The sequence below is a fragment of the Pseudofrankia saprophytica genome (assembly GCF_000235425.2).
GTDB classification, from domain to species: Bacteria; Actinomycetota; Actinomycetes; order Frankiales; family Frankiaceae; genus Pseudofrankia; species Pseudofrankia saprophytica.
In genome coordinates, this window is record NZ_KI912266.1 from 1925593 (window position 1) to 1983263 (window position 57671).

At 71.7% G+C, this 57671-nt stretch carries 38 protein-coding genes, 1 tRNA gene, 1 pseudogene and 2 CRISPR repeat arrays (2 of these 42 only partly in view); of the genes and pseudogenes, 29 read left to right on the top strand and 11 right to left on the bottom strand.

The genetic code is table 11. The features are described 5' to 3' along the window. From radA to cysS, 6 genes are all read left to right on the top strand, one after another. A protein-coding gene (gene radA, locus FRCN3DRAFT_RS0208110; RefSeq protein WP_007512326.1) for a DNA repair protein RadA crosses the window boundary here: on the top strand, positions 1-18 show its final stretch. It extends 1464 nt beyond the left edge of the window; the window shows 18 of its 1482 coding nt (coding positions 1465-1482); its start codon lies off the left edge, out of view; it ends in the stop codon at positions 16-18. A gap of 337 nt (positions 19-355) precedes the next feature. Next, positions 356-1435, top strand: a complete 1080-nt coding sequence (gene disA / locus FRCN3DRAFT_RS0208115; protein ID WP_007512324.1) for a DNA integrity scanning diadenylate cyclase DisA — start codon at positions 356-358, stop codon at positions 1433-1435. Between the two features lie 283 nt (positions 1436-1718). Next, positions 1719-2441 carry a 2-C-methyl-D-erythritol 4-phosphate cytidylyltransferase gene (ispD, locus tag FRCN3DRAFT_RS0208120; RefSeq protein ID WP_007512322.1) on the top strand — a complete coding sequence of 241 codons (723 nt, stop codon included), beginning with the start codon at positions 1719-1721 and terminating at the stop codon, positions 2439-2441. After that, positions 2438-2962 (top strand): 2-C-methyl-D-erythritol 2,4-cyclodiphosphate synthase, encoded by a 525-nt coding sequence (gene ispF, locus FRCN3DRAFT_RS0208125; RefSeq protein WP_007512321.1) that lies wholly within the window; start codon positions 2438-2440, stop codon positions 2960-2962. The genes ispD and ispF overlap by 4 nt, the downstream gene beginning before the upstream one ends. Positions 2963-3166: 204 nt before the next feature. Then, positions 3167-3559 carry a PPOX class F420-dependent oxidoreductase gene (locus FRCN3DRAFT_RS0208130; protein WP_007512319.1) on the top strand — a complete coding sequence of 131 codons (393 nt, stop codon included), beginning with the start codon at positions 3167-3169 and terminating at the stop codon, positions 3557-3559. Between the two features lie 80 nt (positions 3560-3639). Next, on the top strand, positions 3640-5175 hold the full coding sequence (cysS, locus tag FRCN3DRAFT_RS0208135) for a cysteine--tRNA ligase (RefSeq protein WP_007512317.1): 1536 nt from the start codon (positions 3640-3642) through the stop codon (positions 5173-5175). 485 nt (positions 5176-5660) lie between these two features. On the opposite strand, the gene FRCN3DRAFT_RS0208140 is transcribed toward cysS, so the two are convergent. The 3 genes and pseudogenes from FRCN3DRAFT_RS0208140 to FRCN3DRAFT_RS0208145 form a co-directional block, all read right to left on the bottom strand. Then, complete coding sequence (locus FRCN3DRAFT_RS0208140; protein ID WP_007512315.1) at positions 5661-7115, bottom strand: FHA domain-containing protein; 1455 nt, start codon at positions 7113-7115, stop codon at positions 5661-5663. Between the two features lie 54 nt (positions 7116-7169). After that, a pseudogene (locus FRCN3DRAFT_RS57595) lies at positions 7170-7256 on the bottom strand (hypothetical protein); the annotation flags it as partial. A 148-nt stretch (positions 7257-7404) separates the two neighbouring features. Beyond that, positions 7405-8574: a PP2C family protein-serine/threonine phosphatase gene (locus FRCN3DRAFT_RS0208145; RefSeq protein WP_007512313.1), complete on the bottom strand. Its 1170-nt coding sequence runs from the start codon at positions 8572-8574 to the stop codon at positions 7405-7407. A gap of 607 nt (positions 8575-9181) precedes the next feature. Here FRCN3DRAFT_RS0208145 and rlmB point away from each other — a divergent pair. Further along, a complete protein-coding gene (gene rlmB / locus FRCN3DRAFT_RS0208150; protein WP_007512312.1) occupies positions 9182-10360 on the top strand; it encodes a 23S rRNA (guanosine(2251)-2'-O)-methyltransferase RlmB in 1179 nt (392 codons plus the stop codon). 197 nt (positions 10361-10557) lie between these two features. Then, positions 10558-10740, top strand: coding sequence for a hypothetical protein (locus tag FRCN3DRAFT_RS55965; protein WP_027140367.1), 183 nt, complete (start codon positions 10558-10560; stop codon positions 10738-10740). Positions 10741-11502: 762 nt separating this feature from the next. On the opposite strand, the gene FRCN3DRAFT_RS0208160 is transcribed toward FRCN3DRAFT_RS55965, so the two are convergent. Further along, positions 11503-12198 (bottom strand): acVLRF1 family peptidyl-tRNA hydrolase, encoded by a 696-nt coding sequence (locus tag FRCN3DRAFT_RS0208160; protein ID WP_035924501.1) that lies wholly within the window; start codon positions 12196-12198, stop codon positions 11503-11505. 286 nt (positions 12199-12484) lie between these two features. Beyond that, the gene (locus tag FRCN3DRAFT_RS43280) at positions 12485-13624 is read right to left on the bottom strand and encodes a hypothetical protein (protein ID WP_157845190.1); all 1140 of its coding nucleotides are present in this window, start codon (positions 13622-13624) and stop codon (positions 12485-12487) included. A gap of 763 nt (positions 13625-14387) precedes the next feature. Here FRCN3DRAFT_RS43280 and FRCN3DRAFT_RS0208170 point away from each other — a divergent pair. Then, positions 14388-15518 carry a hypothetical protein gene (locus FRCN3DRAFT_RS0208170; protein WP_007512305.1) on the top strand — a complete coding sequence of 377 codons (1131 nt, stop codon included), beginning with the start codon at positions 14388-14390 and terminating at the stop codon, positions 15516-15518. On the opposite strand, the gene FRCN3DRAFT_RS0208175 is transcribed toward FRCN3DRAFT_RS0208170, so the two are convergent. Then, positions 15519-16526 carry an acetamidase/formamidase family protein gene (locus tag FRCN3DRAFT_RS0208175; protein WP_007512303.1) on the bottom strand — a complete coding sequence of 336 codons (1008 nt, stop codon included), beginning with the start codon at positions 16524-16526 and terminating at the stop codon, positions 15519-15521. A 617-nt stretch (positions 16527-17143) separates the two neighbouring features. Here FRCN3DRAFT_RS0208175 and FRCN3DRAFT_RS0208180 point away from each other — a divergent pair. The 12 genes from FRCN3DRAFT_RS0208180 to cas2e all read left to right on the top strand — a co-directional run bounded on the left by FRCN3DRAFT_RS0208180 (position 17144) and on the right by cas2e (position 34818). Further along, on the top strand, positions 17144-17767 hold the full coding sequence (locus FRCN3DRAFT_RS0208180; protein WP_007512302.1) for a hypothetical protein: 624 nt from the start codon (positions 17144-17146) through the stop codon (positions 17765-17767). Positions 17768-18009: 242 nt separating this feature from the next. Then, positions 18010-19272, top strand: coding sequence for a winged helix DNA-binding domain-containing protein (locus tag FRCN3DRAFT_RS0208185; protein WP_007512300.1), 1263 nt, complete (start codon positions 18010-18012; stop codon positions 19270-19272). 251 nt (positions 19273-19523) lie between these two features. Beyond that, positions 19524-19596 (top strand) — tRNA-Thr (locus FRCN3DRAFT_RS0208190). Positions 19597-20222: 626 nt separating this feature from the next. Next, positions 20223-24535: a CRISPR direct-repeat array (repeat unit 28 nt; unit sequence GTCGTCCCCGCCCGCGCGGGGATCTTCC). A 291-nt stretch (positions 24536-24826) separates the two neighbouring features. After that, positions 24827-27715, top strand: coding sequence for a CRISPR-associated helicase/endonuclease Cas3 (locus FRCN3DRAFT_RS0208195; protein WP_007512293.1), 2889 nt, complete (start codon positions 24827-24829; stop codon positions 27713-27715). Between the two features lie 384 nt (positions 27716-28099). Next, entirely contained in the window at positions 28100-28288 is a 189-nt protein-coding gene (locus tag FRCN3DRAFT_RS0208200) for a hypothetical protein (RefSeq protein ID WP_131803575.1), read from the top strand. An 86-nt stretch (positions 28289-28374) separates the two neighbouring features. Beyond that, positions 28375-30069, top strand: coding sequence for a type I-E CRISPR-associated protein Cse1/CasA (casA, locus tag FRCN3DRAFT_RS0208205; RefSeq protein WP_007512291.1), 1695 nt, complete (start codon positions 28375-28377; stop codon positions 30067-30069). A gap of 20 nt (positions 30070-30089) precedes the next feature. Then, positions 30090-30668, top strand: coding sequence for a type I-E CRISPR-associated protein Cse2/CasB (gene casB / locus FRCN3DRAFT_RS43285; protein ID WP_007512289.1), 579 nt, complete (start codon positions 30090-30092; stop codon positions 30666-30668). A 131-nt stretch (positions 30669-30799) separates the two neighbouring features. Further along, entirely contained in the window at positions 30800-31939 is a 1140-nt protein-coding gene (cas7e, locus tag FRCN3DRAFT_RS0208215; RefSeq protein WP_007512287.1) for a type I-E CRISPR-associated protein Cas7/Cse4/CasC, read from the top strand. Beyond that, positions 31936-32787 (top strand): type I-E CRISPR-associated protein Cas5/CasD, encoded by an 852-nt coding sequence (gene cas5e / locus FRCN3DRAFT_RS0208220; protein ID WP_007512286.1) that lies wholly within the window; start codon positions 31936-31938, stop codon positions 32785-32787. Before cas7e ends, cas5e begins: the two co-directional genes overlap by 4 nt. Positions 32788-32790: 3 nt before the next feature. Further along, a complete protein-coding gene (cas6e, locus tag FRCN3DRAFT_RS0208225; protein ID WP_007512284.1) occupies positions 32791-33549 on the top strand; it encodes a type I-E CRISPR-associated protein Cas6/Cse3/CasE in 759 nt (252 codons plus the stop codon). A 1-nt stretch (position 33550) separates the two neighbouring features. After that, positions 33551-34543, top strand: coding sequence for a type I-E CRISPR-associated endonuclease Cas1e (cas1e, locus tag FRCN3DRAFT_RS0208230; RefSeq protein WP_007512283.1), 993 nt, complete (start codon positions 33551-33553; stop codon positions 34541-34543). Further along, entirely contained in the window at positions 34540-34818 is a 279-nt protein-coding gene (gene cas2e, locus FRCN3DRAFT_RS0208235) for a type I-E CRISPR-associated endoribonuclease Cas2e (protein ID WP_007512281.1), read from the top strand. Before cas1e ends, cas2e begins: the two co-directional genes overlap by 4 nt. Before the next feature lie 18 nt (positions 34819-34836). Continuing rightward, positions 34837-40841: direct repeats of the CRISPR family, unit length 28 nt; unit sequence GTCGTCCCCGCACGCGCGGGGATCTTCC. Between the two features lie 536 nt (positions 40842-41377). Here cas2e and FRCN3DRAFT_RS43290 read toward each other — a convergent pair. The 5 genes from FRCN3DRAFT_RS43290 to FRCN3DRAFT_RS0208260 form a co-directional block, all read right to left on the bottom strand. Continuing rightward, positions 41378-41629, bottom strand: a complete 252-nt coding sequence (locus FRCN3DRAFT_RS43290; RefSeq protein WP_007512265.1) for a hypothetical protein — start codon at positions 41627-41629, stop codon at positions 41378-41380. Between the two features lie 265 nt (positions 41630-41894). Next, a complete protein-coding gene (locus tag FRCN3DRAFT_RS0208245; RefSeq protein ID WP_007512263.1) occupies positions 41895-43355 on the bottom strand; it encodes a site-specific integrase in 1461 nt (486 codons plus the stop codon). Between the two features lie 103 nt (positions 43356-43458). Beyond that, the gene (locus FRCN3DRAFT_RS43295) at positions 43459-43680 is read right to left on the bottom strand and encodes a helix-turn-helix domain-containing protein (RefSeq protein WP_007512262.1); all 222 of its coding nucleotides are present in this window, start codon (positions 43678-43680) and stop codon (positions 43459-43461) included. A 310-nt stretch (positions 43681-43990) separates the two neighbouring features. After that, a complete protein-coding gene (locus tag FRCN3DRAFT_RS0208255; RefSeq protein WP_007512260.1) occupies positions 43991-44914 on the bottom strand; it encodes a TRM11 family SAM-dependent methyltransferase in 924 nt (307 codons plus the stop codon). Beyond that, positions 44907-45506 carry a hypothetical protein gene (locus FRCN3DRAFT_RS0208260; RefSeq protein ID WP_007512258.1) on the bottom strand — a complete coding sequence of 200 codons (600 nt, stop codon included), beginning with the start codon at positions 45504-45506 and terminating at the stop codon, positions 44907-44909. Before FRCN3DRAFT_RS0208260 ends, FRCN3DRAFT_RS0208255 begins: the two co-directional genes overlap by 8 nt. Positions 45507-45855: 349 nt before the next feature. Here FRCN3DRAFT_RS0208260 and FRCN3DRAFT_RS43300 point away from each other — a divergent pair, with 349 nt between their 5' ends. The 8 genes from FRCN3DRAFT_RS43300 to FRCN3DRAFT_RS0208300 all read left to right on the top strand — a co-directional run. Further along, positions 45856-46581, top strand: coding sequence for a hypothetical protein (locus FRCN3DRAFT_RS43300; protein ID WP_007512256.1), 726 nt, complete (start codon positions 45856-45858; stop codon positions 46579-46581). Then, entirely contained in the window at positions 46578-47588 is a 1011-nt protein-coding gene (locus tag FRCN3DRAFT_RS55970; protein ID WP_007512255.1) for a pilin, read from the top strand. Before FRCN3DRAFT_RS43300 ends, FRCN3DRAFT_RS55970 begins: the two co-directional genes overlap by 4 nt. Before the next feature lie 473 nt (positions 47589-48061). Beyond that, positions 48062-48892 carry a hypothetical protein gene (locus FRCN3DRAFT_RS0208275; RefSeq protein ID WP_232793966.1) on the top strand — a complete coding sequence of 277 codons (831 nt, stop codon included), beginning with the start codon at positions 48062-48064 and terminating at the stop codon, positions 48890-48892. Between the two features lie 144 nt (positions 48893-49036). Continuing rightward, positions 49037-50110: a PrgI family protein gene (locus FRCN3DRAFT_RS43305; protein ID WP_083401252.1), complete on the top strand. Its 1074-nt coding sequence runs from the start codon at positions 49037-49039 to the stop codon at positions 50108-50110. Continuing rightward, positions 50107-52017: a VirB4 family type IV secretion system protein gene (locus FRCN3DRAFT_RS43310; protein ID WP_007512252.1), complete on the top strand. Its 1911-nt coding sequence runs from the start codon at positions 50107-50109 to the stop codon at positions 52015-52017. The genes FRCN3DRAFT_RS43305 and FRCN3DRAFT_RS43310 overlap by 4 nt, the downstream gene beginning before the upstream one ends. Positions 52018-52123: 106 nt before the next feature. Then, positions 52124-54544, top strand: coding sequence for a type IV secretory system conjugative DNA transfer family protein (locus FRCN3DRAFT_RS0208290; protein WP_232793967.1), 2421 nt, complete (start codon positions 52124-52126; stop codon positions 54542-54544). Beyond that, complete coding sequence (locus tag FRCN3DRAFT_RS0208295; RefSeq protein ID WP_007512250.1) at positions 54541-55512, top strand: replication-relaxation family protein; 972 nt, start codon at positions 54541-54543, stop codon at positions 55510-55512. Before FRCN3DRAFT_RS0208290 ends, FRCN3DRAFT_RS0208295 begins: the two co-directional genes overlap by 4 nt. Before the next feature lie 1257 nt (positions 55513-56769). Beyond that, positions 56770-57671, top strand: partial view of an AAA family ATPase gene (locus tag FRCN3DRAFT_RS0208300; RefSeq protein ID WP_007512249.1) — the 5' portion only. Its footprint extends 388 nt past the window's final position; the window shows 902 of its 1290 coding nt (coding positions 1-902); the start codon lies at positions 56770-56772; its stop codon lies beyond the right edge, outside the window.

The following is a 57671-nucleotide window of genomic DNA, read 5'->3' on the forward strand; positions in this document are numbered from 1 at the left end:
GAGATGTATGCCGGATAGCGGTCTGGAACGGCCGCGGGCGGCGTGTTCACCGAGATGTTCACCTGGAGGGCCGCCCGGCGGCGGCTGTCCGGAGTGACCTGACGATCCATCGAGGTGTGCATCCATCAAAGTTTCGACAGGGAGATGCCCGCTCGGGCAACAAGGTGTGGTTAGGGCGACCTGTTCGCTAGGTCAAATGTTTTTCGGCCGTCGCGCGTGGAGGCCCTCCATGGTGGTACCCGCGGGCTCGATAGCATTGCGAACGTGGTAAGAGAGCTTGGCCGCGGCGCCGGCGCACGGGCGGCGGCATAGTCGCTCGTCCGGAGGTTCTGGGCGGGAGGAGTAGAGGAGCCCGATGGCAGGACCACCCGGGGATGACGTCTTCCGGGCCACGCTGGCCGCCGTGGCGCCCGGAACCCCCTTTCGCGACGGCCTCGAGCGCATCCTCCGTGGTCACACCGGCGCGCTGATCGTCCTCGGTCGCGACAAGGTCGTGGAGGGGATCTGCACCGGCGGTTTCGAGCTGGATGTGGAGTTCTCGGCGACCCGGCTGCGGGAGCTCGCCAAGATGGACGGCGCGATCGTGCTGTCGTCCGACCTCGCCCGGATCGTGCGCGCCGCGGTCCACCTGGTGCCGGACCCGATGATTCCGACGGAGGAGTCCGGGACGCGGCACCGCACCGCCGAGCGGGTGGCCAGGCAGACCGGCCTGCCCGTCATCTCGGTAAGCCAGTCGATGCACATCATCGCGTTGTACGTCGTCGGCCGTCGCTACGTGCTCGATGGCTCGGCCGCGATCCTCTCCCGCGCGAACCAGGCGCTGGCGACGCTGGAGCGCTACAAGATGCGGCTCGACGAGGTCGCCGGCACGCTGTCCGCCCTGGAGATCGAGGATCTCGTGACCGTGCGCGACGCGATCTCCGTCCTGCAGCGGCTCGAGATGGTCCGCCGGATCGCCGACGAGATCGAGAGCTACGTCGTCGAGCTCGGCACGGACGGCCGGCTGCTCTCGCTGCAGCTCGAGGAGCTGATGGCCGGCGTCGAGACCGAGCGCGAGCTGACCGTGCGCGACTACCTGCCCGCCAGCGCCAAGGTCGGCAGCCCGGCAGAGGTGCTCACCGACCTGGCGGCGATGTCGGCGACCGATCTGCTCGACCTGACCGCGCTCGCGCGGACCCTCGGGCTCGGCGGCGGCGCCGACGTGCTGGACCGCCAGATCAGCCCGCGCGGCTACCGCATGCTCGCGAAGATCCCACGCCTGCCGCGCCTGATCGTCGACCGCCTCGTCGACCACTTCGCCACCCTGCAGAAGCTCCTCGCCGCCGGCGTCGACGACCTGCAGGCCGTCGAGGGCGTGGGCGAGACCCGGGCCAAGGCCGTCCGCGAGGGCCTCTCCCGCCTCGCCGAGTCCTCCATCCTCGAGCGCTACGCGTAGCGCTGGCGCTCGGCGCCGGCCTCGCACCGAGCGCCAGCCCGGTGTGGTCGCGGAGACGACGGTGGTGCGCGCAGTGCAGGGGTGGTGCGCGTTTGTGGTGGGCCGGGGCGGCCGGTAGGTTCGGGGCGAGCTTCGTCGGCCCGGAAGGGCCTGGGGTGGCCCGGCGGGATGGTTCTTCTTGTCTCAGGACGTGGCTGGCTGGCCTGGCGGGGATCGCCGGGGTGTCGGCGGCCTCCTGATCGGTCTGGATTCTGGTGAGGTCTGAGATCAAGCGAGGTCAGCGGTGACCGGGGCGAACGCGGCTGACGCGCGGGTCGCCGTCGTCGTGCCGGCGGCCGGCCGAGGCGAGCGGCTCGGCGGCGGGGTACCCAAGGCGCTGCGTCCGCTCGGCGGCCGCCCCATGTTGGTGCACGCGGTGCAGTCGCTGTTGGCGGCCGATCTGGTGTCGCAGATCGTCGTGGCCGCCCCGCCCACCCTGGTGGAGGTGGTGAGCCGGCTGCTCGGCCCCGATGTGCGGGTGCTGCCGGGCGGCGCCGAGCGGGTCGACTCGGTGCGCGGCGCGCTGCGCGCGCTCGACGACGACATCCGCGTGGTGCTGGTGCACGACGCGGCCCGCCCGCTCACCCCGCCGTCGCTCGTGGACGCGGTCGCGAGGGCCGTGCTCGGCGGGCATCCGGCTGTCATCCCGGTGCTGGCGCTCGCGGACACCGTCAAGGAGGTCGACGCGGACGGGCGGGTGCTGCGCACCCCGCCGCGCGGCGGCCTGCGCGCGGTCCAGACCCCGCAGGGCTTCCGCCGGGAGGTGCTGGAGGCGGCCTACGCGAGCCAGGAGGACGGCCAGCCGGCGGTGACCGACGACGCCGGCCTCGTGGAGCGGCTCGGAGTGCCGGTGGCGACCATCCCCGGCGCGGACGAGGCGTTCAAGGTGACCCGGCCCGCGGACCTGATCTTCGCCGAGGCGCTGCTGGCCCGGCGGCCGCTGGCCGAGTCCGGCCGGTCGTCGTGACCGCGCCCGCCTCCGCGCCCGGCCCGGCGGCGCCGTCCGCCCCGGTGGCGCTGCCGCGCGTCGGCGTCGGCGTCGACGTGCACCCGTTCGAGCAGGGCCGGCCCTGCTGGGTCGCCTGCCTGTCCTGGGAGGGCGAGACCGGCCTCGCCGGGCACTCCGACGGCGACGTCGCCGCGCACGCGGCCTGCGACGCGCTGCTGATCGCCTCGGGGCTGGGTGACCTCGGCAAGGTGTTCGGCACCGACCGGCCGGAGTGGTCCGGCGCGTCCGGTACGGCGCTCCTCGGCGAGACCGCCCGGCTGCTGGCCGCCGACGGCTGGACGATAGGCAACGTCGCCGTTCAGGTCGTCGGGAACCGGCCGCGGATGTCGAAGCGGCGCGACGAGGCCGCGGCGGCGATGTCGGCGGCACTCAGCGGCGCACCGGTCAGCGTGTCCGCGACGACGACGGACGGCCTGGGGCTCACCGGCCGGGGCGAGGGCCTCGCCGCCATCGCCACGGCCCTGGTCGCGCGGCTGTAGAGCCGGCCGCGTGGCCGGTCCGCCCCGTCGGCCCGGCCACGGCGGCGGCACGGGCGAGATGCCAACTTGGCATTCCTAGTCCGGCGTCGGGCCCGCGATGGGGAAGGTTGACCGAAAAGCCCAACCTTTGCTGGATGCAAGTGGCCGGGACGGGTCGTCGCTGGGCGCGGCTGCTGGCCGGGTGGTTCCTCTTGGAGCGCGCTGATGGGTGTACGGCTGCCGGAGACGGTGAGGGCGCTGGCGGACGCGCCGACCTATGTCACCCTGGCGACACTGCGGCCGGACGGCTCGCCGCGGTTGACGGTGCTGTGGATCGAGCGTGACGGTGACGATCTGCTGCTCTCGACGGTCCGCGGCCGGGCCAAGGAACGCGACCTCGCGCGCGACGGGCGGGTAGCGCTGATGTTCCTCGACCAGAGCGACCCGTACTCGTATGTCGAGGTACGCGGCACGGCGGCGCTGTCCGAGGACGGCGGTCGTGAGCTCATCGACCGTCTTGCCGTGAAGTACACCGGTGAGCCCTACAAGTGGGACGAGCCAGACGCCGTCCGCGTCGTTATCCGGGTGGCTCCCACCCGAATCCTCACGACCGGCTGAGCGCAGCCAAATACCCGGACTCGGAATCACCGACAGGACACTCGGCGCCTGACGAGCTGGCCCGTAGGTATTCTTGACAGGTGAGCCTGCACCTGTATGACACGCGTACGAGGCGCGCGCGGCCGTTCGAGCCGCTGCGCCCCGGCCACGTGGGCATCTACGTGTGTGGGCCGACCGTCCAGTCCGGCCCGCACGTCGGCCACCTACGCTCCGCGGTCGCCTTCGACCTGCTGCGGCGCTGGCTGCTCGCGTCCGGATACGCCGTGACGTACGTACAGAACGTCACGGACATCGACGACAAGATCATCACCAACGCGGGCCGGGAGGGCATCTCCGTCTGGGAGCTGGCCACCCGGGAGACCCGGGCGTTCGACGACGCCTACCGGTCGGTCGGCATCCTGCCGCCGACGATCGAGCCACGGGCGACGGCGCACATACCCGAGATGCACGCCCTGATCGCCCGCCTGATCGAGGCCGGCTTCGCCTATGAGGGCGCCGGCTCGGTGTGGTTTCGCGTCGGCCGGTATGCCGACTACGGCGCCCTGTCCAACCAGCGGCCGGACGCCATGCAGGCCTCGCCCGAGGCCGAGCCGGGCAAGGCCGACCCGCGGGACTTCGCCCTGTGGAAGGCGTCCCGCCCCGGCGAGCCGGCCTGGGAATCCCCCTGGGGCCTCGGGCGGCCCGGCTGGCATCTCGAATGCTCCGCGATGGCCGGCAAGTACCTCGGCCAGGTGTTCGACATCCACGGCGGCGGCCTGGACCTGGTGTTCCCGCACCACGAGAACGAGCGGGCGCAGACGGTGTGCGCGACCGCCGGCCACGGGGGCCTGCCGGCCGAGCCGGAGATGGCCCGGTACTGGATGCACACCGGGCTGCTGACGACCGGTGGCACGAAGATGTCCAAGTCACTGGGCAACTCGTTCTTCGTGACCGACGTGCTCGAGCAGGTGCGCCCGCAGGTGCTGCGCTACCACCTGCTCTCCGCGCACTATCGCTCGACGCTCGAGTACAGCGCCGCGACGCTCGCCGAGTCGGCGGCGGCGTACGACCGGGTGGAGACGTTCGTCCGCAACGCCCTGGACATCCTCGGCGGACCGGAGACCGCGGCCGCGCTGGCGACCGAGGGGCCCGCCGCGCCCGCGCACCAGGAGCCGAGAGCCCGGGGGAAGAGCGCCAAGGGCAGGCAGGCGAGGGGCGGCCAGAGCACGGCCGGCGCGGACGCGGCGCCCCAGACGACACCGGCGGCGCTGTGGGCCGACTTCGCCAGGGCGCTCGACGACGACCTCAGCATCGGACGGGCGTTCGCGGCGCTCTTCGGCGCGGTGAGCCAGGGCAACCAGGTGCTGGCCAAGGCACACAGCCGCGAGCTCGCCAGCTGGGTGGTGGTCGCCCGGCGCATGCTCGCCGTCCTCGGCCTCGACCCGGTCGAGCAGTGGCCGGCCGCCGGCGCTGAGCTTCGTCCCGCGCTCGACAGCGTCATGGAGATCGTTCTGGACCTGCGCTCGTCCGCGCGGGCCCGCCGTGACTTCTCCGAGGCCGACTCGATCCGCGCCCGCCTCACCGCCGCCGGCATCATCGTCGACGACACCCCCGAAGGCCAGCGCTGGCATCTGTGACATTGGTTCGCTCCGTGCGGACGGCGCGCTCCGGCCCCGTACTCGCTTCGCTCCCACGGGACCTCCGCGCGCCGTCCTCCTCCGCTCACGTGCGCTCCGGCGACCTCCGCTGCGGCACCCCTACGTCGCTTCGCTCGTAGGGATGCCTCCGCGGAGGCGCGCCTCCGCGCCAGCACGGTCACCCGTCGCTGAACGTCACCACTTCACAGTCACACGCATTCGTGGGACCACTTCACTTCGCTCGTGGGCAGGGCTCCGCGGAGGCGCGCCTCGGCGCCAGCACGGTCACCCGTCGCTGAACGTCACCACTTCACAGTCACACGCATTCGTGGGACCACTTCACTTCGCTCGTGGGCAGGGCTCCGCGGAGGCGCGCCTCGGCGCCAGCTCGGTTGCGGGCGGCGTCAAATGGTCAGGCCCCGCACCGTGGTGGGACACGATGCGGGGCCTGACCTGACTGCCTGGCCGTTCTGGGGCGTTCTGGATCAGCGGGCGCGGACCGTGATGCGGGTCCAGGCGCCCAGGTAGACGCGGTCGCCGTCCTGGAGCGGTACCCGGCCGTTCGGCTCTATCGGGTCCGGCTCGTCGTTCAGCCGGGTCCCGTTCGTCGAGCCGGGGTCGAGCAGCGCGTAACCGCCGTCCGGCTGCCGCTCGAAGATCGCGTGCGCCCGGGAGATGCCCGGGTCCTCGGGGGCACCTGACAGGTCGATGTCCGGGTGGATGCCGCGGGACTCGCTGCGACGGCCGACGAGCAGCCGAGGACCGCTCAGCGGGAACACCCGCCGCGGGTAGAACGACGGGAACGGCACCCGATGGTCGTCGCCGCTGTCGTAGTACTCCCGCTCCGCCTCGACGACGGCCTCCCAGCTCGTCGCCACCGCTCCGCCGCCGCCACCGTTCCAGTTGGCCGCCGCGCCGGTGATGACGGGCTGACCGTAGTCGGCGTCGTCCCTGGGCGGGCCGGTCTGGCGTCGCCCGCCCTGCCCGGTGCTGGCACCGGGCACATGGCCGGTGGTGAAGTCCAGGCCGCAGTTCTCGCAGAACCGGGCGCCTGGCTCGTGGAACGCCCGGCAGTTCGGGCACTGTGGGTAGCGGCCGGCGCCGGCACGGTCGCCCCGCGCGCCGCGCTCCCCCCGGTCGGCCGGGCGGTCGTCGACGCCCAGCGGGTCCGGCTCGTAGCCGTATCCGCGCTCGGCCGGCGGCGCGGCGGCGCCGTCCCGGCCGCCTCGAGGGCCATACCCGTCCCGGTCGAGGGCGACGTCGTCCCGACCACCGCGCGGGTAGCCACCGGCACCGCCGGGAACACCAGCACCGCCAGGGACGCCAGCGCCGCCGTCACGGGCGTACTGGTCGCGGCCGTAGTCCTCTCGCCCGCCACGCGGCGCGTACCCACCGGAGCCGCCGTCGCGGCCGCGGGTGAACGTGTCGCGTTCCCGTCCGTCCGCGCCCTCCCGGCCGCCGCGGGCCGGGTAGCCGTCGTCCGGCTCGTCCCGGACGTCGCGACCACGCGGCGCGTAGCCACCGCGGCTTTCCGGGGTGTCCCGACCCTCGCCGCGGCCACGTGGCGGGTAGCTGCCGCGCTGGTCGTACGAGTCCGACCCGTATGCCGGGCGGGCCGTGCGGTCGTCGTAGCTCTCACCGCCGCCGCCGTACTCGTCGCCGGCGGGATACCCACCGCCGTACTGGTCGGCGGCGTACGGATCAGCGCCGGGGGCCGGGCCGCGACCACCGGGGTCGCTGCCACGGCGGATGCCGAGGGGGTCGTAACCGCCCCCGCCGCCGCCCCCACGGCCCGAGCCGCCCCCGTAGGAGCCGACTTGCGCGCCACGGTCGTCCGACCGATAGCCGTAACTGTCCTGACCACTCGTGATGCGGAGGCCGCATTGATCGCAGTAGTCGGGATTCTGGGACAGGTGCCCCTCCGGGCAGCGTGCGCTCACCTGATCACCTTCACCCGGACGGTCCTGGCCGGCCGGGCGCCGAGAGACCCCCCGTCACGCTGGCCGACCTCGCTTCCTCTGCCGAACCGTACCCGTTGTTGGATTATGGATCTGCACCGGCTTCTGTAGGAGCCGACAGGTTGCCTTGTTGCCTTCCTGGTCGCCGCGAGCCCCGAGCTGATGGCCGACGACAACGCCTCCAGTGTCGCAGCGGCTTCCGGGCGACTGGCACTGACCCGCCCGTGCTTACTCGCGCGGACGGTCAGGTGACCGCCGGGTAACAGCTTGCTCAACGATCCACGCGGACCGCGATCACGGTGATGTTGTCGTGCCCGCCCTGGTCGATGGCGAAGTCGACGAGGTGGCGGCCCACCTCGACCGCCTCGGCCTCCGGCGGCAGCTGGTTGATGATCGCGGCCATGACGTCCGGCCGGGACGCGTAGTTCCACAGCCCGTCGCTGCAGACCAGCACCGTCGCGGGCGCCTCGATCGGGAACACCGCCGTATGAGGGGCCACATCCTCCGCGTCGCCCCCTAGCCACCGGGTCAGCGTATGGGCACGCCGGTGTGTCTCGGCCTCCGAGGCCGGGATGAGGCCGGCCCTGGCGGCCTCCGCGGCCCAGGTGTCGTCCGCGGTGAGCCGTTCCGACCAGCGTGGGCCCAGCAGGTACACCCGGCTGTCGCCCACCCAGCCGACGGTGACCGTGCTCGGCCCGTCGACGGTCGGCGGCGAGATGATCGCGGCGGCGATCGTGCACGAGGGTGCCATCCGGCCCTCGGCGGCACTGAGCTCCGCGATCACCTCCTGCGCGGCGTGTACGGCCTGGTGCAGCGCGAGCTCGGCCTCCTCGGGGCCGAACCCGCCGACCAGGGCGCTCGGGACGGTGGCCGGCTCGTCGCCGTATTCGTCGTCCGACGGCTCGAGGACGTCGAGCATCTCGTCGCCCGGCCTGCGCCCGCCACCGCGGCTCACCGCCACGGGACGCCCCGGGCCGTGCGCGCGGATCGCGTCGGCGAGGATCGCGGTCGCGGTCGCGGCGGCGGCCGACGACGCCTGCGCGGAGCCGGGTGTCGTCGACACCCCGTCGCAGACGACGGCGATCAACGTCCCGAACACCTCGGCGACGCCCATGGCGTCCTCGTTGCTCGTGTGCCGCACGCCCCGGTCGCTGACACCGGCGATCGCGCCGAGGTCCTTCTCCCGGTGGTCGGAGTCGCCGCTGACCACCGGCGGACCCACCAGCGAGAACCCGCAGGCCTCGCAGTAGCGGTCGTCGTCGTAGATGGCGGCGATGCAGCGTGGGCAGCGGCCGGTGCGTTCGTCGATCAGGGACCGTCCTCTCTCCGGCATGCCGCGTTCGCGCGGGTCATAGCCGGACCCGCCTCCATAGCCGGCCCCCCTGGCATAGCCGGACTCGCCGACGTCGTAGCCTCCGGCGGCGTCGTGCTCCACGGTCATCCCGTTCTCCGGCGTCCCATGCATCGGCTGTGTCGGCATCCCGCGTCCGGGAGTCCCATCGCGTAGGTCACTCCAGGCCGGGCCGGGACAGGTGTCGACGGCATGGCTGCCCGACCCCCGCCGCGTCCGGACGGTGTGCGCGCAACCATTGTCGTGCCTCCCGCCCGCCGCGGTGCTTGCGGCGTCTCCCCGACCGGCTCGGATGCCCGGGGCCGGCTAGAGGAGAATCTTCGCAGCATAGGGCCCGATCCGTCGATGCCCACGATCACGAGGTAAGGCGTCGCGTATGCGATCATCGCCTCGCCCGGCTTCGCGGAGTGGTCGTTTCGACCACGTGTACGGACGGGTGGCCCGGAGGCCGCGCTGACATGGTGCCAATGATTACTGATCGTGGTGGACATAGGCAATTTTCCTGGTATGGCGTGCGTGCTCCACGAGCTCGGCGACTGTCCGGTCCCACCGCGTCGCCACCAGCCCCAACGAGATCGGTTACCGTTAGGTGCTTGGGTAAACCGCTGGCGACGGCGCGCGCTCAGGACGGCGCGACCACAGGAACTGGCTCGCGGACAGGGGTCCGGCGGGGCTGACGACGAGGGGTGACCCAGCAATGGCGACGGGACGGCGCGGCGGGGGAGGAGTGGCCCGTGGTGGCCACGGCGGCCGGGCCGCGAAGGGCGGGTCGCACCGCAAGGGCGCCTCGGCCGGCTCAGGCGGCCAGGGCCGGCGGGCGTTGAGCGGCAAGGGAGCGACCCCACCGGCCGAGATGCGCAAGGGCCACCCGGCCGCGCGGCGCGCCGCCGCGGTCGCCAGGGCTGACGACGCCGCGACGCGGACCGGCTCGACCGGCGCGCGGGCGGGTTCGACAAGCGGCGCCAGGGCGGGTTCGACGAGCGTCAGGGCCGGTTCGGCGGGGGCCAGGGCGGGTTCGGCTGGTGCCAGGACTGGTCGGGACGGCGCGGCTGGGCGCGGGCCGGTGGGAGGTGCGTCGGCCGGTGCCGCCGGGCGTGGCGCGCCCGGGCGGCGAGCCGGCGAGGCCGACGAACTCGTCGTCGGCCGTAACGCCGTCGTCGAGGCGCTGCGGGGCGGCGTGCCGGCGACGACTCTTTATGTGGCCAATGGCCTGGAGTTCGACGAGCGGCTGACGGAGGCCCGCAAGCTCGCCGGCCGCGCCGGGATGTCGGTCGTCGACGTCGGTCGGGCCGAGCTCGACCGGCTTTGCGGCGTGGCGCCGCACCAGGGCCTCGCCCTGGTCATCCCGCCCTACCAGTACGCACACCCGGACGACCTGCTCAAGCGGGCGCGGGCCGCCACCTCTGGTCTGCTCGTCGCGCTCGACGGAGTGACCGACCCGCGCAACCTGGGCGCGGTGGTCCGTTCCGCGGCGGCCTTCGGAGCTCAGGGGGTGGCCGTGCCGGAGCGGCGCGCCGCCGGGATGACGGCCGCGGCCTGGAAGACGTCGGCCGGCGCCGCGGCTCGGCTGCCGATCGCGCGCGCCACCAACCTCACCAGGACGCTGCGTTCGTTCGCCGACGGCGGGCTGGTGGTCGTCGGGCTGGCCGCCGACGCGGATGTCAGCCTCGACGACCTGGAGGCCGCGACCGACCCGCTCGTGCTCGTCATCGGCTCCGAGGGGCGGGGCCTGTCCCGGCTGGTGGGCGAGACCTGCGATCTGTTGGTCAGGATCCCGATGGCTGGCGACGTGGAGTCATTGAACGCCGGCGTGGCCGCCGGCGTCGCCCTGGCCGAGATCGCCCGGCGTCGGCGGGCCGCCCTGCCGGTCGGCTGACCGCCCCGCCAATCGGCTGACCGCCCCGCCGGTCGGCTGTCGGGAAGCCGCCGCCGCATCGCCAGACCGCCCCAACGGCCCGTGCGGCCCTTCGTACCGACGGGCGCGGCCCCGCGCCAGGAAGGCGCGGGGCCGGGCCACAGCGGCGCCGTCAGGCCGGCTGTTCGGTCCGGAACGTTCGTTCGGCCGCTGTCGTCATGACCGTCGATCAGTCGACGGTGCGGGTCCAGCATGGCCGGGCGGCCGCCGACGAGCCACCCTGGGACGTGTCACCGTGCGCCGGTGTGACGGAGCGCAGGATGTCCGGGTCGGCCGCCGACTTGCAGGGAACGACGGCCGACAGGAAACGCGGCGCGGATACGGCCGCGTCCGCCGGCTGAGCTGACGCGAGCCCGACACCGATGCTGGCCGCCAGGATCGGGGTGAGGACGGCGGCCCGAAGACGCCTCCCCGGAGATCCCAGGGACCCCCGCTGCGTCGACGATGAAGCCTGGCGCGGCAGGAGGCGCCTCAGCCGACGCGAACTGAGGTGGTTGCGCGCAGTGGACACCAGAGTTTTCCCTCCCCACGTCGCCAAGGAATTCGCCCGGCCTCAGCCGCGGTTAGGGCTCGCTGGCCCGTTCCTGGCTGTCTTGTGGCCGCCGGACGGCCGCCGTCGGCGGCCGTCGGCCGCCAGTCGGCGCTCGGCCCCATGGGCCGCTCGGCATCGCGCCACCAGGCATGAATCCCGGTCCGCGACCCGCTTCGGCGCTTCGTCACGCCGTCATTCCTCGGGCCTGCCGAATGTTTCGTTCAACCGGGCGGGGCAGGCACGCGGCGTGCCGCCCGGTGGTGCCCAACCCGTCGCCGGGCACGGCGAACACCATGCAACGTGGCCGGGCCGCGGGTAAAACCCGAAATTGATGGTGACGTGAATCACGTCGTCTTTGGGCATGCGAGCGACCTGTAGACGGCCCGGATAGGCCTGTTGATGATGCGGACGGTGGCCGCGCGCCCTTCCTCCGCAATCGCGAGCACGGCGCGTGGCCGGGCCGGTGATGCGCTGGCCGGTGAGTGGCTGAATAGCCGCGCATAGTCGTCGGCGTGACAAACGCCACCCGTCGATGATGCGAAAGCATTGATGACGGGTAAATCGGAAATTATCAGGCGAGTGCCGGCTCGACGACGCGGATGCGCACGGCGCGGAACTGGGCGGGTGCCTCGTCGAGGACTCGCCGGCGTGGATCCGGGACGGTCAGGAACGGCGGCACGGCGAGCCCGCGCAGTGCCGTGAGCCGCGGATCGTCGAGAACCTGTTCCGCCGCGCGCCGTTCGCCGCCGAGGACGACGGCGTCCAGCTCGCCCGCCACCGGCAGCAGGACGGCCGCCGCCACGTCCGCCGCGGCGGTGAGCGCCACCCGGACCTGGCCGTCGCGGCGCCGGGCGAACCGCTGCTGAGACCAGCCGCCGGCCGCGCTGCGCCCGTGCACCTGTCGGGCCCCGACCTTCGACGCGACCAGGCGGGAGCCGTCGAACACGCCCGCCGCATACCCGCCGAGCCGGACCAGCAACACCCCGACCCGCCGGTCGGCCAGCGCGTGCACGGCGAGCAGATGCCCCGGGGACGCATCCGCCCCGGTCGCTGACGCGTCCATCGCGGTCGCGGCCAGCAGCGGCGGAAAGGGCACCTGGCAGTCGGCGAGGGCGCCGTCGGCCGCCGTCCCCATGACCGCCTCCGGAGACACCGACCAGACGACGGAGCCATGCCGCTCGGCGAACCGGTCGAACCAGCCGGCCAGCCGCTCGGGGGCGACGTTCACCCAATGGCCGCCACCGGCGGCCGGAAGCCCTTGTCCCACCGCTTCATCATCACTGACATCCGCACTGACGTCGCACTGAGATTCGTACCGAGATCCGCACTGACGCCCGCTGTCCGGCCGGACAGCCACCCGACCCGCCGGCGATCCCTCTCACACGGACCGACGCATCGGCCGCCGGATACCCGAGAACGGTCCCGTCGCAATGTCGCAATGTCGCGGTGTCGCAACACCGGTAGGGCGCGATACCGGTACGGGGTTGCGACGGGGAGGACGGGGAGGCAGCGGACGGGGAGGCAGCTACGGAAGGGCGGGCGTGAGGGCGGGATCAGATACGGGCGACCTTGGCGGCGGCGCGCAGCCGCTGCCGCCACTCCTCGCGCAGCCGTGGGGCGAGGTCGCCGAGCGGCGCCGGGCGCCGGTCGGCCGCCCGGCGCCGGGCCTCCGCCCGCAGCGCCTCATGGCGTTCCAGGTCGAACCGCCGCCCGGCCTGCTCGCCGTTACCCGCCGCCCGCGACGACGACCGGGCCTGCGCGGGCACCAGCGGCCACATCGGCGTCGGCGCGGGCATCCGCTGAGCCGCCGCCGCTCGGGCCGCCGCGACCGCCGCCGACGCGACGGCGGACTCGTCGCGGGCCGCCTCGACGTGGGCATCGGTGATGTCGGGGAAGGCGCCGTGGAACTTGATCTCGATGCGCTGGCGGCGGGGCGCGCCGCCAGCCGGGTCCCGCGTCCAGCCCAGGAAGTACAGCGCGGAGGTGCCGCCGGCCTCGGCGTTGTCGTGCGGGTTGTAGCCGCCGCCGTCCCAGCCGAAGCCGGCGTGTTCGCGCAGCACCCAGCGCAGGCCCTGAATGACGATCGGGTCCGGTTCCACCAGTCGCAGCGCGACGTGCCGCTCCAGCTCGAGGCCACGCTCCCGGTCGACGAGGCCTTCCGGCAGGCTCGGCGACCTGCGCAGCATGAACATCTCGATCGTCGGCTGGCGGCCGGTCGGCGGGACCGACGCGCCGCCCGACGTCGCGTGGATGGCCGAAGCCGAAGCCGCGGTGCCGACAGCCGAAGCCGCGGTGCCGACGGTCGGAGCGGCGGTGCCGGCCAGCGTCGCGTGCGTGATCCGTACGTCGAGACTTTCGGCTGGGATGCCATAACGTTCAGCGAGCCGGCCCTTGACGATCACACTCGGGACGACCGGTCCCGGTGTCGCGCCCAGTTCGATCAGCGTGCCCAAAGCGCCGTCGAAGTCGTCCGGGAAGATGAGTAGCGCGCAGTGGTCCAGCACGCAGTGGCGAGAGATTGACGCGATAAGCGACTCAGCCGCGTCGACGCCGGCGAAGACCTCACTCAGCAGTCCTGCCTGGGACGACGAAGCCAGCGCGTCGCGCACGCCCCGGACGCGGGCGCGGTCAATGTCATCCAGCCCGACCGGTGCGTCCGCGGCGTCAACAGGGGCGGTATCAAGATCAGTCAACTGATCGAATCCCAGGTCTGTGCCGAGGCTTGGCCCGGTCATACGTCTCACGCCCCCAGTCGACCCGCGACGCGGTCATTGCCGACCTGCGGATCTTTTGTGGATCCATAAAAGTGTTGCCCAGCCGGGATGGCTGGTCGTCTGGGCGGATACGCCCGGATTCAGAAGAGCAACGGTACCGGGCTCGCCTGGCCGCCTCGGACGAGTCCAGGAGATTCCTTTGCCGGTGGGCGGACGGCATCTTTCTGTAGTTGTTCTGTGGTGAGTGCCGATAGTCGAGAGAAGTCGGGTCGGCGTGCAAAGATGGGCGCCGCAGCGGCCGGTTGTTCAGCCAGCGAACCACCGCCTTTATGTGATCGGCCGCCTGGTCGGGACATCGACCTCGCCGCGCCTATCCGAGCGGTACGTCCTGCGCAGAACAATTCGGCAGGCGTACGAAATGTGCGTCAGGCGTGGCGAAATTCGTCAGGCGGACGCTCTCCGGGGTGCTGCCGGGCGGCGGTGGCGCCGGGCCGCCCAGGGGCGGACGCCGCGACGGTGCGTCCTGGGCGCCGATCATCGAGGCGACGGCCGTACCACCAACGGTGGCACGTTGTCTCCGTCTTGTGGCGCCCAGAGGGCCTTCATCCGTATTGTCCCCGGGTGATATCGCCACCGGAGCACAGGGCGTCGGGCGTCATGGGAGCCGTCCCTCTGGTCGCACACCTGGCCCGGTGCCATGGTGTGCCGACCGCAGCGCAGCGTCGCCCCAGGCGGGGGACACATGGGTGACGGGCACGGCCAGCCATCGTGGCACGACGGCGCGCGGATGGCCGCCGCGAGCAGCGGCACTGGCGGGTTCGCCGCGCACGCTGGCTCCGCCGCGGGATCCCGGCGCGGGGCCGACGGCCCGGATCCGGACAGTGAGGTCTGGGAAGCGGAGCTCGTCGACGAACCATGGGATCCCGCCTACGCCTACACGGCCGACGACGTCGAGATCGTGGACGCGGATTCCCTCGAGCCGATCGTCGGTCGCTCCCAGGCCGGAGCCGCCGCGGAGCCCACCGTCGCGGCCCTCGTCCCAGATCCGGGAACCGGCCCGGAGCGTCCAACCGGGGCGACCGGTCGGACGCGGGCGAACAGCCCGACAGCGTTCACGGGCTCGACGCAGCCACCTGAGTCCGCCGCCTGGCCGATGAGGCCGCCGGCATCCGCGCCGACGGCCGAGGTGCCCGTGTCGGCCGAGGTGCCCGTGTCGGCCGAGGTGCCCATGTCGGACGAGGTGCCGGTGCCGGCCAAGGTGCCGGTGGCGGCGCGGCATCGGAGCGGCGGGTTGTTCCGCCGGCAGTTGGGGCCGCTTCCGCTGGTGGTGGTGGCCGGGGCCGTGGTGCTTGCCCTGGCGATCGGTGGGCTATCCATCCTGGCCGTCGGACGTGGCGCCGACGGGGGCGCCCGGGGACCGGGAGCTCGGCCAGATGCCGCGGCCGGGGCACCGGGCGGTGCCGCCTTGGCCGACGGCGGAGGGAATCTTGGTCCGGGCGGCGCGGGCGATGGCGGGGAGGCCGACGGATCGGCGCCCGGCGCGAATGCCGGTCCGGCTGGCGGTGGCGGGCCTGAGGGAGCGATTCCCGGGCTCGCCGGCGCCGCGGTGCCGGCCACGCCGATCACCGATGGACAGGCCACCCCGATCGCCACGCCAGCGCCCGGTCAGCCCGTCGCCACCGCCGGGCCCGGGTCCGGCGGTGGCGCGGACAGCCCCGGCGACTCGGGCGACGGTTCGCATGACTCGGGTGGTGGCACCCAGCCATCCGCCGGGCCGAGCGCCGCGCCGGCACCGTCGGCGTCGCCGACCTGCTACCGCGCCGGCTTCTTCACGACCGCCGTGCTCCGCTTCTGGGGCGTGCCGACCTGCTGATCAGGGCGCCGGGATCTGGGCGGCCAGTTCGCGTAGATGACGGTGCAGGCCGTCGTAGGCAGTGGCCGGCGGCAGGTATGCCTTCGCGACCTTGGCCAGGGCGCTGTAGTTGACGTCGACGACGTTGGCCAGCGGCGCCTCGCTGATCTGGCTGAGTAGCTGGTAGCTGTCGAGCGTCTCCAGCCCATACAGCTCGGACAGCCAGTTGACCATCTCCACCTGGCCTATTCGCCAGGCGTCCTCCAACGGCCGGCTCGACCCGATCGTGATCAGATGGGTGTCGCTCTCCAGCCGTGGCCACAGTGGGGCCCGTCCCTTGACCAGCTCGACGATCAGCGTCACGTCCATCGCGCCCTCGACGGCCGTCCCACAGGCCTCGCCCTCGCCCTGCCGGTAGTGACCATCACCGACGGAGAACAGCGCGCCTTCAACATTGACCCCGAGATAACAGGTCACGCCGGCCCGCATCTCCGGAGTGTCCATGTTCCCGCCGAACCGGTCGGGCACCAGCGCCGAACGGGCCTCGTAGGCGGCGGGCGCGACGCCGACCGTGCCGAGCATGGGTGACATCGGCAGGTCGACCTGGAACTCGGTTGTCAGCGCGCTGAAGGTGACGGTGCCCCTCGACTGGTCGACCTCGTAGATCCAGGTCCGCTCGGGCAGTGGCGGCTGAAGAGTCGCCGTCCGGTCCGTACCGGTCAGGCCGCCGAAGAACGGGATCGTCGTCGACGCGCCCCAGCCACGTGCCGGAGTGAGATCGACGAGGTGCAGAACGAGCGTGTCGCCTGGCTCGGCGCCCTCGACGTAGAACGGACCGGTCTGCGGGTTGACGAACGGCATCATCAACGCGCTGCTTGGCAGATCGGACGTCGTCCGCAGCCGTCCGCAGAACGCGTCCTCCGTCCACAACCGCAGGACGGTGCCCGGCCGCACCCGCCGGATCGGCGGCGCGCCACCGAACGTCCACGCGAACTGCTCGGGCTCCGGCCGGAACTCGACAATCTCCACCCGCGCCGCCTCCTTGGTCCGTGACGCCGTCCGCCGACGCCGCCCGCGTGTGGCCGCCTTGGCAGGCAGGTCCACGCGGCCGTCCGCCGGACGGCTCATCCAGCCCCATCGTCCAGCCACGCCGTCCGGGAGACCGGATGCCGCATCTCCCATTCTCGCTGGGTGTGCGCACGCGGTACGACGGGGGCGCCGGGTGATGCCCGTGATGCCTGTGATGCGCCGGGGCGTGTCAGCCGGGCGGCCGGGCCGGGCGGTGGCGATGCCCTTAGGGGGCGATTCCGTGGTGGCACTGAGCCGCTGTGGCACGCGGCCTGAAAGCTATTCCCGCCGCTCTTCCTCTCCATGTCGGCCGAGCGACAAGCGCCTGGGTATTCCCTTCTCGCCCGGCCTTCCGGTCGGCTGAGCTGGACTTTTCCTGCGCGCTCCGGCCGCGGGTAGGAGCGTGATCCCAGATGTTCCCGGTACGGACGGGAACGGGTTCCCTTCCGCCGGGAAAGCGTTCGTCGGGAATATCGAGACGTCGCCGGCGGGAGACCACGGCCAGGAATTCGGGGGTACCTACCTCCTTCCGCGCCGCGACGTCAAAAGGCGTCGCGCATCTGACAGGAGCAGTAGTAATGAACCGCATTTTCGCTTCGGTGTCCCGACGGGTCGGTACGGCGATGGTCGTCAGCGCGCTGGCGCTGGGTGTCGCCACCGCGGCGTGCTCTTCGGAGAGCACCAGTGACGCGGCGACGCCGGCGCCGGCGGTCGCCGCATCGGGTGCGACGCAGCCGGACAACACGGCCGAGGTGACGCCTGGCGCGGTGGAGCAGCCGGTGCCGACGTCGGCTGGCGGGGCGGCGTTCGCCGGCAGCGGCGGCGCGACGACGAACTGCCCGTCGAACACCTCCGGCAGTGCCTACTCCGGCGTCTGGGTGGCCCGGGACTCGAAGTCGTTCATCGCGAGCGTCACGATTTCGTTCACCGACTGCAACAAGCTCAACACCTCTCGGATCCGGATCGTGTCGCACAACTGGCTGGGCAACGCCAACTACTCGGACTGGGGCGTCGCAAAGAACACCAACTGGGGCTACATGGGCGTCTCGGTGACCGTGACCTACTACTTCCAGGGCCTCACGGAGCGGGTCCGCATCCTGCCGTCGACGAACGGCAGCGGCATCACGACCGATGGCACCGAGTCCTACGCCAACGGCACCAGCCGCCAGCTGGACAAGCAGCGCTACGGCCTCTACCGATAGACCGTCATCCCGACGCTCACTCCGATCGACCTGAACTCGGCTTGACCCGCCACCGTTCGCGGGGGGCGGCGGGTCAAGCCGGACCTCGACCGTAACGGCGGAACGGGCGATCCGGTCGGCGGACGGCTCGTGGCCCACCTGCTCGCCAGCTCCACTGCGCAGCCAGAAGACCCCGGCCGCAGCCAGAAGACCCCGGCCTCGGCCGGGGTCTTCTGTCGTATCCGGGCGGGATGCTGGCAGGCATGGCACGCACCGACCCGACCCCGAGCAAGGCCCCAACCGCGAGCAAGACCCCAACCGCGAGCAAGACCCCAACCGCGGATGTCGCACCGGCGGTGGCGATGCGGCGCCTCACCTCTCAGTTGCTGGCCGAACCGCTGCCGACCAGGAAGAGCTCGACGACGAGGGTCGCCGCGGTTGTCGAGGCGGTCGGCCGGGTGCTTGCTGTCCAGGCGCAGGACATGCGCGGCCTACGGCTCGCGGTGCGCTCGCGCACCGCCGGTCTGACGGTCGCGGACGTCGACCGAGCCCTCGCCGAGCGGAAGATCGTGGTGACCTGGCTCAACCGTGGAACGCTGCACCTCGTCCGTGCCGAGGACTACCGCTGGCTACATGCGCTCACGGCGCCTCGGCACGAGGGCTTCGTGCACCGACGGCTCGCCGAGGAGGGGGTGTCGCCGTCCGACGCCGAACGTGGTGTGCAGCTCGTGGAACGGGCGCTGGCCGACGAAGGCCCGCTGACTCGTGGACAGCTGCGCGATCTACTCGACGGAGCCGGCATACCCGTCGCGCGGCAGGCACTCATCATGATTCTTTTTTATGCGAGTCTGCGGGGGATCGTGGTCCGCGGCCCGATGGCGGGCGCAGAGCAGGCCTATGTGCTGGCCCGCGACTGGCTCGGCGATCTCGCTGCTCCGGTCTCGTCGGCGTCTTTCGAGGCCCGGCCGCCGTCGGGCGACCCGGCCGCGCCCGCGTTGCCTGACGACAGCATCGATCGCGACGCCGCGCTGTCGGACCTCGCGGTGCGCTACCTCGCCGGCCACGGCCCCGCCGACGCTCGGGACCTGGCCGTCTGGTCGGGCCTGCCGCTGCGCGACGCCCGTCGCGGATTCGCCCTCGCGGCGGAATCGAGCTTGGTCGAGACCCTGGACGACGGCCAAGCGGTCACCCGAGGCGGCAGCGGTGCGAGACTCCGGGAGGACGCGCCCGATCAGGCCGTGACGGAACTCGCTGCGCTGCCATCCCGGCTCCTCGGCCCTTTCGACCCGGTGCTCCACGGCTGGGCATCCCGTGACTGGGTGACCGGCCCACACCGCGGCATCGTCACGGTCAACGGCATCTTCCGTCCGATCGCCCTGGTAGCCGGCCGAGCCGCCGCAACCTGGACCATGCCTGCCGGCAAGGTCGTCCTGTCGCCCCTCGGCCCACTCACTCCCCAGACCGAGGCCGCCCTTCAGGCCCAGGCGGACGACGTCCACCGCTTCCTGGCCGATGCGGCTAGCTGACCCAGATGACGGGCCAATACCTGCGTGGGTCAGCCTGGCGCAGGCGCTGGTTCGGCTCTCGGCGCACGCCCGACGACCGGCCGCGAAGAGCGGCGCCAGGAGTCTGGACGACGTTGGTCTACCAGGTGTGTCAGGCGAATCCGGGCGCCGCACTCCGCGGCGGCCAGCCCGCGCCACGTCGCCGGGAGACCGTCAGGTCCCGCCGCTGGCCAGGCGACCGGACCGGCAGGTCGGGTATCGTGGAGATCCACGCCGGCGTGGCGCAATTGGTAGCGCACCCGACTTGTAATCGGGCGGTTAGGGGTTCGAGTCCCCTCGTCGGCTCGATCAACATCCCGCTGACCTGCGGGTTTATGAATTTGATCTAGTCTTTTCACATCGATGATCGTCGATGTGTGCTCATTGTGTGCTCATTCCGCACGACCGTGCCATGGGGCATGATCATTCCGGATGAGATGGGCCCGGATTTCTTCACTCTCTGTCACATGGGGTCGTGACCGTCTGTCACAGCATGTCCTGACGGACTGTAGTTGGCGCTGGTTGTGTGAGGTAGCGCTGCGATGCCCTCTCTCAGCTCCGGTCGCCGCACCGGCGCCGAGGCCCCGGCGTACAGCGTCGCCATCGTCCTGCCCCAGCTCGGCGACTGGGAGCCTGCAGCCGACCTGTACCGATATCGGTCCTCGACAGAGGTGACATTCTGGGCTGCGGCACGACGGGTTGCTGATGTTCCTGTGCGTTGACGACGAGCGGAGCGTGGCAGCGGACGCATCGCGCGGTTGTTCCGGATGACATCGGCAGGAAGCGGGCTGGAAGGGCGAAGGCCACGAGGGCTTGGCGTGGTCTCGTGCAGTCGCGCACCGCAAGGTCGGAGGACATCGGTCTCGACCCTCGTCCGAGACGGACCGATGTATTTCACCCTTATCGCCCGCTAAACTCCCAGGTAATCAAGTGTCGTCCCCGCCCGCGCGGGGATCTTCCGACCATCCTCGGATCCCGCCCACTTGATCAGGTGTCGTCCCCGCCCGCGCGGGGATCTTCCCCTGCACCAGAACCCGATGCAGAGTTCTCTGATGTCGTCCCCGCCCGCGCGGGGATCTTCCCCGCCGCCGTGGCGTCATCTCGCCGAGATGCGCGTCGTCCCCGCCCGCGCGGGGATCTTCCGTCGGCGTCACCTTCGTCACCTACGAGAACCCGGTCGTCCCCGCCCGCGCGGGGATCTTCCCCCGCGCCTGGTCGCGGCGCTGGTCGCCGGGCTGTCGTCCCCGCCCGCGCGGGGATCTTCCGCCGCCGGCGTCCTCGTTACCCTGGACGACGAGGTCGTCCCCGCCCGCGCGGGGATCTTCCCAAGAGCGGCACCGCGATGTTCAAGCTGCGGATGTCGTCCCCGCCCGCGCGGGGATCTTCCGAGCAGTTCCGGACGTGGATGGAGACGAAGAACGTCGTCCCCGCCCGCGCGGGGATCTTCCGCTCACCACCGAGCCGCACCCGATCCTCGAGGAGTCGTCCCCGCCCGCGCGGGGATCTTCCGGGCGAGGGGCCGGAGAGCCCGCCGCCCGCCCCGTCGTCCCCGCCCGCGCGGGGATCTTCCCCCAGGGGATCTCCGGGCTGACGTCGTTCGGCGGGTCGTCCCCGCCCGCGCGGGGATCTTCCGCAGTCCTCCGACGGCAAGGCCGGGCCGGCATGGTCGTCCCCGCCCGCGCGGGGATCTTCCCGCCTCCACGTCGGGGCGCAGCCACAGCCTGATGTCGTCCCCGCCCGCGCGGGGATCTTCCCGTGAACGGCGTCGCCGCGGCGACGAAGGCCGCGTCGTCCCCGCCCGCGCGGGGATCTTCCGACCGAGGACTCTCGGTCCTTGGGTCGTCGTGTGTCGTCCCCGCCCGCGCGGGGATCTTCCCACGTGATCGAATAGCTACCCCCAGTGATTGTCGTCGTCCCCGCCCGCGCGGGGATCTTCCGTCCTGTTGAATCGGACCGATACCCTGGCTGGCGTCGTCCCCGCCCGCGCGGGGATCTTCCCACGTTTGTACCGCCCCTACGCGGGTCGCGAGCGTCGTCCCCGCCCGCGCGGGGATCTTCCCCTGCACGTCAAGACGGTGCTGTGCGACGAGGCGTCGTCCCCGCCCGCGCGGGGATCTTCCCCCGACCAGGCCAGTTGGAGCGCAGCCCCGGACGTCGTCCCCGCCCGCGCGGGGATCTTCCGCGGCTGGTCGGCGTGCCGTCGCCGGGCCAGCGGTCGTCCCCGCCCGCGCGGGGATCTTCCCCGCCCGGCATCCTCGCCGACCTGATCGACCTGGTCGTCCCCGCCCGCGCGGGGATCTTCCCTCGCGATCGCCGCGATCGGTTTCGGTGGCACGGTCGTCCCCGCCCGCGCGGGGATCTTCCAAACTCGCGGTCGTGCGGGGTCATGCACGCGGTGTCGTCCCCGCCCGCGCGGGGATCTTCCCTTGGCGGATCTGGCCTTTGGCCTTGGCCCGCTGTCGTCCCCGCCCGCGCGGGGATCTTCCAGCATCTGCGGCTGGATCTTGTCGGCCGCGTCGGTCGTCCCCGCCCGCGCGGGGATCTTCCCACCGCCGGGCTTCCTATGCCGCCCTCGGAGAGTCGTCCCCGCCCGCGCGGGGATCTTCCGCGTTCGACCGGCTCGCCCTCCGATGGGGCGGCGTCGTCCCCACCCGCGCGGGGATCTTCCGTGGAACTCGCGCGTCGAGATCTTGCCGAACAGGTCGTCCCCGCCCGCGCGGGGATCTTCCCTTCCCGGTCACCAGGTTCCGCGGCTACTTCTCGTCGTCCCCGCCCGCGCGGGGATCTTCCTCCGGTGTTCGGGCCGTACCACCAGGTCGCAGAGTCGTCCCCGCCCGCGCGGGGATCTTCCTCAGCCGCCCGAGTAGCGGCCCAAATCGAGGCCGTCGTCCCCGCCCGCGCGGGGATCTTCCGCACGTCAACGACCTGTTCCCTGAGGTCCAGGGGTCGTCCCCGCCCGCGCGGGGATCTTCCCGTCGCCCGGCACTCCCTGGCGACCCAGGTTCAGTCGTCCCCGCCCGCGCGGGGATCTTCCCGTTTCCAGCATCTCGGGCGGCATCTCAGAATGGTCGTCCCCGCCCGCGCGGGGATCTTCCCAGGCGTTCACGCCCGCCCCGGCGGCACTGTTCGTCGTCCCCGCCCGCGCGGGGATCTTCCGGCACGATGCCGCAGCAGGGAGCTGTGCAGGCAGTCGTCCCCGCCCGCGCGGGGATCTTCCGATGGGCCGCCTGGTGGCCGGCGGGCTCCTGGAGTCGTCCCCGCCCGCGCGGGGATCTTCCGCCGTGGTGCCGCTGGATCGGCCACAGTGGCGTGTCGTCCCCGCCCGCGCGGGGATCTTCCGCAGGGCGCGCGCCTTGATCTCTTTTTGCTTCAGTCGTCCCCGCCCGCGCGGGGATCTTCCCCTCATCGAGGCGGAGCGGCAGCGGCAGCACATGTCGTCCCCGCCCGCGCGGGGATCTTCCCGCGCTCGGGGTGGGTGCCCAGTTCGCCGGTCAGTCGTCCCCGCCCGCGCGGGGATCTTCCCGGCACCTACATGGCGTGGGGCGGCGGTGTCGGGTCGTCCCCGCCCGCGCGGGGATCTTCCCTACGCTGCGATGCGACGTAAAGAACGCAAGACGTCGTCCCCGCCCGCGCGGGGATCTTCCTCGCGGACCCCACGCGCGTCCGGCTGACGTACGGTCGTCCCCGCCCGCGCGGGGATCTTCCTCACCTGCCGGAAGTGCGGGAAGGCGGGCCGAGGTCGTCCCCGCCCGCGCGGGGATCTTCCCCACGTGGTCGAACGGGATGAGCCGAACCCGGCGTCGTCCCCGCCCGCGCGGGGATCTTCCCCCCGGGACCTGGCCGCCATCCGCGACTCCGGAGTCGTCCCCGCCCGCGCGGGGATCTTCCCCGTGCCGGTTACCTGCTCCGCGACGTCGAGGGGTCGTCCCCGCCCGCGCGGGGATCTTCCCTCCGAGCCGGCCCCTGGGGCGATCCCAACCCGGTCGTCCCCGCCCGCGCGGGGATCTTCCCTACAGCGGAGCCTCCCTCGGAGTTCCCGCCAAGTCGTCCCCGCCCGCGCGGGGATCTTCCCACCCTGGTCACCCGACTTCGGGACGTGTGGCGGTCGTCCCCGCCCGCGCGGGGATCTTCCCCTGCGGCAGTCGACGCCGGTGACCTTCTACCAGTCGTCCCCGCCCGCGCGGGGATCTTCCCTTGACCGGGAACTTAACGCCATCTGGTCTCGTGTCGTCCCCGCCCGCGCGGGGATCTTCCCGGCTTGAACTCACCACCGGCGGTGTCTACAACGTCGTCCCCGCCCGCGCGGGGATCTTCCGTACTGGCGGAACAGCACGTTGCTCTTGATGACGTCGTCCCCGCCCGCGCGGGGATCTTCCCACCTCCAGGATCCGATTGCCGCCGTAGTCGAGGTCGTCCCCGCCCGCGCGGGGATCTTCCGCGATCGGAGATGCTTCATCGCGCACCGATCACGTCGTCCCCGCCCGCGCGGGGATCTTCCCCACGTCTACGGCGTGCGCACGCCGGCGCCGGAGTCGTCCCCGCCCGCGCGGGGATCTTCCGGAGAACCTCGGCAGCACGATGCTCCCGAAGATGTCGTCCCCGCCCGCGCGGGGATCTTCCTCGATCGGGCTGAGCGCGGACGAGGTCAAGGCAGTCGTCCCCGCCCGCGCGGGGATCTTCCCCGCGTGATCTTGCCCGGCACCAGGTGGTACACGTCGTCCCCGCCCGCGCGGGGATCTTCCACGGTCGGCGCGACGCTGCTGACCGCGCTGCAGGTCGTCCCCGCCCGCGCGGGGATCTTCCCCGCGTCACGTGATCACTGTGAGCGGGGCCGCGGTCGTCCCCGCCCGCGCGGGGATCTTCCCTCGGGCATCGGGTCCAGCCATTCGACGTCGCGGTCGTCCCCGCACGCGCGGGGATCTTTCACCATGGCCGAGCCGAGCCGAGCCGAGCCGATCCGGCGCCGGTCGCCGGTCGTCCCCGCACGCGCGAGGATCTTCCCGACGACCAGAACGCCCAGCTCGACCCCAAGGGGTCGTCCCCGCACGCGCGGGGATCTTCCCACGTCCCAACCCTGGGCACCCCATTCGTTTAGGTCGTCCCCGCACACGCGGGGATCTTCCCCGCTGACCAGTGTCGATCCGCACCCACCGACGGTCGTCCCCGCACGCGCGAGGATGTTCCCGTCGTGTCGCCGGTGACGGTGATCGTCTTGGTGTCGTCCCCGCACACGCGGAGATCTTCCTCAGTCGTCCTGGACTCCGTCGCGACGAAGTCTGTCGTCCCCGCGCACGCGGGGATCTTCCAGGCTGGATCCGGGTGACGAGCGGCGCGCCGTGGTCGTCCCCGCACGCGCGAGGATCTTCCCGCGAGGGCGGTCTCGTTGTCGGTCGTGGTCTCGTCGTCCCCGCACGCGCGGGGATCTTCTCCAGAGTCTTACCCCTCGCCCCGGCGTGGACCTATCAGGACGCCCACTGCCAGGGTTGTGCGCCGTTGATGGTTTGATGTGTGCGACAACGTCGATACGGGGGACGTGATGCTCGAGTCAGCCTTGGGCGTGGTGTGGGGAAAGTCGGACGCGCAGGGGTCGCCGCACCTTCTGCTGGGGCATCTGTTCGACACTGCTGCGGTCGGTGAGCTCATCTGGGACCGGTTCCTTGCTCCGGCTGTCAAGGAGCATCTTGACGGTGCCAGCGACGGGCGGGGCCGCTCGTTGTTCGCTTTGCTGTGCGGGCTGCATGACGTGGGGAAGGCATCGCCGGCGTTTCAGTCGAAAGACGAGCGGCTCGCCGCGCAGGTTCAGCAGGCGGGTCTCACCTGGGGGCCGTTGAGCCGGAATGACTCGGCGCGTTGGCATCACACCAAGGCGGGCGCTTCGATCGTCTGGAGCCGGTTCGGGACCGCCGGGTGGTCTTCCTCGGCGAAGAAGTGGGTATGGCCGCTCATCGCGGGGCATCACGGCGTCATCCCCACTGCGGGTGCCGCGTTGCAGGTACAGCGTCGTTTGCACGGCGAGGGGGATGTTTGGCGGCAGGTTCAGGACGGCTTCGTCGACCAGGTCGCGACCGGCCTTGGTCTTGAGGTCGGCGCATTCGCAGAGTTGGGGACGCCGCGCCGAGGCGGCCAGCTCGCCGTGTCAGGTCTGATCATCATGGCGGACTGGATCGCCAGCGACGAGAAGAATTTCCGCGGCCTGTCGGATCTCGCGGACATCTCCCTCGACAGTGCCCGGGAGCGGGCCGCTTGCGCGTGGGGGAAGCTCGGGTTGCGCGGCGGCTGGCGTTCGGCGTCGTTGGTACCGTGCGCGACCGCCGAGCTGGTCGAGCGCCGGTTCAGGGTTCCAGCGACCCGGCCGGCGCAGGCCACGGCTGTCCAGCTCGCGCAGGAGATGCCCGGCCCGGGGTTGCTGATCCTGGAAGCGCCGATGGGCGAGGGGAAGACGGAGGCGGCGTTGGCCGCGGCCGAGGTTCTTGCGCGGCGGTTCGGCGCGGACGGGCTGTTTGTTGGCATGCCGACGCAGGCGACCTCCGATCCGATGTTCAGCCGGGTTCGGGAGTGGCTGGCCTCGGTCGATCCCGAGGTGCCGATCGGGCTGTTGCATGGCCGGGCGCGGTTCAACAAGGAGTGGGCGGCGCTGCGCGACCATGTCAGCTTCGCGGGCGTCGCCGACGAGCAGGACAGCTACGGGATGGACGACTCGTACGGCTCTACTGGAGGCAGCGTTTCTGTGGCTCCGGACAGGACCGCGCATGACGGGGTGGCAGCGGCGGACTGGTTCTTCGGCGGGAAAAGAGGGTTGCTTGCGCCGGTGACCGTCGGCACGGTCGATCAGCTGCTGCATGCCGCTACCAGGACCAAGCACGTGATGCTGCGGCATGCGGGCCTGGCTGGCAGGGTCGTCGTGCTTGACGAGGTGCACGCCTACGACGTCTACATGGCGCAGTTCCTGTTCGAGGCGCTGCGCTGGCTCGCCGACGCCGGCGTTCCGGTCGTCCTGTTGTCCGCGACGCTGCCGCCCGCCCTTCGCCGGGCGCTGGTAGTCGCGTACATGCAGGGCGCACTGCGGCAACCCGAGATTGATCTCAGCGACCTGCCCGAGCCGTCTGGCTATCCGAGTACGACGACGGTCTGCGCCATCGACGGGGAGCTGAACGTTGCGGTCAGGTCCGACCCGCCGTGGCGGGCGTCGGAAACAGTAACGGTCGACGTGCTCGACGAGACCGAGGACTTCGCACCCCGAACCGTGGCCGAGGCCGTTCTCGCGGAAATCGGTCGAGACGACGTGGCCGGTGAGCCGCTCGGCTGCGTCCTTGTCGTCTGCAACACCGTCGCCCGTGCGCAGGACATCTACGAGGAGCTTCGGCCTGCGCTGGGCGACAATCTGGTGCTGCTGCATTCCAGGTTCGTCGCCACGGAACGCGCCCGGCGCACAGAGACGATTGTCGACCAGCTCGGGCGGCCTGGCCGCCAGGGAGCTGCCGCCAGGCCGCGCCGGCTCGTCGTCGTCGCGACCCAGGTCGCCGAGCAGTCGTTCGATGTCGATGTCGACCTTCTCGTCACCGACCTGGCCCCGATCGACCTGCTGCTCCAGCGCATCGGCCGACTCCACCGGCACGAACGGCCAGCGAGCGACCGGCCCACCCGGCTGCGACGCCCCCGGGTCCTCGTCAGCGGCCTGCGACTCGACCCGAACGACCGACCGCCGACCTTTCCCAGAGGGAGCCAGCACGTCTACGGCAACCATCTCCTGCTCCGCTCCGCCGCGCTGGTTCGCCAGGCCGCGAGCGCGAGCGGCTGGTCGGTACCCGCCGACGTTCCGCGCCTCGTCGCCACCGGTTACAGCGACGACGCCATCTGCCCGCCCGAATGGGCCGATGCGATCTCCGCCGCCGAGGCCGAGCGGAACGACAAGGAGAGCACGCGTAGGGAGAACGCCAGCGCGTTTCTGCTCGCCGGCAAGCATGATCTCGGCCGGCCTACGCTTGATGGCCTGCACGAACGGTCGACCGCCCCACTCACGACTGACGAAAGAGTCGCCGCCGTCGTCCGCGACGGCGACGAGTCCGTCGAGGTCGTGCTCGTCTGCCCCGCCCAAGGCGGCGGCTACCGCACTCTCGGCGGCACCTGGCTCGGCCAGCACGGCGAGGTCCCGACCCATGACGACGCCGTCCTGGAGGAGGTCGTCGGCGCGACGATCCGCCTCCCGTCCACACGACCGAAGCTCACCGCTGCCGCGCTGGCGCTGAGGCCACTGGACGCGTGGGGCACCCGCCGCGACCGCGACAACCACCACGACCCCTGGCTCCGGCACAGCCGAGCCCTGGCCGTCGACCCCGATCCGGCATCTGGCGAGTTCACCGCGGTTCTCGGCGGCCACCACCTCAGCTACCGCCAGGACCTCGGCCTCCGAGTGACGGGCCGATGACCGCCTGGCTGCGCTGCCTCGACGCTGATTTGGGCTGAGGTGGCGTTGGCTGGTTCCTTGAACCCCGCTGTGGCGGGGACGGCTTACGCCCGTGTCGGTGCTCGAAGAGCGCCTACGGATGACCCCGGCGATGGGCTGGGACCATGCCACGGTATCTCAGATCGACTGATCGTCGAGAGAGTCGCCTCTGTAAGAGAGCCTAATTGGCCGTTCATGTAGAGTGACGCCGACTTGTCACGCTACGTAGCCGGGGGCATAGTGCGTCCAGATCTCAGTGCATCGCAGCTCTCAGGCGATGAGCACGCGCGACGGACACGGATCCCGGACGCGAACCCTCCGAGGCGAACGCACAGGCGCTCCTCGAGTGTGCTCGGGGCGCCGGCGTTGACCGCCGTGGTCGCGACACAGTCGTCGCCAACGGTGATCGCCATCGTCGCCAGCGCCTTCGTAATCGTCCGCTTTATCGAGGCGGTGGCGCCGCAGGACTCCAAAGATCGCCGGATCTTATGGCTGCGATGGCTCGACCATCGCCGCGAACGACGTGGCCAGGCACACGATGGGAGCGAGCCGTGAGCCAACGAACGAGATGGACGTCGCTTAGAAGCAACGACGGTCCTTGCTGAAGAGCAGAACTGTCGGTGGTGGCGAGTAGACATCAGGTGGTGCTCGACGACGAGGTCGGGCCGGCGAAAGACGGGGGTGCGATGGTCACGTTCAGTCTCATTGATGAGCATTGGATACCGCTGGTTCGGGAAGGACGCCGGGTAGAGGTCGGCATCCGCTCGGCGCTGGTGGAAGCACACAAGTTCGATGGGCTCGCCCTCGACGATCCACTCGAGGCAGTCGCGGTCTTCCGGCAGATTCTTCTGCCGATCGTTCTGGATGCGTTCGGTGCGCCGGTGGACAACGAGCAGTGGTCCGCACGGTGGCACGTCGGAGAGTTCAACAGCGGACCGATCATCAAATATCTGGAGGACCGCAGGGCCAGGTTTGACCTGTTCGACGACACGCAGCCGTTCGCACAGGTAGCAGGACTGCGGACGGCGAAGGACGAGACGAAGCCAGTGTCTCTGCTGATACCGCGGCTGGCCACCGGCAACAATGTCCCGCTGTTCAGCGCGCGCACTGAGGACAACCCGCCGGCGCTGTCGGCAGGGGCCGCAGCGCGTGCACTGCTGGCCGCGCATTGTTGGGACACGGCAGCGATCAAGTCCGGCGCGGCCAACGACCCGCGAGCATCGGCAGGGAAAACGACCGGCAACCCGACAGGTCCGGTCGGGCAGCTCGGGGTGGTGGTCCCGCTGGGAGCGAAACTCTTCCATACCCTGATGCTCAACGCGCAGATCCGGCCGCGTGGGTCTGATGACCGACCACAGTGGGACGCGGAGAGTCCCGCTGATGACACATGGTTCGAACGTTCCGCGAAGGGCGTTCTGGATCTGCTGACCTGGCAGTCCCGGCGGATCCGCCTCATCCCCGAGCAGGTGAGCGAGGGGGGCGAGCTCGTCGTGCGCCAGGTCGTTCTCACCGCGGGTGATCGTCTGCGCGGCGCGGTCCACGATTTGGAACCACACACGGCCTGGAAGCAGGTGGAGAAGCCGAAAGCCGATGAGCCGCCCTTGCGGCCCGTGCGACACCAGCCGGGGCGTGCGGCCTGGCGTGGGTTGGAAGCGTTGCTCGCGACCAATGTGCAGACAAAGGAAGGCATCTCGGCACCGGCGTTGCTGACGCAGTTGGCGGGACTGCAGGTGTACGACCTCGTCCCAGAGAACCTGCCCTTGCGGGTACTGACCGTCGGGGTGCGGTACGGCAACCAGTCCGCCGTCGTCGAGGACGTCATGGTCGACGAGATCCCGTTGCCTGTGGTCGCGCTGGTCGGAGTCTCGGAGGTCCGGGAGACCGTCCTGACCATCGCAGACCAGGCCGAGCAACTAAGGATCGCGGCGAACCAGCTCGGCAACGATCTGCGAGCTGCCGCCGGCGGCGCCAAGGTGCCCTGGGACAAGAGCCAACGGCTCGGCGACGTGCTGGTCCACGCTCTCACCCCGGCAGTGCGCCGACTGCTTACCGGGCTCGCGCGCAACCCTGACAAGACACGCGACGCGTTGAAAGCCTGGACGATCACGGCCCGCCGACTCGCCTGGGAAGTCGCCGAACCGGCGCTCTCAGACGCCCCTCCTGGCGCTTTCCTGGGCCGCGATCCCGACAAGCAGTATGGTCCGCGGCTCGCGACCGCGGAGATGTCGTTCACCCGGTCCCTCACCAACATTCTTGGCCTGCCCCAAGCGCCCGCCGGCCCGGCCCAGGCATCCGCCAGCCCAGCTCCGGCACCCGCCGCCGCGCCAGCACTCTGACCCCGATCCCGGAGACCACCATGACCACTGAGTCCGTCGCCCCGGCCCCGACGTCAGCGCAGGCGGAACCACCCCAGCCTGACTTCTTCTGGGAACGTCCGAACCGCGCCAACCCACGGAGTGGCGCCGATCTGGCGGCGCTGCGCCGCGGGGTGGGCCGGGAAGCGGGCAGTGTCCCGGAAATGTGGGGCTTCTACCGCATGCTCACCGCAACGGGCCGGGCCTCCGAAAAACTCCAGGCAGAGCACACCGCGCTGACCCTGTACGCCGTTCACCAGCAGTCGATCTCAGATTCGATGCACCGACCTGGCGTCGGCCTGGGCAGGGCGCTGTTGAGGCTGCGCCAAAGCGGCACGTTCAGCGTGGACGCGGTCGATCGGCGGTTCAACGCGGCGGCGACCGCCACCTCCCTGGACGAGGCCTCATACCACCTCCGTGGCCTGGTCCGCCAGCTGCGGGGAATACCGCAAGGCCTTGACTACACCCGCCTGTTCCAGGACCTGGTCGCCTGGCAGGTCCCCGAGCAGATCAGCACCGTCCGCCGCCGCTGGGGCAGGGACTACTTCACCGGACGCGACCAGACAGAGAAGGCCATCTAACCACACAACCGCCGGACTCTCTCGGCGTTTCACCCGTCGTCGGCGCGACGCCCACGCCGTCTTGAACAACCACCCCACCCTGTTCTCGCGTACCTTTTTCCTGTTTCGGGACAAGAAAGAGAGCCACTCCTATGCGCTGCTACATCGACGTTCACATCCTGCAGACCGTCCCGCCCTCAAACCTGAACCGTGACGACGCCGGAACGCCGAAGCAGGCGGTCTACGGCGGGACGAAGCGTGCCCGCGTCTCCTCCCAGGCGTGGAAGCGCGCGACGCGGACCGCGTTCGCCGATCAGGTCGATGAGGCCCAGCTCGCGACCCGCACCAAGAAAATCTCCGAACTTTACGCGAAGCGGATCGCTGCCCGCTGCGGCCTCGACCAGGACGCGAGCACCCGGCTTGCAACCAGCGTCCTGACCGGGGCCCTCGGCATCAAACCGGGCAAGAAGGCAACCGAGACCGCCTACCTGCTGTTCTTCGGCCGCCCGCAGCTCGAACGGCTCGTCGACCTGGTCGAGAACGACGCCGAGCGCCTCGCAGCATTCGACGACACCAGCCTCGCCGCCGAGGTCAAGGGCCTACCGGTCAGGAAGATCCTCGGCAGTGGTCACCCGATCGACGTGGCGCTGTTCGGCCGGATGGTCGCGGAAATCCCCGCGCTGAACGTCGACGCCGCCACCCAGGTCGCGCACGCCCTGTCGACGCACGCCGCGGATGTCGAGTTCGACTACTACACGGCCGTGGACGACGAGAACCCGAAGGAGGAGACCGGCGCCGGGATGATCGGTACAGTCGAGTTCCAGTCCGCGACGCTCTACCGGTTCGCGACCGTCGGCCTGCACCAACTTGCCGACAACCTCGCGGGCGACGTGGAAGCGACCGTCGAGGCGCTGCAGGTCTTCCTCAGCGCGTTCGCGACGTCGATGCCGACCGGGCATCAGAACTCGTTCGCGCACCGCACGCCCCCCAACCTGCTCGCGGTCGCGGTCCGCGCAGACCAGCCAGTCAACCTCGTCTCCGCTTTCGAGAAGCCCGTCCGCGGCCAGGGCGTCCTCGACGAGTCCGCCCGGCGCCTCGCGAAGGAGATGACCGACGTCGGCCAGCTGTGGGGCCTCACCCCGACCCTCACCGCCGCCACCTACCGCGCCCCGGACGACCAGCAGGACGCGAAAACACTGACCACCGCCTTCGGCCCGGCGGTCCCGTTCACCACGCTGGTCTCGACGATCGTCACGGCCGCCCGCGAACAGCTGAAGAACGCCGCCCAGTGAACGCCTCATCGTCGACGGCCTCGGTGGACGCCCCCCGCTCCTGCCTGGTGCTGCGCCTCGCCGGCCCGATGCAGTCCTGGGCCGGGCCCAGCATGTACAACCGCCGCGACACCGGCACCGAACCAACCAAGAGTGGCCTGATAGGCCTGCTCGCCGCTGCCCAGGGCCGGCGGCGCACCGACTCGATCGAGGACCTTCTCGGCCTCGTCCTCGGAGTACGCACCGATCAGCCTGGCACGCTGCTGCGCGACTACCACACCGTCAGCGACTATCGCGGCCGCCCGCTGCCGTCGGCGGCGGTGACCGGCAAGCACGTCCAGAAGCCCACATCCCCCGCGAAATACACGGGGGTCACCGAACGGTTCTACCTGCAGGACGCCGTTTTCGTCGCTGCCGTCGGCGCGCCCGATCCATTGTTGGCCGCCCTTGCCGACGCGCTGCGCAACCCTGCCTTCCCGCTCGCCCTCGGCCGCCGTGCCTGCCCACCCACCCAGCCGCTTCTCCTGCCTCCCAACCGCCGCGAGAAGCCTGACGCGGTGACATGGCCCGGCGCGGTTGACGAGGTCCTGCGCGAGGTGCCCTGGCAGGCCACCCCCAGCCACAAGGAGAAGTCCGACCGTCGCCCTGCCCGGCCGAATGGCATCGCCCTGCCCGTCACTCTCGATGACCCCAGGGGTGACGACGTCCGGATGGACCTTCCCAGCACCTTCGACCCGCTGTCCCGGTCGTTCACCAGCCGCCGCGTCCGCCAGGACTGGGTCCACCTCTCGTCCTCGCCGCCCTACGGGCCGGCCGGTGACGGTGGCGGCGCGGGCAGCCACGACCCCTTCGCTCTTCTCGGATGGTGACCGATGCCCTACCTGTCCCGAGTCTGGCTCCACCCGCTGCGCCAGGGCGCCCAGAAACTGATCCGCAGTCCCGAGGCGATGCACGCGGCCGTCCTCGGCTCCATCGCCCGCCACCCCGTCACCGAACGCGTCCTCTGGCGGCTCGACACCCCGATCGACCGCGCCGATCCACGTAACCACCGAGCCGAGCTGCTCGTGCTCACCGACTCCCGCCCGTCCTGGGATCACGTCATCGAACAGGCCGGCTGGACCAACGCCGAGGACCCCCAGGCTCTCGTTCGTGATTATCAGCCGCTACTCGACCGCATCCAGGCCGGCCGCGAGTTCGGCTTCCGCCTACGCGCCAATCCGGTCTCCGCGACCCGCAACCCCGCGAGTCCAACGGCCAGGCAGAAGGAACGCCTGGCCGCCCCCCGGCCCCGTGGCGTACGCGTCGCGCACCGCACCGCGGCCCACCAGCTCGACTGGCTCACCAGCCGCCTCGACCGCTGGGGCTTCACCCTGCTCACGACCCCGGACGGCGGGGACGGCACGATCCCTATGGTCCAGCTGTCCGCACGCGACCGGCTCATCTTCTTCAAGAACGGCCATGACGCGGACGCCCAGACCCGCCGGGTCGTCCTGAACACCGCGACGTTCGACGGCGCCGTTCGCATCACCGACTCCGAGCTGGCCCGCCGGACACTGCTCGCCGGCGTCGGTGCCGGCAAAGCCTACGGCTGCGGCCTGCTCACCCTCGCGCCGCTCGCCGGAGGCGGCTGACATGTGGTGGCTGTCCGACCCGCAGGATCTGCACCGCATCGAGGACCGGATCTCGAGCCTCTACGTCGAGAAATGCCACGTCGACCGGGCCGACAACGCCGTCGTTCTCGTGAACAAGGAACGCACGGTCCGCGTCCCGGCGGCGTTCGTCGCCACCCTCTTGCTCGGCCCCGGCACCCGCATCACCAGCGGCGCCGTGCGCCTCCTCGCCGACTCCGGGACCGCCGTGTGCTGGGTCGGGGAGCGAGGGGTACGGATGTATGCCGCAGGCCTCGGCCCCAGCCGCGGCGCCGGCCTGCTCATGCGCCAGGCCTACCTCGTCACCCGCACCAAAGAACGCCTCGCCGTCGCACGGCACATGTACGGGATGCGCTTCCCCGACGACGACGTCAGCGACGCCACCATGCAGCAACTACGCGGCAGAGAAGGCGCCCGCGTCAAAAAGATCTACCGCGAGCATGCGAAACGCACGGGCGTCGACTGGACCCGCCGCGACTACAAACCCGGCGAGCCGTTCGCCGCCGGCGACGACATCAACCGGCTGCTCTCAGCCGGGCACAGCTGCCTCTACGGCATCTGCCACGCCGCGATCGTCGGCATCGGCGCCAGCCCAGCCCTCGGCTTCGTCCACACCGGCGGCGCCACCTCCTTCGTCCTCGACATCGCCGACCTCTACAAAGCCGAATACACCATCCCGCTCGCGTTCGACCTCGCCGCCCGAGGCCAGACCGACGAACGCGCCATCCGCACCGCCTTCCGCGACCGAGTCGCCGACGGTCACCTGATGGCCCGCATCATCCGCGACATCAAGACCCTGCTCCTCGGCGACGAAGCCGACTTTCCAGACCAGGACTCGCTCCACCTCTGGGACGAGTTCGACGGCGCCGTAGCCGGCGGCGTCAACTGGGCAGCCGACCTCGCGGACCTCCCCGCCGAGAACACCATCGTCGGCGTCACCGGACCCGACCTCGACGAACAGCCACCACCCTGGTGACCGTCGTCGTCCTCATCGCCACTGCCCAAGGACTCCGCGGCCACCTCACCCGCTGGATGATCGAAGTCGCCGCCGGCGTCTTCGTCGGCAACCCCAGCGCTCGCGTCCGCGACCGCCTCTGGGCCCTCCTCGCCGACCGAGTAGGAGACGGCCAAGCCATCATGATCGAACCAGCGAACAACGAACAGAAATGGGCAGTCCGCACCGCCGGCCGCGACCGCGGCGAACCCATCGACTACGACGGACTAATACTGTTCGCCCGCCCCCGCCACTAAAACCCCAGCTCAGCAAGCGTCGTCCCCGCACGCGCGGGGATCTTCCGGATCTTCGTCACGTCGTATGTGAACGCAAACGGTCGTCCCCGCACGCGCGGGGATCTTCCCGCCGTCGTGATGAGGCTGCCCAGCAACATCGGGTCGTCCCCGCACGCGCGGGGATCTTCCCCCCGACTTCTTCACGATGACCGCCGACGCGGAGTCGTCCCCGCACGCGCGGGGATCTTCCCGCAGCGCTGATGGCGTTACGCAGCGCAGTCAGGTCGTCCCCGCACGCGCGGGGATCTTCCCCACAGCGGGCGGTCGACCACCGTGCCGGTGATGTCGTCCCCGCACGCGCGGGGATCTTCCCCCGTCCGCGCGCCGGCCGGCCACGGCCACGGCGTCGTCCCCGCACGCGCGGGGATCTTCCGATCGACACCTGCGAGCAGCGCCTGCCCGTCCAGTCGTCCCCGCACGCGCGGGGATCTTCCGCCGGAACTCACAGTGAAGGTCATCCTGGCGGAGTCGTCCCCGCACGCGCGGGGATCTTCCGTAGTCCGGGTGCCGCTTAGACCGGCGCCATTCGTCGTCCCCGCACGCGCGGGGATCTTCCGTGCAACAGATCACCTACCGGCTTGCGGACGAGGTCGTCCCCGCACGCGCGGGGATCTTCCGTCTCTGGTAATCGGACGCAATCGAGCGGCTAGGTCGTCCCCGCACGCGCGGGGATCTTCCCGTTGCGCTGAAAAACGCCCGGTCGTGCGGGGTGTCGTCCCCGCACGCGCGGGGATCTTCCCGGATATCCAGCCGGACGGGCGACCCCGAAAGCGTCGTCCCCGCACGCGCGGGGATCTTCCTTCTCGCGTCCGGTCCCAATCGACCAGGCAAAGGTCGTCCCCGCACGCGCGGGGATCTTCCCGGCGAGGCCGGGCGCGCGGCGTGTCCCGCGCGGTCGTCCCCGCACGCGCGGGGATCTTCCGATCCTGTTCACGCGGGTGCCGGTCCGGGCTGGGTCGTCCCCGCACGCGCGGGGATCTTCCCTCTCCGATATCCAGCGGCAGCGGAGTGAAGTAGTCGTCCCCGCACGCGCGGGGATCTTCCTGCCGTTGCTACTGTTGCGGTGACCGAGGACTAGTCGTCCCCGCACGCGCGGGGATCTTCCTCCGAACCCGACCAGGACCTTGATAACGCGGATGTCGTCCCCGCACGCGCGGGGATCTTCCGTTGCGCGCCGCAGCGCTGGCCAGCGGTATGACGTCGTCCCCGCACGCGCGGGGATCTTCCTTCATCTGGCCTGGCCCGGCCGGCAACCTGCTGTCGTCCCCGCACGCGCGGGGATCTTCCCCCCTTGCGCGCCGCGATGCTCTCCGCGAACGAGTCGTCCCCGCACGCGCGGGGATCTTCCGCCCAGCGCATCGCCCTCGAGGCCGCCCGGGGAGTCGTCCCCGCACGCGCGGGGATCTTCCACCCACCTCACCGTTCATGAAGGTATCCGGCAGGTCGTCCCCGCACGCGCGGGGATCTTCCGTGGTGATCGCTCCGGCGTCGCGGCGGGGGCCGGTCGTCCCCGCACGCGCGGGGATCTTCCGGGATCGGCATGTCAGGTCACCCCGTTCACGCGGTCGTCCCCGCACGCGCGGGGATCTTCCGTCGCCGACGCCCTCGGCGTCCCGCTCGGCGACGTCGTCCCCGCACGCGCGGGGATCTTCCCGAGCCCATCACTGACTCGACGTCGTAGCGGCAGTCGTCCCCGCACGCGCGGGGATCTTCCCGGATCGCTTCCCACATCGCGACGTGGGACCCGGTCGTCCCCGCACGCGCGGGGATCTTCCGCTCGTCGCAGGCGTTGCATTGGCCCAGGTGGGGTCGTCCCCGCACGCGCGGGGATCTTCCGATGTGGACCTCACCGGGGTCGACGGCGCGGCGGTCGTCCCCGCACGCGCGGGGATCTTCCCCCGACTATCGACGGGTCGGAACGGGCGCGCACGTCGTCCCCGCACGCGCGGGGATCTTCCTTCGCGGGTACGGTCCCACGTGACCAGGCAGAGGTCGTCCCCGCACGCGCGGGGATCTTCCGACGGGCGAGCCCCTGCCGGCGGTCGTGCTGTGGTCGTCCCCGCACGCGCGGGGATCTTCCGTAGCCGACGTTCGGATAGATCGACGTGAAGAAGTCGTCCCCGCACGCGCGGGGATCTTCCCGAGTTCGACATCGTCACCACGCCGATGTCGACGTCGTCCCCGCACGCGCGGGGATCTTCCTCCCAGCGCGCCCGCCCCACCAACCCCACCTATGTCGTCCCCGCACGCGCGGGGATCTTCCCGTCAGCACCGGCGGCGGCGCCGGATCGGGCACGTCGTCCCCGCACGCGCGGGGATCTTCCGGGCACCGCCGGCTACATGGTGATCTCGCCATAGTCGTCCCCGCACGCGCGGGGATCTTCCCCACGTCTACGGCACGCGCACGACGGCGCCGGAGTCGTCCCCGCACGCGCGGGGATCTTCCCGCCGTGACGTACTCGGCCGTCGTGCGGTCGGGGTCGTCCCCGCACGCGCGGGGATCTTCCCGGCGACGGCGACGTGCGGCAGGCGCGGACGGAGTCGTCCCCGCACGCGCGGGGATCTTCCCCGACTGGCGGGAGGTCCAGCTCCCGTGGTGGAGTCGTCCCCGCACGCGCGGGGATCTTCCCGGCGACGGCGACGTGCGGCAGGCGCGGACGGAGTCGTCCCCGCACGCGCGGGGATCTTCCCCGACTGGCGGGAGGTCCAGCTCCCGTGGTGGAGTCGTCCCCGCACGCGCGGGGATCTTCCCGGACCCGCGCCGCCGCCGAGGTGGCCGCCATGGTCGTCCCCGCACGCGCGGGGATCTTCCCGACGGGATATCCGGCCTCTGCGCGATGATGACGTCGTCCCCGCACGCGCGGGGATCTTCCGTCGATCTTGGGACGATCCGCGTCAGCGATCCGGTCGTCCCCGCACGCGCGGGGATCTTCCCCACGCGGGCCCTGGCGGCAGGGCTCGCAGGATGTCGTCCCCGCACGCGCGGGGATCTTCCCGGGCGCGCGACGCGATGGACCGCGCCGCGCAGGTCGTCCCCGCACGCGCGGGGATCTTCCCTCCATCGAATTCATTCTTACCTAGGTGTCAGGGTCGTCCCCGCACGCGCGGGGATCTTCCCGCGAAACAGACGATCCGGCATTCGGTCGCCGCGTCGTCCCCGCACGCGCGGGGATCTTCCCATCGCGAGCGGGCTAAACGTGGCGATGCCGTTGTCGTCCCCGCACGCGCGGGGATCTTCCGGTCGACCGCCGGTACCGACTGCGGGAGCGGATGTCGTCCCCGCACGCGCGGGGATCTTCCGACCAACACGGCGAGGGTCGAAACCCAGAAGGGGTCGTCCCCGCACGCGCGGGGATCTTCCCACGGTCGATGACGGCGACGGCTGGGGCGAGGCGTCGTCCCCGCACGCGCGGGGATCTTCCCACGGTCGATGACGGCGACGGCTGGGGCGAGGCGTCGTCCCCGCACGCGCGGGGATCTTCCCACGGTCGATGACGGCGACGGCTGGGGCGAGGCGTCGTCCCCGCACGCGCGGGGATCTTCCGTCCTCCGGGTCTATCTCCCTGCCGCTGGCCCTGTCGTCCCCGCACGCGCGGGGATCTTCCCCCGAACGGCACCCGACCGGAGCGCCGGACTCAGTCGTCCCCGCACGCGCGGGGATCTTCCTGACAGCACGGGCGCGACTCCCCCGACCGGATCGTCGTCCCCGCACGCGCGGGGATCTTCCTTGGACACGGTCACCGCCGAGCATGTCGAGCGCGTCGTCCCCGCACGCGCGGGGATCTTCCGCGGTACGTGCCCACGCGTCGGGACGGCCGGGGGTCGTCCCCGCACGCGCGGGGATCTTCCGTCGTTCCCACCCAGCGTGTAGATCAGCAGATGGTCGTCCCCGCACGCGCGGGGATCTTCCCTCGCCGGAGTCGACGACGGCCACCGAGACGCAGTCGTCCCCGCACGCGCGGGGATCTTCCCGACTTCCAGCCGGTCTCGCCACGGTCGTCAACGTCGTCCCCGCACGCGCGGGGATCTTCCGCGGCACGCCACGCGTCTTGGCGAGTCTGTCTTGTCGTCCCCGCACGCGCGGGGCTCTTCCGGCCAGCGCGGCGCGCTGCACGGCGAGAGCCTGGTCGTCCCCGCACGCGCGGGGATCTTCCCGACGATGCGGCGCACGCCGCGGACGTAGAGACGTCGTCCCCGCACGCGCGGGGATCTTCCGTGCCACACCGTCGTCCACAGGCTGTGGATGCTGTCGTCCCCGCACGCGCGGGGATCTTCCCGCCGTACCGCACCGCGAGGGGCGCACCACGATGTCGTCCCCGCACGCGCGGGGATCTTCCCGTGGCCGGGTCGATCATGCCGGCTTCCCATAGGTCGTCCCCGCACGCGCGGGGATCTTCCCATCTGGGCCGCGGCGCAGGCGGTGGCGACGGCGTCGTCCCCGCACGCGCGGGGATCTTCCCTGATCGTGCTCGCGATCGTCGCGCTGGCTGTCGTCGTCCCCGCACGCGCGGGGATCTTCCGTTCAGCGCGGCGCCGAACGCGGCGAACACGGCGTCGTCCCCGCACGCGCGGGGATCTTCCCAGCGACAGCGCGAGCTGGTGAGCGCCGATCACGTCGTCCCCGCACGCGCGGGGATCTTCCTCCCCTACGGGGTAACGGAAAACGCCCCCACACGTCGTCCCCGCACGCGCGGGGATCTTCCGGTCGTCCACGCGCTGATCCTGGATACCGGCGCGTCGTCCCCGCACGCGCGGGGATCTTCCGTCGGTCAACCAGGTCGCAGCGGAGTTCCTGCAGTCGTCCCCGCACGCGCGGGGATCTTCCGCCGTCGGACCCGCGGGGCGATCGCGGGACGAAGTCGTCCCCGCACGCGCGGGGATCTTCCCTGCACGGCGCGGGCCCACGACGCGGGGTCGTTGTCGTCCCCGCACGCGCGGGGATCTTCCTGCTTGACGTCGTTGTGGTTGGTTCCGATCTGGGTCGTCCCCGCACGCGCGGGGATCTTCCCGGGATCGAGTGGCCCCCGGGTAGCTGGCCGACGTCGTCCCCGCACGCGCGGGGATCTTCCGTCATCCGGGCCGCGCGGGCTGTCAAGCATCTCGTCGTCCCCGCACGCGCGGGGATCTTCCGAGCTCCTGCCTGCCGGCCGCGTCCCGGGTGACGTCGTCCCCGCACGCGCGGGGATCTTCCGTAGGGCCGCCGCAGGGCCAGCTCCTGAACTGTGTCGTCCCCGCACGCGCGGGGATCTTCCGCGCGGCGGGACCGAAGACATCACGCTGGAGATGTCGTCCCCGCACGCGCGGGGATCTTCTCTTCTTGACGGCGCCGAGGTGACTTGGTGAGCGGTCGTCCCCGCACGCGCGGGGATCTTCCAGCAGCGTGTAGTCGTAGCCACCGTCCTCCAGGGTCGTCCCCGCACGCGCGGGGATCTTCCCGAGTCCGCCGCTCCCGCGCCCTACCCGAACGGGTCGTCCCCGCACGCGCGGGGATCTTCCCCGAGCAGGTCGTCGTCCATCGGCTCCAGCTCGGTCGTCCCCGCACGCGCGGGGATCTTCCCCAGACCGAGATCTGGATCGGCTCGTACCAGGCGTCGTCCCCGCACGCGCGGGGATCTTCCCTCGCCCGGGGGCATCGTTGTCAGGTCGTCCTGGTCGTCCCCGCACGCGCGGCGATCTTCCCACCGTCAGGGCCGGCGGCGCGGGCGGGCAGGTGTCGTCCCCGCACGCGCGGGGATCTCCCGGCCGCTGTGGACACCGCAGGGCTCATACGCGCGTCGTCCCCGCACGCGCGGGGATCTTCCCGCCTACGCGAAGACGCTCGGCGTCGTCCCCTAGTCGTCCCCGCACGCGCGGGGATCTTCCCCTCCCAGACCACTGGGTCGGGGAGGAATACCAGTCGTCCCCGCACGCGCGGGGATCTTCCCACGGTCTACCTGCGGGCGTACGTCTACATCGCGTCGTCCCCGCACGCGCGGGGATCTTCCCGGCGGCGGCTTCCAATTGCCGGCAAGTGGAAGGTCCACTCGGAAATGGAAGATCGTCAGGGGAACCTATGGCGGGCGCCGGAGGCGCATCACCGGACAGCAAGTCTGGTAACCTTAAGTGTTCATTTAGTGACAGTAAACGGGTCGTGTCTGAAGGTTAAGTCGCAATTGACAACGTGACGGGCCTGTAGTCGACACCTACGCCCAGCCCGGGTGGCATCGAGGGGGATGGGTGCCGGTATGGACTCGCGGCCGAGACCCGTCTCGCGGGGGCACGGTGCGGGTGGTGGGTGTTCGGGGGTGTCCGGGGCGGCTGAGGGCCGTGGCGGCCCCGTCGCGGGCGTGGGTAACGCCGGCCTCGGGGTCCTACCGATTGGGTGGCACGGTAGGCATCCGCCGGGTGTTGGCCGTCGGGGTGCGGGTGTGGAAGCGGGGCCGGGGCGCGGCCCGGTGTCGGGCCGCGCCCCGGTGGGTGCCTCATTGGCGGGTTGTCCCACCCCGCCCCCGGGGCTGTGGCGGCCCCGGTGGCGGGTGGTTCAGCTTGTCGGTGTTGGTGGTGTGCCGACGGGGTCGGGGCTGGCGTACAGCGCCCGCTGGCTGAGGTGGTAGCCGGTTTTCCATTCGTCGAGGCAGGCGGGGCAGACGGTTGTCTGGTGCGGCTGGTCGTAGTCGTCGGGGGTGTCGGGGTTGGGTTCGGGGCAGCCGTCGGGGTAGTAGTCGACGGTTGCGGGTTCGGGATTGTCCTCGTCTTTGGCCGTGACTATCACGACCAGCCTTTCCGTGGGCATGGAAAAACCCCTTCAAGGGTGTGGGTTCTTTGTCCGGCCGATAGGCCGGGTGTTCGTACGGTAAACACCGTCTATTTCGCGGTCAAGCGTCCTTCGGAAATTGAACGAAACTCTTTCCGGCGGGTCTTTTTCGAGTCTGTCAAATATCGGGCCGGCCGGGTGTTTTCCGTTTGTACGCCGGGTCCGGCCGTGTGTGGTGGTGGGCCGTGTCGCCGCCCGTGCGGGACCGGGCGCTGGTACGGGGCGGGCCGGGCCGGCTGGGAGGTTAGGACGCTTGGCCGGGTCGTGGGGTGCGGGGGATGAGGCGGGCGACGTTTTCGGCGATTTCGCGGGCGAGTTCGGGCAGGACGTGGGTGTAGGTGTCGGCGGTGATGGTGATCGAGGAGTGGCCGAGCAGTTCCTGGACGGTCTTCAGGTCGGCTCCGGCGGCGAGTGCGAGGGTGGCGGCGGCGTGTCGGAGGTCGTGGAGCCGGATCGGTGGCAGCCCGGCTTCGGCCTGCAGCGCGCGGAAGCGGTCGGAGACGTGGTCGGGGTTGAGGGATGTGCCGGTGTCGTCGACGAAGACGAGGCCGGTGTCGGGCCAGCTGGGTCCGGCTTCGAGGCGGCGGGCGTTCTGGTGGGTGCGGTGCTCGCGTAGCGCGCGGACGGTGCCGGCGTCCAGGGGGATTTGCCGGTCGCCCGCGTCGGACTTGGGTTTGCGGAGGTGGGTGGCGGGGCCTTCCTGGACGATCTGCCAGCGCACGGTCAGGGAGGCGTGGGCCAGGTCGAGGTCGGCCCAGTGCAGGCCGCATCCCTCACCGCGCCGCAGGCCCCGGTGGGCGATGAGGTGGAACAGGGCGTATAGGTCGTCGGTGTCGGCGTGGTCGAGGAACGTTCCGATCTGGGTGGGCGTCCAGACCATGACCGGCGACGGGATGTCGCCGGTGGTCTGCCAGCGGGTGACCCGTTCGTCGGTCCACAGCAACGCCTTGGGTCGTTTCCCGGAGGGCAGTTCGACGTAGGAGGCGGGGTTGTGGGTGAGCAGGCCGACGCGGATCGCGTGGTTGAGCGCGGCGCGCAGGGTGGCGCGGATCCGCTGCTTGGACGCCGCCCCGATGATCCGCCGTCCGGCGAGTTCCTTCTTCTGCTCGGGGGTGCCGGTGGCGCGGATGCGTCCGATGGTGTCGTTGCGGGTGTCGATGGCGTCGAACATGTCGTCGAGGTGGGCGACGGTGAGCCGGTCCAGACGTAGGTGGCCGATCGCGGGGTTCAGGTGCAGGCGGATGTTCGCCGCATACCCAGCGGCCGTCGAGGTGCCGATCTTGCGGCGGCCGGACAGCCAGGTGGCGAGCCAGTCGGCGACGGTGATCGTCGGGTTGAGGTCCGCGCGCCGCTGGTAGCGGCGCCGGATGTCCTCCACCTCCGGCAGCGGCTGGTTCGCGCGCAGGGTTTCCAGGATGAGGTCGGCGATCCGCAGCCGGGTGGCGGTGTCGTCGGCATCCGCGACGGCGATCAGGTCACGGATGCGGCCGATCTCGGCTTCGGCTGCGGTCTGGCTGGTCAGGCCGCCCCGGCGGGCGAGCTGGCGGCGGCCGTCAGCCGACGGGGGCAGGTCGACCTGGTAGACCCAGGCCCCGTGGTCCGAGCGCCAGGCGCCGCCCTTGCGGCGTAGCTTCGGGCACCGGTTGCCGAGCTGGCGGCCGCCCGCGTCGCGGCAGCCGCACCGCTTGTAAATAGTCCCATCCATACGTCTCACCATTTCTAGGTGTGAAGGTGTTTCCCGCCGGTCGGAAAATCGGGCGGGTAATTGGTGTTTCCGGCGCCGATTTACGCTCGCCGCGTTTTTGCTGTCAAGCGGTCGGGTCGGTCTTCTCGTCGATGTGCAGGAAGGTGATGAGGTTGGCGGTCAGGATTCGGTAGCGGCCGGCGATGCGCAGCATCGGGACGGGGAATTCGTTTCGGCGGGCGAGTTCGTAGCTTTTGCTGCGGCCGATGCCGAGGATTTCGCCGGCGGTGACGAGGTCGGTGGTGACGCCGAGGGCGCGGATGTCGGCGACCGTCCAGGGCTTCATGGCGCTCCATACCTGCGAGCGGGGACGCACGGCCGGCGCAGGGTCGGGCCGTGCCAGGGGGTCGCTGGGACGCGGGCGGCCCAACCCGCGCCAGGGCGCGGTCGTGCCCGGGGCGCGCCGGGCGGCGTGGGCCGGCCAGGCCGGCCCACGCGCCCCAGGGACGTGGCCGCCGCCGGGCTGGCGCGGAGGCCGCCTGCCTGAAGATGATCTGAAAGTGATCTGAATATGGTTGTGGGTGCAACCTCATTCAGATGACCTTCAGATAGCGATACGGCCGGGCTGCTATCTGAATGTCCAGGCCAGCGGCGGTTCAGACAGGATCCGGCCGGCGGTCGAAGGACTCCTCGGCCCGCCCGTCGGGCCGAGGAGCGAGCGTTAGGAGGAGGACGTCCTCGTGCGCCAAGACGTGTAGAGGCCGTCCGGTCTGCCAGGCGGTGCGGGCGTTGTGCAGCGCGAAGAAGGTGGTGCGGGGCACGAGTCCGGTGTCGCGGAGGCCGGCGAGGAGGGCTTCGGCGCGGCCGGCGCGTACCAGTCCGCTGGCGGGTGCCCGTTCGGTGATGGCGCCGGGGAGGTCGATGAGTTCGCCGTCGTGGCGGTAGGGGCGCACGGTGACGGCGACGAGTCCGTCGGGGCGTAGGAGGGCGGCGGTGGCGGTGAGAATGGTGCTGAATCCGGTGAGCAGTTCGGGTAGGTCGCTGTGGGCGAGGTTTCCGCGGCGGGGCTGGCCGTAGTGGTAGTCGCGTTTGTGGACGCCGTTGTCGCGGTGGGCGTCGACCTGCCCGTGGGTGGCTTTCCCGTATGGCGGGCTGGTGAGTACCAGTGCGATGTTTCCCGTGGCGGGTCGGCCGTGTACGGCGGGAAACTGGGTGGCGAGAGTGGATAGGTCGCGGGCGTCGCCGGTGAGCACGGTGGCGGTTCCGGTGGCGCCTTGGCTTGCCGCGTGGGTGATGTTGGCGCGGGCGACAGTTGCCCAGCGGGGTTCGTATTCGATGCCGAGGCCGTGGCGGCCGAGGTGGATGGCCTCGACCAACGTGGTGCCGATGCCGCACATCGGGTCGAGGACCAGGTCGCCCGGCCGGGTGAACGTGGCGATGAGCCGGGCGGCGAGCGCGGGCAGCATCTTCGCCGGGTGGGCGGTGGACGCGGGGGTGTACCGGTCCTTGCGCTGGACGCGGGGATGGTGCTGGGAGACGGGCCAGACCGTCAGCGGTGAGGGCACGATTGGCTCAGGCACGGTGGCCTCCCGGGGTGGTGAAGACCGCAAGGTCGACATGAACGGCCGTGAGGAACTGACCGGCGGTGGTGCGGCTGGCGGGCGGGGGTGTGAGCGCGCCGCTGCTGATCGGGGTGGTGAGGGCGACGATGTGCTGTAGGTAGCGCAGCCCGGCTGCCCGGGCGGCGGCGATCGTCGCGGCGAGTGGGTCGAGCGGCCCGCTGGCCGGTGGGTGGACGGTGAGCAGGAACCCGCCGGGCCGCAGCTGTGCGGCGAGGCCGACGAACCGTGGCAGGAGCGTCGTCGGCGCGGTCGGGGTCGGGGTCGGGTGGTCGATGACCAGCCCTGCCGGGCCGCTCCACCCGGTCCGGGAGGTCGTCTCCGCGGTGTCGAGGGCATGGTGGCGGCGCTGCAGATAGCTCGCGGCGTCGGCGAGCCCGGCAGGCCCGCCGACGGTGAGGACGAGGTCCTCGGAACTGGTGAAGGTCGCGATAGCTCTGGCCGCCGCCGCCGGCGGCAACAGCCCGGGCTGGGTGGGGGTGGGGGTGGTCCAGACGGTGAGGGGCACGAGACGGGCGGGGTCGCCGAGCTCGGCCCAGTGCTGTGCTGGCAAGGGGAACAACGCTCCCAAGAGGGGCGGCGGAACGCCGAGCGTCGCGAACCCGAATCCGAACGACAGGAAAGGGTGGGCGTGCGCAGGCGCCGCCTGGGTGCATGCACCGCGTATTGCAGCACGGGCTGTCTGAAGGTGATCTGAACCGCCACCTCCGCCCTTTGCGCCGATGAAATGGTGCAGTCCGGCCGTGATCTGAAGGTCATCTGAATGTGATCTGAAAGTCGCGACGTGTGCTGCCTGAAACCGCTGGTCCCGACAGATTCGGCTGTGGGTTGAGATCACCTTCAGATGGGGTGTGGCTTTCTGGGTCCCGTCAGTGTTCCCCACACGGATGGGACGTTGTGTGATGACGACGGAGACCGGTGACAGCTCAGCGTTGGATACCGCCGAGAAGTCGTTCCTTTGCCTGACCGAGACGCCACCGGGATTGTCGCTGGACGGCCGGGCGGTGCACGCCGCCCTGCCGCAGCGGCAGGTGGGCCTACGCGAGCTGCGGGTGCTTCTCTCCCAGCCCGCGCTGCCCGTCCGGGCGCGCGACGCGGTCTGGAACGCGGTGCTTTCCGAGCGGGACGAGCCGGCGTGGCTGATCGGCGCGGCCGGGCTCGCGGTCGCGCCGCTGCGGCATATCGCGGCCGTACTGACCACTCCCGCCGTCGAGCGGGCGGATACGGAGGGTGAGGTACTGACCGGGTTCGTCGCCCAGGCCCGCCGGACGTCGCTACCGACCCGGGAGGCGCCCCTGCTGTGGGCGGGGCTGCGGGCCGGGCTGGCCCTGGCCGCCCAGGACGCCGCGCAGCTGGGATTTGGGGTGTGGCTGCCGGTGGTGGCGGCGATCCCGCCGTCGCCGTGGTGGCCCGGGCCGCGCCGGGTCCTCGACCAGGCGCAGCGGGCGGGGCTTGTGACCGAGGTGGAGCAGCGGCTGCTCGTCGAGACCCGGCTGGAGGGCCGGTCGCTGGCCGGGGTGGACCCAGATGCGGCTGAGGAGTTGGCGGTATGGCGGGCCAAGGCCGAGAGCCGGCTCGCCCAGGCGATCATCGAGGGCCGGTTCGCCCCGAAGGGCCTGCTCCGATGAGCGCGCCGACCGGGCGGGATCCGGGCGAGGACAGGGACCGGCGATCGCAGGAGAACGCGCATCCTCGGTCGCACGATGCGGGAGGAGCGCTACCGGCGCCGCCGCTGGGGTCGGGGGGCGAGATCGAGGCCGGATCGGCCGGCCGCCTCGGTGATCAGCTGCCGGCCAGGTTGGAGGGCCTACCGGCCGCGCATGGCCCCCGACCAGCCGAGGGTGGCGTTCAGGGCGGCCCGGGACCCGGCGAGTTCGAGGCTGATTCGTCGGACAGCACCTGGCCCCGGCTCATCCCCATCGCCAGGGAAGCAGCCCCCGCCCCGCAGCTCGCCGACCCGGCGGATCTCCATCCCACGAACGGCGCGGTGATGGGGCTGCTGCGCAGGTTCGGTCGTCGGCTGGCGGGGTGGTGGCTGGCCGGTGGCTGGTTCGGCGTGGTGATCGGCCTGGTCGGTGGGGTGTGGATGGTGATCGGGGTCGAGCAGGCGGCGGATCGGCCGGGGGTGGCGTTGTGGTGGCTGGTCGCGGGCCGCCCGCTGGTCGCCGCCGCGTTGGCGGCGTGCACGGTGCTGATCGCGGCGGCGGGTTCGGGCCCCGCGCCGTGGGACGGCGAGCCCTTGTCGCGGCGGGCGTGGCGGATCCGCGGCCTGATCGCGGTGGTGGCGCTGCTGGTGGTCTCGGCGGTCGAGTTCTGGGTCATCTTCACGGATCTGGCCTGGGCGTCGGCGGTGGCCCCGCCACCGCCACCGCCGCCTCCGGCTCCGGCTCCGGCGCCACGGGACACGGACCTGCACCAGGTGATCACGAACCTGCGGAACTGGCTGATGGGGTTCCTCGCGGCGATCGCGACGTTGTTCTTCACGATCGGCGGGGTGCGGTATTCGACCGCGAACGGCGATCCGGGCGAGATCGACGCGGCGAAGCGGGCGTTTCGTAACGCCGCGGTCGGCTACGGGCTGGCGATTTTGGCACCACTGATCCTGGCGGCGCTGCGCTCCGTGGTCGGTGGCTGATGCGCACCGCCCGGCTTCCCCGCCCCGCCCGTGCCCCGGTGCCGACCGCCGCAGGCGCGATGGGCACGGTCCCAACACGGTTGGCGCAGTTCATCCGGGATAGGTGGCGCAGCGGGCGGAGGCGCGACCGGCGCCGCTGGGCCCGGCTGGCTCTGCTCGTCGCAGCACTAACCATGGTGATCATCGGGGTGGTGGGTTCGGTGCCGGCGGGCGCGGTCACGGCGCCCACCTCGACGCCAGCACCCTCGCCCTCGCCTTCGGGGGCGCCGACGCCCGCGCCGGCCCCGCCTGCGCCGGCCGTGCCGGGTAGCGAGCCGGAGCCGCAGGTCCCGCAGACGCCGACATCGACCGAGCCGGGCCCGTCGCCGAAGCCGGGATCGGGGGGTGGCGGCTTTCTCGATCGCCTTTTCGGCTGGCTGCCGGGGGCCGGTGACGTGGCCGGCCTGGTCGGTGATGCGGTCAACAGGTGGCTGGTGGGGGTCGCGCAGGACGCCGCGCAGCCAGTGCTGCACCTGATGGGCCAGACGGTGTTGTCCACGCCGGACGTGACCGGGCAGGACCGGATCCGCGAGCTGTGGGGCGCCAGCCTGGTCATAGCGGACAGCCTGTTCCTGCTCGTGCTGACCGTGGGCGGGGTCGCGGTGATGGGGGAGGACCTGGTCCATGGCCGGGCGATGGCCCGGGAGTTCGCGCCCCGGATGGCGATCGGCTTCGGCGTGGCCCATCTGAGCCTGCTGGCGATGAGTCAGGGCACCACTTTGGCCAACGCGCTGACCCGGGCGATCGTCGGCCAGCAGGTCACCGCCGACGGAGTCACCACCATGCTCACCACGAACCTGGCCGTCGGCGCGTTCGTCCCGATCTACCTGGTCTTACTGGAGTTCGGCGTGCTCGCGTTGGCGGTGGCGCTGATCGTCGGCTGGATCATCCGGATGATCGTGATGATGGGGTTGGCGGTCGGCGGGCCGTTGATGCTGATCTGGCACGGCCTGCCGTGGACCGAGGGCCTGGCCGCGTTGTGGTGGCGGATGTTCGGGGGCTGCCTGGCGATCCAGATCGGCCAGTCGATGCTGCTCCTGCTCGGCACCCGGGTCCTGCTGTCGGCCGACGGCCGGCCGACATGGCTGCCGAGTACCGACGGGTTGTTGAACACCCTGGTCGCGGTGGCGCTGTTCTACGTGGCCGTACGCCTGCAGGGCTGGGTGCTCCAACTCGTGCTGCGCTCCACCGGCGGAGGCCGCTCCGCGGTCCTGACCATGGTCCAGTACCGCACGATCCGCCGGGCCATGGCCGCCGTCGCCTGACACCAAGCCAGGCGGCCGCTCTTCGGTGCTGCCTGACGGCGTATCTCGCCGCCCCGGTTCCGCATTCACCGTCTGTGGGTCCGCCTCGCGGTCCCGCGTCGCCGATCTCGTTTCCTTTCCCTCCTGCCCTGTGGGTGATCTTTGATGACTTTCCCTGTCGATCCTTCAACATCCCTCTCGGCCTCGCCGCCTACCGGCGGCGTGGACGGGTCGCGGGTACGTATCCCTGCCGATATCAACGTGGCGGACCGGGTGCTGGCCGGGCTTACCGTCCGCCAGCTCGCCCTGGTCGCCCCGGCGGTGCTGATGGCGGTCTGCCTGTTCTGGTTGCTGTCGCCGTACCTGCCGGTGGCGGCGGTCGCGGCGGTGTGCGTGCCGGTCGCCGGGGCGGGGATCGCGGTGGCATTGGGCCGGTGGGGTGGGCTACCTGCCGACCGGTACCTGGCCGCTGCGGCCTCCTATGCCCGGGAACCCAAGCTGTACCTCCCCGCCACCGATGACAGCAGTGTCGGCGGTGAAGCGCCGGCGGCGGGCTGGTTGCCCGACGTCGATAGCGCGCGCCGCGCTGCGGCGCCTGCCCGGCCGCTGGCGACCAGCGTGGACGCGGCAGGGGTCCTCGACCTGGGCGCGGACGGGGTCGCGGTCCTCGCCGAGGTCGACGGGGTGAACCTGACGCTGGGGTCGGTCGCGGAGCGGGCGGCGAAGGCGACCGCGTTCGCCCGGACGCTCAACGCCCTGGCCGGCCCGCTTCAGATCACCATCCGCGCCACGCCGGTCCGCCTCGCCCCCCACATCACCCGGCTACGCGACCAGGCACGGATCCTGCCCGATCCGGCCCTGGCCGCCGCCGCCGTCGACCATGCCAACTTCCTCGACGAGCTGGCTGCCGGGCGCACGCTGCTGGCCCGGCAGATCCTGCTCACCGCCCGTGAACCCCTCCCGGCCGGCGTTCGGGGCCGGGGCGGGGTGGAGGCCGCGGCCGGGCGGGCGCTGCGTCGGCTGGAGGAGGCAGCTGCGCTGCTGGGTCTGGCTGGGGTGACGGTGCGGGTGCTGGATGCGGCGGCGGTCAGCGTGCTGCTCGCCGGCCTCGCCCAGCCCGGCAGCCCACCGTCGCCGGACACCGTCACCGCCACCGGTCCGATCAGCGGCCCACCACCCTCGCCGTCCAGGGACTGGTGGCAGGACCTGTCCGACCCGATGCCCGGAGTCGAGCGATGAGCCGCCCACCGCGGCGCCGGCCGCGTCGGCAGAGCGGCGGGGCGTCGAGTGCGGGGCCGCTGCTGTGGACTCCTCCGGGCCTGCGGGTCGCGGCACGGCAGGTAGAGGTCGGTGGGGCGTACGCGGCGACGGTCGCGGTCGTCGGCTACCCCCGCGAGGTCGGCCCAGGCTGGCTCGAGCCACTGCTGGCCTACCCCGGCCGCCTCGACGTCGCGCTGCACGTGGAGCCGATCCCACCGCCGCTCGCCGCGGTCCGGCTGCGCCGTCAGCTCGCCCGCCTCGAATCCGGCCGCCGGGCCGACAGCGCCTCGGGCCGGCTCGCCGATCCGCTGGTGGACGCGGCGACGTTCGACGCCGCCGATCTGGCCGGCCGGCTGGCCCGCGGTGAGGCGAAGATGTTCACCCTCGCGCTCTACGCCACCGTCTACGCCGACAGAGCCGACGAACTCGCGGAGGAGAAGGCGCGGGTCACGGCGCTGGCGCACAGCCTGCTGCTCGCGGTCCAGCCCACCACCTTCCGCACCCTGGTGGGCTGGGCGTCCACGTTGCCGCTCGGGTCGGACCTGTTGCGGTTGCGCCGCACGATGGACACCGCGGCGCTCGCGGCCGGGTTCCCGTTCTCCACCCCCGACCTGCCGCTGCCCGACCCGCACCGGCCCGGGGCTGGTCCGGTCGTCTACGGCACGAACCTGCGCTCCGCCGGCCTCGTCGCGCACGACCGCTGGGCGCAGCCGAACTACAACTCGGTCACCCTCGCCCAAAGCGGCGCCGGCAAGTCCTACCTGACCAAACTCGACGTCCTGCGTTCCCTCTACCAGGGCGTCGAGGTCGCCGTCGTCGACCCGGAAGACGAGTACGCGCCGCTGGCCGCCGCCGTCCGCGGCACCTACCTGCCCCTCGGCGCACCCGGCGTCACCCTCAACCCGCTCGACCTGCCCGTCCACGCCCGCCACGACCCGGACCTGCTCACCCGCCGAGCGCTGTTCTGCCACACCCTGATCACCACCCTGCTCACCGGCGACAACCCGCCGGGCCGCTCCGACGGTGAGGGACTGGACGGGGCTGGGCGGGCGGCGTTGGACCGGGCGATCCTGGCCGCCTACCGCGCCGCCGACATCACCGCCGACCCGGCCAGCTGGACCCGGCCGGCCCCGCTGCTGCGCGACGTCGCCACCGCCCTGGCCGCCGACCCCGACCCGGCCGCGACCGTGCTGGCGGGCCGGCTCGGTCCGTTCGTCGAGGGCACCCACCGGGCCTTGTTCGACGCCCCGACCTCGGTGAGTCCCGAGGGACACCTCGTCGTCTACTCGCTGCGTCAGCTCCCTGATGAGCTCAAAGCCGCCGGCACCCTGCTGACCCTCGACGCGATCTGGCGGACCGTCGCGGACCCGGCCCGGCGGTGCCGCCGGCTCGTCGTGGTCGATGAGGCGTGGCTGCTGATGGCCCACCCCGCCGGCGCCCGGTTTCTGCACCAGCTCGCGAAGGCCGCCCGCAAGCACTGGGCCGGCCTGGCCGTGGTGACCCAGGACGCGGCGGATCTGCTCGCGAACGACCTCGGCCGGGCGGTGGTCGCCAACGCCGCCACCCACATCCTGCTGCGTCAGGACAGCTCCGCCGCCCGCCACGTCGCCGACGTCTTCGCGCTCTCCGACGGCGAGACCACCCACCTTCTTTCGGCCCGTCCCGGGGACGCGCTGCTGCTCGCCGGGCCTGGACGGCGGGCGGCGTTTCGCGCCGTCGCCTCAGCCGCCGAACATTCCATGATCACAACCGATCCGTCTGAGGCCGTCCGCTCTTCGGACTTCCTGCGGCCCGCCGCGCAGCTGACGGGTGCGTCGCAGCGCCGGGTCCGCAGGCAATCCCCAGCCGCAGCCCCGCCGCCGGCCGAGGACGCCGACCCCTGCTGACCTACCTGCTCTCGTCCTGCCGCTGCTCGTCCCGACGCTTGTGGAGGCCGTCGTGTCCGGTCCACCTTTCCTTCCCCCGCCCCCGTTTCCGGTGGCTTTCTCTCGGGTGATTGACGATCCGGTTGGGGTGCTGTTCCCGATGGCGTCGTGGGTGGACTGGCTGGCCGGCGGCCACCGGCTGGCAGCCGGGGCGGCGCTGGCTGCCGTGGTGCTGCTCGCCGAGGTGCTGATCACCGTGCAGGCGCGGTTGCGCCACGCCCGCCTGACGCGGGACGCCCGCATCGTGGAGGTCCTGGTCCCGCCCGAGGTCGGGTCGGAGGCGGCCGGCGCGTTCTGGGGACAGATGGCCGGGCTGCTGCGCCCGCCGCTGGCCCGGCTGATCTACGGCCAGCCACACCTGGGTTGGGAGATCGTCGCCAGCCAGGCCGGGACCGCGTTTCGCCTCTGGGTTCCTGGCCCGGTGCCGCCGGGGCTGGTGGAGCGGGCGGTGCAGGCCGCCTGGCCCGGCGCCCGCACCACCACCCAGCCCGCCACCCCACCCTTGGACGGCGGCGCGGCGGCGGTCGGTGGGCGGCTGTACTTCGGCCGCCGTGACGTCCTGCCGCTGCGCGTCGACTCGGGCGGGGATCCGGTGCGGGCGTTGCTGTCCGCCGCGGCCGACCTCGGCGACGGCGAGACTGCGGTCGTGCAGGTCCTCGTCCGTCCGGTGACGGGCCGCCGGCTGGCCGCCGCCCGCCGCGACGCCGCCCGCGAACGCGGCCACCAACCCCCCAGCGCACTGACCGGGCTGCTGTCCGACGCTCTCGACCTGCTGACCCCGCATAGCCCGCCCCGCTCCGGGGCCCGGGCGGGCCGGGTGCCGACCTCGCCGGAGGAGTCGGCCGCCTCCCGAGCGATCGGGGTCAAGGCGATCGGTCCCCGCTTCGCCGTCACCGTCCTCTACGCCGCCGCCATCCACCAGCCCGCCAACCCGCAGGCCGCGACACGGGTGCTACGGGGCCGGGCGCACGCGCTGGCGTCCGCGTTCGCGCTCTACTCCGGCCACAACTACCTGCGCCGCGCCCGCCTGGCCCACCCGGTCCCGACCCTGGCCGCCCGCCGGCTCGGGCGAGGCGGGCTGGTCGGCGTCGACGAGCTCGCGGCGCTCGCGCACCTTCCCCTGGACACCGCTGTTCCGGGCCTGGCCCGGGCCGGCGCGGCGGCGGTACCCGCCCCCGCCGCGATCCCCCACAACGGCGCGGACGTGAAGATCCTCGGGGACACCGACGCCGGGCGGCGCCGCCCCGTCGGCTTGCGGGTTGCCGACGCCCGCCATCACGTCCATGTGCTGGGGGCGACCGGGTCGGGTAAGTCGACGCTGTTGGCGAATCTGATCCTCGATGACGCGGAGGCTGGCCGGGGCACGGTCGTCATCGACCCGAAGGGCGACCTGGTCAACGACCTGCTCGCCCGGCTACCCGCCGACGTCGCCGACCGGGTCGTGCTGCTCGACCCCGACGACCAGGCCCCGCCGCCGTGTCTGAACATCCTCGACGGCGCCGACCCGGACCTGGCCACCGACCAGCTGGTGGGGATCTTCCGCCGGATCTGGGCCGACAGCTGGGGCCCCCGCACCGACGACCTGCTGCGCGCGACCTGCCTCACGTTGCTCACCCGCCCAGACACCGCCGCCGGGGCGGTGCCGACGCTGCTCGACGTCGTCACCGTGCTCACCGACGCGGCCGCCCGGCGCAAGGCGACCGCCGGCATCACCGACCCGATCCTCGCCGGGTTCTGGACCTGGTACGCCTCGCTGTCCGACGGCGCCCGCGCCCAGGCTATCGGCCCGGTGCTGAACAAACTGCGTGCCCTGCTGCTACGCCGCTTCGCCCGCCAGGCCCTGGCCGCGGGGCCTTCCACGGTCGATCTCACCGACGTGCTCGACCACGGCGGGCTGCTGCTGTGCCGGATCCCGAAGGGCACCGTCGGGGAGGACGCCTGCCAGATCGTCGGCTCGATCGTCCTGGCGAAGGTCTGGCAGACCGTCCTGACCAGGGCGCGGCGCGCTCCCGATGATCGGCCGGACGCGACGGTCGCACTGGATGAGTGTCAGAACTTCTTGACGTTGCCGGGGTCGATCGAGGACATGCTTGCCGAGGCCCGCGGCTACCGGCTTGGTCTCGTCCTTGCCCACCAGCACCTGCGCCAGCTGCCGACCGAGCTCGCGGACGCGCTCGCCACGAACGCCCGCACGAAGATCGTGTTCGCGTGCTCGCCGCAGGACGCCCGCACCCTGGCCCGCCACACCGCACCGGTCCTCTCCGAGCACGACCTGGCCCGGCTCCCCGCGTTCACCGCCGCGGCCCGGCTCGTCGTGCACTCCGCGGACACCACGGCGTTCACCCTGCGGACCCGGCCACTTCGTGCCGCAATTCCAGGCCGGGCCGGGCAGCTACGCCAGGCCGCCCGCCAGCGCACCGCCGCCGCCGCACCCACGTCCGCACCAGCGGGGGATCCCCGCCGCCGGCCGGCGGGTGGGTCGTCATGACGGCCCGCCGCGCGCCACGGTCGGCGTCGGGGGATCGGTTGCTGTGGGAGGTCGCGGGCCGGCTGACCCCGCGCGACCGGTGGCTGTTGACGATGCTCGCAGAACATCAGGTCCTGACCGGCTCGCAGATCAGCCGGCTGTGTTTCACCAACCCACGCACCGCCCAGAGCCGCCTCGCGCTGCTACACCGTCTGGAGGTCCTCGACCGGGCCCGGCGCTACTACGGCCCGACCACCGGGCCGCACCACTACACCCTCGGCCCTGCCGGCGCCCGGATCCTCGCGGCGCAGCGCGGGGTCACGCCGGCGGAGTTCGGCTACCGCCGCGACCGGCTGCTCACCCTGCTCACCTCACCGCGCCTGGCGCACCTCGTCGGGACCAACACCCTGTTCACCGCCTGGGCCCATGCCAGCCGTACCCTGCCCGCCGCCCATGGGCTGACGGTCTGGTGGTCGGAACAACGGGCCGCCGCGCTGTGGGGAGCGTTCGTCCGCCCCGACGGCTACGGCACCTGGCGCACCCCCACCCATCGCCTCGACTTCCACGTCGAATACGACACCGGCAGCGAATCCCTCACTCAAGTGATGGGCAAACTTCCCGGCTACGCCCGCCTCGCTGAGGCCAGCGGCATCGCCAGCCCGCTGCTGATCTGGCTGCCGTCCGCAGGCCGGGAAATCGCCCTCCGAGCGCGGCTCACCGCGGCCACGCACGGCACCGTTCCGATCGCCACAGCAAGCCCGACGCCCCTGTCCGCGACCCGGCCCGAAGAGGGACCCGCCGACCTGGAAGCGGCCCGGGCGCTCTGGCTACCGCTGGACGCCACCCGACGGGCCACCCTGCCCCAGCTCGCCGACCGCTACGGCACCCCCACCGGCCCCGCCCCATTCCCCGACGCGGAATCGGAAGATAACGACGACAGTGACGACCGGGATGCGCCCTTTCCCCGACCACCGGACCCGCGGCCGTGAAATCCCACCTCGCCATTCCGTCGGATAGAACCAGGAGCTAAATACGTTGGAAAATAGCCGTCCCGGGAATGCGTGAACGGCGCTACCATGAAACCCGGGACCGGCCGGCGCGGATTGGCCGCCGCGTCGGGTGCGTCGAGCCGGGCCGCGTCCACCCGGCACGCCGTGCCCCGACGGCCGACAGCCGGAGGCGGCGCCGCCCTGCACAAAACGGGGCCGGAAAAGACCCCTCCATAGGGGTAAGGAAGACCCACGAAAGACCCCTCGCTCTTTAAGAGCGAGGACGGATCGGCAGCCAAAACCCCAGGTCAGCGGCCCGCTGGGGGCTCACCTGCCCGGCCAGGCTCGCCGACGAGGAAGGACACACGTGCGGCGGGCGCCCACCCCTACCGGGGCGGACGCCCGCCGCACGTGTGTCCTTCCCAGCCGGCTATCCCGGCCCTACGGCCCGGTCCCTGCCCCGCACGTGGGCCTGGACGTCGGCCTGACGGGCCCGCGTGGCCGACCGTGCCGGCGGCGCGGTCGAAAGGCGCGACCGCCCGGACGTGCGCGCTCATCGCGTGGCGTCGCACCGGGGATCACCGCCTTTCTACGTGGGCATTTGCTAAAAGGCTACCGCCCGCCCCGTCGGGCAGCAAGCAGTTCCCATGACTTTCTACGCCCTTTTCTATCCGGGCGCACGCGGCTACCTCTCGCGGAATGAATGGGCAAGCCGTTTTTCATGACTCTTTTCGTTAGTTCGGCTAAAAAGTCTTGAAAAGGGGCTTCCCGAATACCGATTCGGCGAGCTAGCGTTTGTGGTGTCGGAAAACGGAACACGGCGAACGGCGAAAAGGCATAGGACCTTTCCCCGCCGGATTCCCGAATCCGAAATCCTTTCCCGCCCCCCTGTAGGTAGAAGGTAGGTGTGCCGTGCCCGCGACCGTGACCATGGTCTGCCCCGAATGCGATGAGCCGGTCGTGCCACGTACGCCGACCACGCCGGTGGTGGCGGGCCGTGTCCGCCAGCCCTGGTCACACCGCGACGGCGAACCTTTGTGCCCGGTCATCGGGCCGGACGGCTACCAGCCTGCCGCCCCGGTCCCCGCACGCCGGCCGGTCCGGACGGTGGGCGAAGTCCGACCTGCCCAGGTCGGACCCGCCGCCCGGGCCACTTGATCACCGTCACCTTCCCGCCTTCGGACGCGCCGCCCACCGGCCGCGCCCGCGCCCCGCCCTGCCCGCCACCCCCACATCCATGCCTGGGAGGACGTACCCATGAGCGCCGTGCCGTCGCCGGCCACCCCGCCGGACCCCACACCCCCGCCCCCTTCTGATCCACCGGCCGCCGCCGTCGCACCTACCCCGCCTTCCGCGCCGCCGGCCGGTCCGGCCCCGGACGTCGCCGCGCCGCCGGCGAAGGTGCCCCGGCTGTCGCCAGGTGAGCTGCGCCGTCAGGTCGCCGCGTTCCTGGTGTCTCATCCCGGTGCGCACACGCCCGGTGACATCGCCCGGGCGTTGGCTGGCCGGTCGTCCGGGGCGGTCGGCAACGCGCTGGACACGTTGGCCGCTCATGGCGCGGCGCGGCTGACCAGCGCCAAGCCGCGCAAGTTCAGTGCCACTGGCCTGACCGGGGCCGCCGCCTACAGCGCCCCGCCGAAGCCGACCGCACCACCCCGGCCACGGACACCCAAGGCCATCCCGCCCACCCCGCCGGACACCCCGCCCGCGCCGGCACCCCGCCCGGCAGCAGCGTCAGATCCGGCGTTGCCGCCGGGGGCGGTACGCCGCCCGGGCGGGGGGATCTACCGGCCCCGCCAGCTTGCCGGGCTGCCCGACGTGGAAGCGCTGCGCAAGCTTCGGGCCGCCGGGGTGCCGGTCCTTCTATACGGGCCGCCGGGTACCGGGAAGACGTCGCTGGTCGAAGCGGCGCACCCCGACCTGATCACGATCGCGGGCGACGGCGACACGACCGTGGGTGACTTTCTCGGGGAATACACCCAAGCCCCCGGCGGTGGCTACGAATTCGTCTACGGCCCGCTGGTACGCGCCATGATCGAGGGCCGCTGCCTGTTCATCGACGACGCCACGCTGATCAGCCCGGCGGTGTTGGCCTGCGTATACCCGGCGATGGATGGCCGGGGTGAGATCCAGGTCAAGACCCACAAAGGCGAAACGAT

Coding starts and splice junctions, on each gene's coding strand:
- disA (WP_007512324.1), top strand. CDS start 356: ATGGCAGGACCACCCGGGGATGACGTCTTCCGGGCCACGCTGGCCGCC.
- FRCN3DRAFT_RS0208130 (WP_007512319.1), top strand. CDS start 3,167: ATGGGTGTACGGCTGCCGGAGACGGTGAGGGCGCTGGCGGACGCGCCG.
- FRCN3DRAFT_RS0208145 (WP_007512313.1), bottom strand. CDS start 8,574: ATGACCGTGGAGCACGACGCCGCCGGAGGCTACGACGTCGGCGAGTCC.
- rlmB (WP_007512312.1), top strand. CDS start 9,182: ATGGCGACGGGACGGCGCGGCGGGGGAGGAGTGGCCCGTGGTGGCCAC.
- FRCN3DRAFT_RS55965 (WP_027140367.1), top strand. CDS start 10,558: ATGACCGTCGATCAGTCGACGGTGCGGGTCCAGCATGGCCGGGCGGCC.
- FRCN3DRAFT_RS0208170 (WP_007512305.1), top strand. CDS start 14,388: ATGGGTGACGGGCACGGCCAGCCATCGTGGCACGACGGCGCGCGGATG.
- FRCN3DRAFT_RS0208180 (WP_007512302.1), top strand. CDS start 17,144: ATGAACCGCATTTTCGCTTCGGTGTCCCGACGGGTCGGTACGGCGATG.
- FRCN3DRAFT_RS0208185 (WP_007512300.1), top strand. CDS start 18,010: ATGGCACGCACCGACCCGACCCCGAGCAAGGCCCCAACCGCGAGCAAG.
- FRCN3DRAFT_RS0208195 (WP_007512293.1), top strand. CDS start 24,827: ATGCTCGAGTCAGCCTTGGGCGTGGTGTGGGGAAAGTCGGACGCGCAG.
- casB (WP_007512289.1), top strand. CDS start 30,090: ATGACCACTGAGTCCGTCGCCCCGGCCCCGACGTCAGCGCAGGCGGAA.
- cas7e (WP_007512287.1), top strand. CDS start 30,800: ATGCGCTGCTACATCGACGTTCACATCCTGCAGACCGTCCCGCCCTCA.
- cas6e (WP_007512284.1), top strand. CDS start 32,791: ATGCCCTACCTGTCCCGAGTCTGGCTCCACCCGCTGCGCCAGGGCGCC.
- cas1e (WP_007512283.1), top strand. CDS start 33,551: ATGTGGTGGCTGTCCGACCCGCAGGATCTGCACCGCATCGAGGACCGG.
- FRCN3DRAFT_RS43290 (WP_007512265.1), bottom strand. CDS start 41,629: ATGCCCACGGAAAGGCTGGTCGTGATAGTCACGGCCAAAGACGAGGAC.
- FRCN3DRAFT_RS0208245 (WP_007512263.1), bottom strand. CDS start 43,355: ATGGATGGGACTATTTACAAGCGGTGCGGCTGCCGCGACGCGGGCGGC.
- FRCN3DRAFT_RS43295 (WP_007512262.1), bottom strand. CDS start 43,680: ATGAAGCCCTGGACGGTCGCCGACATCCGCGCCCTCGGCGTCACCACC.
- FRCN3DRAFT_RS43300 (WP_007512256.1), top strand. CDS start 45,856: ATGACGACGGAGACCGGTGACAGCTCAGCGTTGGATACCGCCGAGAAG.
- FRCN3DRAFT_RS55970 (WP_007512255.1), top strand. CDS start 46,578: ATGAGCGCGCCGACCGGGCGGGATCCGGGCGAGGACAGGGACCGGCGA.
- FRCN3DRAFT_RS43305 (WP_083401252.1), top strand. CDS start 49,037: ATGACTTTCCCTGTCGATCCTTCAACATCCCTCTCGGCCTCGCCGCCT.
- FRCN3DRAFT_RS43310 (WP_007512252.1), top strand. CDS start 50,107: ATGAGCCGCCCACCGCGGCGCCGGCCGCGTCGGCAGAGCGGCGGGGCG.
- FRCN3DRAFT_RS0208295 (WP_007512250.1), top strand. CDS start 54,541: ATGACGGCCCGCCGCGCGCCACGGTCGGCGTCGGGGGATCGGTTGCTG.